Raw genomic sequence first — 57,671 nt, forward strand, 5'->3', positions numbered from 1 at the left:
CGCTGGCCGAAGTGCGCGACATCCTGCTTGGCCACCTGCACGCGCTGCACGACTTCTATGGCGAACCGCAGGGCGTGCGCATCGCGCGCAAGCACCTGGGCTGGTACGCCAAGGACCGGCCGGAGAATGCCGCATTCCGCGCGGTGGTCAACCGCGCCGAAGACCCGGCCAGCCAGATCGCGCTGACCACCGACTATTTCGACCGCCTGATCGCCGGGGAACCGGCGATGTCTTCCGCTGCCTGAGCCCGCCGCCATGACCCCGCCGATTTCTTCCCCGACCTACCTGCACGGGTTCTCCGGCACCGAGCAGCAGCGCCTGATGACCCAGGCGCGCCTGCTGGAATCGAGCATCTTCGGCCAGATCGATTACAGCGGGGCAAAGCGCCTGCTGGAAGTCGGCAGTGGCGTGGGCGCGCAGACCGAGATCCTGCTGCGCCGCTTCCCCGAGCTGCACGTGACCGGCGTGGACCTGAGCGAGGCCCAGCTGGAAACCGCGCGGGAAAACCTGGCGCGCACGCCGTGGTGCAACGATCGCTACACCCTGCAGCAGGCCGATGCCGGCGAACTGCCTTTCGAGGCACGCAGCTTCGATGCGGCGTTCCTGTGCTGGGTGCTGGAACACGTGCCGTCGCCGGCGCGGGTGCTGAGTGAAGTGCGCCGTGTGTTGGCCCCGGGCTCGCCGGTGTACATCACCGAAGTGATGAATGCCTCGTTCCTGCTTGATCCGTATTCGCCGCACATCTGGCGCTACTGGATGGCCTTCAACGATTTCCAGTATGACCACGGCGGTGATCCGTTCGTCGGCGCCAAGCTGGGCAACCTGCTGCTGGCCGGCGGCTTCCGCGACGTGCACACCGAGATCAAGACCATCCATCTGGACAACCGCGAACCGGCACGTCGCAAGACGATGATCGCGTTCTGGGAACAGCTGCTGCTGTCGGCGGCCGACCAGCTGCTGCAGGCCGGCACGGTGGACGAAGAGACGGTGGAGGGCATGCGCCGCGAGTTCCGGCTGGTGCAGAACGATCCGAACGCGGTGTTCTTCTATTCGTTCGTGCAGGGCCGCGCCACGGTGTATTGAGCGGCCGCGGTACACGCCATCCACGCATGGCGTGGATCTACTGGTGCCGATGCATTGCGCCATCCACGCGTGGCGTGGATCTACTGTGCTGATGGGCTGTGGCGTGGATCTACGGGTGCGCGGCGGCGCCGTCCGCCGCCGCCGGTTCGTGCCAGATGCGCTGCCACATCGCCGACAACCGGCGGCCGGCATCGGCACGCGCGGCCGGGCTGCTGTAGTCCACCCGCAACTGCTCGGGCATGATCGCGCGCCACTGGCCATCAACCTGCTCGGCCACCGCGAAATTGAAGGTGTAGTCCGGCTCCAGGCCCATGCGCAGGTCGCTCAGCACCAGCCTGCCCTGCACCACCTGTGCGCGCATGAAGCCACGGTTGAACCACTGCAGGCGCCGTACTGCCGGAATTCCCGCCGCTTCGCGCAAGGCCTGCACGTTGGACGGATGCCCCTCGAAACGCATCGGCCCGTGGTCGGACACCAGCGAGCGGTCACCGACCACGTAGCCACTCGGGGTCATCGCCACGACCCGCCACAACAGGGTATTGAACGGCATCGGCACCGAGAACCGCGGCGCGTCGCCCAGGCCCATCGCGGCCAGGCTCTGCTGCGCGGCGCGGTCGACCTGTGCCTTGGCGATCAGCCCCCAGCCCAGGTACGCGCTGCTGAGCAGCAACGCAACGCCGAGCACCTTGCCCACCCACGGTCGCGCGCGGCCGAACCACGCCAGCACGCAGCCCAGCAGCAGCCACACCGTGTAGCCGGGATCGATGATGAAGACACTCGCGCCCATCGCGGGATGTGGCTGCAACGGCCACCACAGCTGCGTGCCGTAGACAGTGAACGCATCCAGCACCGGATGGGTGACCAGCGCCAGCTGGATCGCCCAGAACCAGCGCAGCGGTGATTGCGCCACCCGGCCGTTGCCGAAACGCTTGAACAGCCACCAGATCAGCGCGGCCACCCACGGCAGCACCAGCAGCGAATGGCTGAAGCTGCGATGGTCGGTCATGTTCGCCACCGGGTCGGCGGCGGCAAAGCCCAGCCAGAGGGCATCCAGGTCCGGCAGGGTACCCAGCGCGGCACCGGCCAGCAGGGCGGCACGGCGGTGTCCAGGCGGGGCGATGGCGGCAGCGACGGCGCCGCCAAGAACGATCTGGGTCAATGAGTCCATCGGCCGATGCTAGCGGCTTGGCGATCTCCGTGCAGCGGCGGTTTCCTGCCCGGCGGCGCGTCAGTCAGCCGCCAGTGGCGCCGCAGCCGCGCGTGCGCCTGTCCCTGCAGCTGCGAATCACGCCGCCTGCGACAACCGTGCTCCCGGCAGCTCTACCAACGTCCGCCCGTTGTGGTCCAGCAGCCGCAAGGCGCCGTCGTGGTCCTCGGCCAATGCCGTCAGGCTCTCCACCCAGTCGCCGTCATTGGCGTAGACCAGACCGTCGCGTTCGATCAGCGCGGCGCGGTGGATGTGCCCACAGATGATGCCGTCGAGGCCTCGCCGGCGGACATCGTCCAGGCCGGCCTGCACGAAGCGCTCGATGTAGCGTTCAGCGGCACCACTCTGCCGTTTCAGGAATTCGGACAGTGACCAGTAGCGCATCCCGAGTCGGCGCCGCACCGCATTCAACAGATGGTTGCCGGTGAGGATGCGGTAGTACAGCCAGTCACCAAACTGCTCCTGCAGGCCACCGAAATGGGTGACACCGTCGTAGTCGTCGCCATGCGCCACCAGCAGCCGGCGGCCATCGGCGGTGGTGTGGATCGCACGGCGGCGCACCTGCATCGCCGGCAGCATCAGGCCGCACACCTGGCGCAGCGAGGCGTCGTGGTTGCCGGGGATGTAGATGATCTCGGTACCGGCGCGTCGCAGCGCGTGCAGGGCCAGGATGACCTCGCTGTGCGACTGCCGCCAGTTGGCGCGTCGGTGTGTCATCCACCACAGGTCGATGATGTCGCCGACCAGATACAGTCGCTCGCAGCGCACGGTGCCGAGGAAACGCGCCAGCTCGGTGGCGTGGCAATGCCGCGACCCGAGATGAACATCGGAGACGAACACGGCGCGACGATGCGGTGCCAGGTTCGCCAGCGTGCTCATGCCGGCATCCCCGCATCGCGCAGATAGCGTTTGCGCTTGTGTGGCCGGATCGCGTGCAGGTCGACTTCGATCAGGCCGTCGATCGAGTCGCTGAAATCCGGATCGACGCCAAACGCCAGGAACCGTGCACCGCCGGGTTCGCACAGGTCTGTGTACTGTCGGTACAAGGTGGGCACACCGGTACCGAGCGCGGCGAGATTGGCTTTCAGCACGTCGAAGGCGGCCGCCGCATCCATCTCACCAAAGCACGGTGGCGCGGCGAAGTACTGGAACGGTCGGTTCGACTGCACCCGGCCATCGGCTGCGCCGTAGTAACGCTGGTAATAGGCCACCAGCTGCTCCCGCGCATCGCGTGGCAGCGCGGCGCTGATCGACACCGCACCGAACAGGTAGCGGATGCCGGGCTGGCATTGCAGGTAAGCGCCGATGCCCTGCCACAGGTAATCCAGGCTGCGGCTGCCCCAGTAATCGGGCACCACGAAGCTGCGTCCCAATTCCAGGCCTTCGGCGATGCGGGGAATGGCGTCGTCGGAATAGCGGAACAGCGAAGCGCTGTAGAGCCCGGCCAGGCCCCGGCGCGCCAGCGCCTGCGCGCCCCGCATGATCCGGTAGGCACCGGCGATGCGCTGCGCGGTGCCGTCCCAGATCACGATGTGCTGGTAGTGCAGGTCGAAGTCATCCAGGTCGCGACTGCGCCCAGTGCCCTCGCCCACCTGGCGGAAAGTCAGTTCGCGCAGCCGCCCCAGCTCGTGCAGCAGCGGCGAATCGGCCGTGCAGCTGGCCAGCAGGATCTGTTTGCCATCGGCGGTCTGCCCCAGCACGGTGGCGGCGGCAATCGCAGCGGCGACCTGTGCAGGCGGCACCGGCGCGGCCAGCGGCTCGGGCCCTGCCGGGCAGCCGTCGGCAATCGCTGTTCTCCGCCCCAGCGCGTACACCGCGCGGCGCACCGCCAGCAGCTGCGCGCCGGGATCACCCTGCCCCAGCTGCATCGGTTCGCCGATGCGCAGCCGCAGCGGCCGGCCGCGGCGGGCGAACATCTCCCGTGCCAGCAGTGCCGTACCAGCCGGCTTGAACAGGGTCGAAGCGCCGTAGAACAGCGCCGAATTGCGCGCTTCCACCCGCACCGGCAGTACCGGTGCGGCGGCGGCGCGGGCAAAGCGGACAAACCCCCGCTGCCAGCGACCATCGCGGATGCCGAGCAGCGACAGCCGCGAGACCTCGCCGGCCGGGAACACGATCACGCACTGCTCGGCCGCCAGCGCCTGCTCCACCGCCTGCAGGCTGCTGCGCTGGACCTTGCCGCCGAGGATGCGTACCGGCAGCAGCAGGTCCTGCAGCGGCCCGATCGCGCCCAGCAGATCGTTGGCCACGATCCGCACGTCACGGCGGATGCGGCCGACCGCATCCAGCAGCGCCAGCGCATCCAGCGCCCCGGACGGGTGGTTGGCCACGATCAGCAGGCGGCCGGTGGCCGGGATCCGCGCCAGCGCGGCGGGGTCCACGTGGTAGCGGCCCTCGATGAACTCCAGCCCGGCGGCGACGAAGTCGAAGCCGCGCACGTTGGCATTGCGGCGCAGGAACGACTCGATCGAGTCCAGCCGTGACCAGCGCCCGACGCTGCGCAGCAGGGGCCGGGCCAGTTGGCCGCGACGGCCACGGAACCAGTCGGGATAGCGTTGCTGCAGACGCTGTTCGAGTTCCTGCATGGCGTGTCCACTCCTGCCCGGCGGCCGGGTTGGCCGAGAGCCTGCGCCCGGCAGGCGGCAGCCAGATGGCGGTTTGGCGGCAGAATGATGACGGCGCCTGGGATGGCCCATCCAGTGCCGGCGGGGGCGGCAATGGTCACGCCAGTGGAACACTGCCTGTGCACGATGCCCCCGCAATGCCCGCCAGGCCTTGCCCTGCCGGGCACAACACCTTAACCACCGGCAACCCATACGGGTTCACAATGCACAGGCGGCGCACCCCGTGTATCATTCGCGCCCATCTTTCCATCCGAATCAAAGGATATTAAGCCTGATGTCCAGCTACCTCTTCACCTCCGAGTCGGTCTCTGAAGGCCATCCGGACAAGGTTGCCGACCAGATCTCCGATGCGGTGCTGGACGCGATCCTGACCCAGGACCAGCGCGCCCGCGTGGCCTGCGAGACCATGGTCAAGACCGGCGTCGCCATCGTTGCCGGCGAAATCACCACCAGCGCCTGGATCGACCTGGAAGCGCTGACCCGCAAGGTCATCGTGGACATCGGCTATGACAGCTCCGACGTCGGCTTCGACGGCGCCACCTGCGGCGTGCTGAACCTGATCGGCAAGCAGTCCCCGCACATCGCCCAGGGCGTTGACCGCAAGAAGCCGGAAGAAATGGGCGCTGGCGACCAGGGCCTGATGTTCGGCTATGCCACCAACGAAACCGACAGCTACATGCCGGCGGCGATCCACCTGTCGCACCGCCTGGTCGAGCAGCAGGCCAAGATCCGCAAGAAGCGCAACTCGCCGCTGTCCTGGCTGCGTCCGGACGCCAAGAGCCAGGTCACCCTGCGCTATGAAAACGGCGTGGTTTCGGCCATCGACGCGGTGGTGCTGTCGACCCAGCACGCCCCGGGCATCAAGCAGAAGGACCTCATCGAGGCCGTCCGCGAAGAGATCATCAAGCCGGTGCTGCCGGCCAAGTGGCTGCACAAGGGCACCAAGTTCCACATCAACCCGACCGGCAAGTTCGAGATCGGCGGCCCGGTGGGCGACTGCGGCCTGACCGGCCGCAAGATCATCGTCGACACCTACGGCGGCTGGGCCCGTCACGGTGGTGGCGCGTTCTCCGGCAAGGACCCGTCCAAGGTCGATCGTTCGGCCGCCTACGCTGCCCGCTACGTCGCCAAGAACGTGGTGGCCGCCGGCCTGGCCGACCGTTGCGAAGTGCAGGTCTCCTACGCCATCGGCGTGGCTGAGCCGACCTCGATCTCGGTCACCACCTTCGGCACCGGCAAGATCAGCGACGACAAGATCGAGAAGCTGATCCGCAAGCACTTCGACCTGCGCCCGTACGGCATCATCAAGATGCTGGACCTGATCCACCCGATGTACCAGCAGACCGCGGCCTATGGCCACTTCGGCCGCAAGCCGAAGGAGTTCAGCTACATCAACGGCGAAGGCGAGACCGTCAACGCCACGGCCTTCTCCTGGGAGAAGACCGATCGCGCCGCCGCCCTGCGCGCCGATGCGAAGCTGAAGTAAGAAACACGAAGGGCCGCGCAAGCGGCCCTTCTGCTTTCGGTAGTGCCAGTCGCTGGCCGGCAACCATGCATCGGTTTGCGCACATCATGAGGGTGCCGGCCGCTGGCCGGCAGATGGTTGCGACGGTGGTTGCCGATACAATCGCCCCATGTCGACCGAACTCAAGTCCCACCAGCTGTCCATGACCGTGCTGATGTCGCCGGAAATGGCCAATTTCTCCGGCAAGGTCCACGGTGGCGCGATCCTGCGCCTGCTCGACCAGGTCGCCTATGCCTGCGCCAGCCGCTATGCCGGCCGCTACGTGGTCACCCTGTCGGTGGACCAGGTGGTGTTCCGCCAGCCGATCGCGGTGGGCGAACTGGTCACCTTCCTGGCCTCGGTGAACTACACCGGCACCTCGTCGATGGAAATCGGCGTCAAGGTGGTGGCCGAGGACATCCTCAAGCGCAGCGTGCGCCACGCCAACAGCTGCTTCTTCACCATGGTGGCGGTGGACGAGGACGGCCGGCCGACGCCGGTTCCATCGCTGCAGCCGGCCAGTTCGGATGAAAAGCGCCGGCAGGCCGCGGCGCTGATCCGCCGCCAACTGCGGCAGGAAATGGAGCAGCGGCATCTGGAACTGCTGGCGTCCAATCCGCCGTCACCGGAAGAGTGAGGGCGTGCGGGGCAAGCCCCGCACCCACCGAGGCAGGTAGCGCCGGGCCATGCCCGGCGGATGCGCATCACCCCGTGTTCTGCACGCCCTGCGAGACACCGTTCACACAGGCCACCAGCGCACGCAGCAGGTCGTCGTCCTCGCGCCCGCTTTCGCGCCAGCGCTGCAGCAGGTCCACCTGCAGCACGCTGATCGGGTCCACATAGGGATTGCGCAGGCGGATCGACAGCGCCAGCCGCGCGTCGTGGTCCAGCAGGGTCTGCTGCTCCATCAGCGCCAGCAGCCAGTGCCGGGTCAGTTCAAGCTCGCGTTCGACCTGCGGGAAGAACGCATCGTGCAGCTCGCCGGACAGGCGCGAAAACTGTTCCGCAATGGTGATATCGCCCTTGGACAGCACCATCGCGATGTCGTCCAGGAACGTGCGGAAGAACGGCCAGTCCCGCGCCATTTCACGCAGCGTGGCTTCATGGCCGGCGTCGGCAGCCGCCTGCAGGCCGCTGCCGACCCCATACCAGCCCGGAATCACCGCGCGTGCCTGGCTCCAGGCGAACACCCACGGAATCGCGCGCAGGTTGGTCAAGGCCGCGTCCTGGCCGAGCCGGCGCGACGGCCGCGATCCCAGCGTCATCCGTTCGATCACATCGATCGGCGTGGCGGTACGGAAGTAGTCCATGAAACGCGGTTGGCCGACAAACGCCCGATAGACCTCGCTGCTGGAACCGGCGACCACGTCCATCACCGGCCGCCAATCATCCTCGCGCGGTTCGGCGGCACGCGGGCGCAGGCTGGCGCGCAGCACCGCACCGGTGGCCTGCTCCAGCGAACGCAATGCCAGCGCGCGGATGCCGTACTTGCGGTGGATCACCTCGCCCTGCTCGGTTACCCGCAGGCGACCATCGATGCTGCCGCGTGGCGAGGCATCGACCGCGTGCGTGGTCTTGCCACCACCGCGGCTGATCGAGCCACCGCGGCCATGGAAGAAGGTCAGGCGCAGGCCCGCTTCGGCGGCCACTTCCAGCAGCTCCACCTGTGCGCGCTGCAGGCCCCAGCGTGATGCGGCAATGCCACCATCCTTGCTGCTGTCCGAATAGCCGAGCATCACCATCTGCACGTCCTCGCGTGCACGCAGGTGCGCGCGGTACACCGGATCGGCCAGCAGATCGCGCAGCGTCGCGGTGCCGCGCTTGAGGTCGTCCACGGTTTCGAACAGCGGCGCGATATCCAGCGGCACGTGGCCGGCGTCATCGACCAGGCCGCCACGACGCGCCAGGGCCAGCACCGCCAGCACATCGCCACGGTCGTGCGCCATCGAGATGATGTAGCTGCCCAGCGCGTCGCCACCATGCCGCGCACGGGCATCGGCCAAGGCCGCGAACACTGCATCCAAGCGCTGGTTGCCCTCATCATCGCCAACAGGCAATGGTGTTTCACCACTGGCATGCGGTGCCAGCAGGCGTGCGCGACCCGCTGTATCCAATGCGTCCCATGCCGCATCGCCCCCCAGCACTGCCGCCAGCGCGCGCGCATGCACGCTCGATTCCTGGCGCACATCCAGCCGCGCCAGATGGAAACCGAAGGTCTTCACCCGCCACAACAGGCGCTGCACCGCGAAGCCGCCGGCATGTTCGCCCCGGTTCGCGCGCAGGCTGTCGAGGATCAGCTGCAGGTCGTCGATCAGCTCGTCCGGGCCGGCATAGGCGCCGTCGGCATCATCCAGCGTGGCCTGCAGGCGTGCGCGCATGCGGTCATTGAGCAACCGATAGGGCATGTCGGCGTGGCGTGGCCGCGACTGCACCTGCGGCAGCAACTGCTGGTAATGCGCTACGCGCGCCTGCAGTGCATCGCTGACCCTCACCCGTTCGGTGGATTGGCTGAGCAGGCTGGCCAGCTGCAGCAGTTCCTTCTGGTAGCGGCCCAGCACGGCAACGCGCTGTGCAGCCAGCGTGTTGCGGATGGTGTGCGCATCCACATTGGGATTGCCGTCCATGTCGCCGCCCACCCACGTGCCGAAACGCAGCAGGCGCGGCAGCGGCAGTTCCGCGCCATAGGTATCGCGCAGCGCCTGCTGCAGCGATTCGTACAGCACCGGGATCACCCGGTACAGCACCTGCACCAGATAGAAGCCGACGTGCTCGCGTTCGTCGTCCACGGTCGGGCGCACCGGCGAGGAATCGGTGGTCTGCCACGAGGCGGTCAACGCCATGCGGAAACGCGCGGCATCTGCGGCTGCTTCACCCGGCGTGCGCTGGCCGTCGAGGTTGTCGACCAGGCTGGCCACCATCAGCTGCTCTTTCTCCAGCAGCGCGCGGCGCACCGCCTCGGTCGGGTGCGCGGTGAACACCGGCTCGATATCGATGCGAGGCAACCACCGCGCCAGTTCATCCAGGCCAACGCCCTGCGCCTTCAGGTGCTGCAGGGCATCCTGCAGGCCATCGGGTTGCGGCGCGGCGGCGACGGCACGCTGGTAGTCGCGGCGGCGGCGGATGCGATGCACGCGCTCGGCGATGTTGACCACCTGGAAGTAGGTGCTGAACGCACGCACCATGGTCTCGGCCTGCTGCGGTTCACGGCCGGCCAGGCCGTCGGCCAGCTCGGAGAGCGGCGCCTGGTTCTCGCGGCGGGCAATGGCACGCGTACGCACGTCCTCGACGTCATCGAGAAAGGCGGCCGACACCTGCTCGACCAGCAGGTCACCGACCAGTGCACCCAGACGGCGCACGTCGTCACGCAGGGGAAGATCGGGGGAAGCGAATTCGATACTGCTGCGGTACTCGTTCATCGGCGACGCACAGGCCTCGGTCAACGGATCCAGACCCCAAGCCTAAACCAGAACGCGTGCCGTGCTGCGATGCAAAAATGGTTTCATCTGCACGCATCCGCCGGGCATGGCCCGGCGCTACCGTGGGAAGCGGCCCTGTTGCGGGGGCCGCCATCGTGCGCGGATCAGCGCTGTTTCTTCGCCTTTCCCTGCTGCACCGGGCCCAGGTTCTGCTCCAGCCAGCGTTCGCTTTCGGCCAGCATCGTCATGATCGATTCGCGTGCGCGGTAGGCATGCGACTCGTTCGGCAGCATCACCAGGCGGGCGGTGCCGCCCAGCCCCTTCACTGCGGCAAACATGCGTTCGCTCTGCATCGGGAAGGTGCCCGAGTTGTTGTCGTCCACGCCGTGGATGAAGAGGATCGGATCCTTGATCCTGTCGGCGTAATTGAACGGCGCCATCTTCTGGTACACGTCCTGCGCCTGCCAGTAGTTGCGCTCTTCGGCCTGGAAACCAAACGGGGTGAGCGTGCGGTTGTAGGCGCCGCTGCGCGCGATGCCGGCCTTGAACAGGCGGGTGTGCGCGAGCAGGTTGGCGGTCATGAACGCACCGTAGGAGTGGCCACCGATGGCGATGTGCTCGCGGTCGGTCACGCCACGCCGCACCACCTCGTCCACTGCGGCCTGCGCATTGGCCACCAGCTGTTCGATGTAGGTGTCGTTGGGTTCCTTGTCGCCTTCGCCGATGATCGGCATCGACGGGCTGGCCAGCACCACATAGCCCTTGGCCAGGAACGCCTGCGGGCCCCAGTAGCTGATGGCGTTGAAGCGATACGGCGAATCGGTCACCTGGCTGGCGGCCGCCGCGCTCTTGAACTCACCCGGGTAGGCCCACATCAGCAGCGGCCGCGGACCATCGCGCTTGGGGTCGTAGCCCGGCGGCAGCAGCAGGGTCGCGGTCAGGTCCACGCCGTCCTTGCGCTTGTAGCGGATCTGCTCCTTCTGCACGCCCTTCAGCTGCGGCAGCGGATGGGCGAAATGGGTCAGCGCACGCGGTGCGGCGTTGGTGTCGGCCAGTGACTGCACGTAGAAGTTGGTCGGCTCGTCCGGGCTCTCGCGGCTGATCAGCAGCGAACTGGCCTGCGCATCCAGCAGCGTTACCGGCGCGGCGTAGGTCGGTGCCTGCGAATGGAACAGGCGGGTTGCCTTGCCGCTGGCCACATCGAAGCGATCCACGAACGGACGGTCGCCTTCCGGCGATGCACCGGCACCGGCCAGGTACAGGCTGCCGCCATCAGCGGTGGTCTGCAGCAGCGAGCGGCCGCGATCATCGCTGGCCATCAGCGGGCGGCCCGGATCGGCGTAGCGGTCCTGCGCGTCGCGATCCCACAGCAGCCTGGCATCGGCGCTGGCGTTGTCCGGTGCGATCAGCCAGGTCTTGCTGCGGCGGGTCTTCCACCACGATTCGTTGAGCAGGGCCAGGTCACCGCGGCCCCAGCTGATGCCGGCATAGCGGCTGCCGAGCTGGGCCAGGGTCACCGGCGGCGTGTCGAACGGTGCGGCCTGCATGAACACCGCATCGCGCACCTTGGCTTCCCGGTTCGGGTCGCCACCATCCTGCGCTTCGGCCCAGACCAGGGTGGCATCGGCATCGCCGCGCCAGCTGATGTCACGCACGCCGGTCACTTCGGCATCATTGCCGGTCGGCAGGCCTTCCACCAGCGGCCGTACGGCCACGGTATGCACCAGCTTGCCGGTGCTGCGGTCGAGCACTTCGATGCGGCGCGGGAAGCTGCTCAGCGGCACCACGTAGGAGTACGGACGCTGCACCGGCTGGCTGAGCACGAAGCGGCCGTCTGGCGACACCGCAAAACCCATGAAGATGCCGGCCGCACCGATGGCACGGCTCTGCCCGTCCAGCCCCACTTCCATCGGTTGGGTGGTGGCGTAGTAATCGAACTGGCGCGCGTCGGCCTCGTTCTTCAGCAGGTCCTGGTAGGTGCGGATGGACACCACGCCACCGCCCTGGCTGGTCTGCTGCACGGCCGGGCCGGTCGGGACGCCATCAGCAGCCGGGGCGGCGCCAAGGTTGCCCGGGCGGGTGAACACCACCAGGCCCCGGCTGTCCGGCAACCACTGGTAGCCACTGCCCAGAACGGTATTCAGGCCGGCGACCAGGCGACGGGCGCTGCCGCCAGCCACGTCCACCAGCCACAGCTCATTGGCACCGGTAGCGGCATCGACCTGGTTGAAGGCCAGCCACTTCTGGTCCGGCGACCAGGTCAGGCTGGCGATCGACAGCGAGGCCGGCAACCCGCTGATCTGCCGCTCCTTGCCGTCGGCCACATTCATCAGCCACAGCTTCTGGCCGAAGCTGAAGCGGCTGTCGGAAAAGGTTTTCGGATTGATGCGCAGGCCCGCGAGTTTCAGCTCCGGCTGTGCCACCACTTGGATCGACGGCAGCGACGGCATCTGCATCAGCGCGGCGACATCGCGGCGTGGCGACAGGAACAGCGACGGCGCCCGCGGCGCGTCGACCACGGCCTGCAGTGCGGCCGAGGGCAGCTCGTAACCGGCCACGCCCTGCGCCTGCGCCGCGGCCGCCTGCGGTGCGGCAGCCCAGGCCTGCGGGACCACCGCCAGCAGGGCCATCGACAGGACCAGGCCAGTCAAGCGCCGGTTGCGGCGTGCGTGCGTGCTCATCATTGTTCCACCTGTTCGCTGCATGAAGCCCTCGACCTTAACAGGCCATGCACCTGCGCCCATCTGCCGATGGTTGGGTCATCGCCGTGTCACAGCGGAGGCGCGATATAATGGGCATCCTCCCCTGCCGAGGGGCGCTGCGACCGGATCCCCTGAGACCGGCCAGGCTCGGCCAGGTGGCTTTGCAACAACGGCGCCCGGCCAGATGCGAGCATCCGCTCGCCCACAACCGGAGCTACTGCATGAATGCTGTTGCCAAGACCTTCTCCACCGAAGGCGACTACAAGATCCGCGACATCACCCTGGCCGACTGGGGCCGCAAGGAACTGGACATCGCCGAGCACGAGATGCCGGGCCTGATGTCCATCCGCCGCAAGTACCAGGCCGAGCTGCCGCTGAAGGGCGTGCGCGTGACCGGCTCGCTGCACATGACCATCCAGACCGCGGTGCTGATCGAGACCCTGAAGGACATCGGCGCTGACGTGCGCTGGGCTTCGTGCAACATCTTCTCGACCCAGGACCACGCCGCTGCGGCGATCGCCGCCACCGGCACCCCCGTGTTCGCTTGGAAGGGCGAGTCGCTGGAAGAGTACTGGGACTGCACCCTGGACGCGCTGACCTTCACCCTGCCCGACGGCACCCTGACCGGCCCGGAGCTGGTGGTCGACGACGGCGGTGATGTGACCCTGCTGATCCACAAGGGCTACGAGCTGGAAAACGGCAGCACCTGGGTCGACGAAAAGGCCGCTTCGCACGAAGAGCAGGTCATCAAGAACCTGCTCAAGCGCGTGGCCAAGGAGCGCCCGGGTTACTGGGGCCGCGTGGTCAAGGACTGGAAGGGCGTTTCGGAAGAAACCACCACCGGCGTGCACCGCCTGTACCAGCTGGCCCAGGCCGGCACCCTGCTGATCCCGGCGATCAACGTCAACGACTCGGTCACCAAGAGCAAGTTCGACAACCTGTACGGCTGCCGCGAGTCGCTGGCCGATGGCCTCAAGCGCGCGATGGACGTGATGCTGGCCGGCAAGGTCGCCGTGGTCTGCGGCTACGGTGACGTCGGCAAGGGCTGCGCCGCGTCGCTGCGTGCCTACGGCGCGCGCGTGGTGGTCACCGAGATCGATCCGATCTGCGCCCTGCAGGCGGCGATGGAAGGCTTCGAGGTCAACACCATCGAATCCACCCTGGGCCGTGCCGACCTGTACGTCACCACCACCGGCAACAAGGACATCATCCGCATCGAGCACCTGAGCGCGATGAAGGACCAGGCCATCGTCTGCAACATCGGCCACTTCGACAACGAGATCCAGGTCGATGCGCTGGTCGCCTTCCCGGGCGTGAAGCACGTCAACATCAAGCCGCAGGTGGACAAGTACATCTTCCCCAACGGCAATGCGATCTTCCTGCTGGCCGAAGGCCGCCTGGTCAATCTGGGCTGCGCCACCGGCCACCCGAGCTTCGTGATGTCCAACTCGTTCGCCAACCAGACCCTGGCGCAGATCGACCTGTGGGCCAACAAGGGCACCTACGAGAACAAGGTGTACCTGCTGCCGAAGAAGCTGGACGAAGAAGTGGCCCGCCTGCACCTGGAAAAGATCGGCGTGAAGCTGACCACCCTGAGCCAGGAACAGGCCGACTACATCGGCGTGCCGGTGGACGGTCCGTTCAAGCCGGATCATTACCGCTACTGATGCCTGCAGGTGTCGGCCAGCGGCCGGCACTACCAGTGCATGCAACACACGGACGGGCGCCTTCGGGCGCCCGTCCTGGTTTGGCGTGCGCTCGTGCACCACGCATCCACGCATGGCGTGGATCTACCGCATGTATCGCCCGATCCAGTAGATCCACGCCGCGCGTGGATGCCGTCCATCGGTCCCATGGTAGATCCACGCCGCGCGTGGAGGCTGTCCATCGGTCCCATGGTAGATCCACGCCGCGCGTGGATGCTTTCCATCGGTACCATGGTAGATCCACGCCGCGCGTGGATGCTTTCCATTGGCCACCCGCAGTAGTCTCGGTCAAGGCAACGCCCGCGCGCGGCGCTACGATACGCCCATGACCCCGGCCATCAACCTGCTCAAGCGCGAGAAGATCGCCCATACCGTGCACAGCTACGTGCACGATGCCCATGCCGAATCCTATGGCGGCGAAGCCGTCGAAAAGCTGGGCCTGGACCCGGCACAGGTATTCAAGACCCTGCTGGCCAGCACCGAAACGCACGAACTGCTCGTTGCCATCGTGCCGGTGGCTGGCCAGCTTGATCTGAAAGCACTGGCCGAGGCGGCCGGCTGCAAGAAGTGCGAGATGGCCGCCGTCGATGCCGCGCAGCGCGCAACCGGCTATCTGGTCGGCGGCATCAGCCCGCTTGGACAGAAGAAGCGCCTGCGCAGTTTTCTCGACGCCAGCGCGCAGGCACTGCCCACCCTGCACGTCAGCGCGGGACGGCGTGGCCTGGAAGTGGAGCTGGCACCGACCGACCTGCTGCGCCTGACCGGCGGCCACTACGCCGCGATCGGCAGGGCCCGGTGATGCGCTGGCCCTGGTCCACATCGCCGCCACCGCGGCTGGACGACCCGCAGGCCGATGTGCTGCTGCAGGACCTGCTGTCGCGCGATGCCAGTCGTATCCATGCCGCCAGCAGCCGCCTGGCACGGCTGTTCAGCGCTACGACGCTGGATGCGCTGGCGTCGCAGACCGAGCGGATCGAGCAGGCCTGCCAGGGCGTGCAGCTTGGCGGTGCGCTGGTCAGCAACGATGTGCACCTGCAGGCCGCACTGCGCCGCCTGCGCTACTGGCATGAGCGCAAAGGCTGCCTGTGCGCGCTGTATCCGGATTACCTGTTCTTTGACCCACGCCGGCTCATCGAGCAGGGGCATGTGCGGCTGCTGGAACAGGGCGTGGCCGAGGATGGCTGGGGCGACCGCCATCGGGTGGCCTGCACCTGCTGCGGCCAGTGCTGGGATGCCACCGACCGCGAGTACCACTACCCGTGGTGGGAGTGGACACCGCTGGCGGGGCGTTCGGCCGGTTAATCGCTCGCAAACGTCGCTGTGGCAGGCACAAGGCTCATGCGCGGGGTGCCGGAGGTCCCTCCCTCCCGCTTCCATCGCCACCCCAGCGCGGCCTTCACCGCTGCTTCGTCGAGCAGCGGATGACCGCTGGAGCCCGCCACGATGACAGCTTCGGCGTGCCCCTGGTCGTTCAACAGCACGCTCATGCTCGCTTTGCCCTGCAGGTTGTCAGCGCGTGCAGCCGCCGGGTAGCTCGGCATGGACGGACGGTCGAGACGCCAGCGAGCGGCATCCTGGACAACCTGCGAGGTGCGTGCCGAGAGCGGGCAGCGCGATGGCATCTGCAGTTCGAAGCCCGGAGTTCCCTGCGTCGGCTGGGCGTGTGCCGGCTTGCCACATGCGATGAGGGAGATCGCCTCCAGCATGCGTTGCTGGCGTTGCAGCGCTGCTGCATCGCGCCCGGTGGCGCGGAACGTGCAGCGCCCTCCGGCGTTGGACGCCTGCAACTGGTCGACACCGGCATCGCGGAGCGCCGCCGGCTCGGAAAAGCTTCCGCAGGAAGCGTCGGCGTCGTATCCCGCCGAGCAACCACCAGCGGCAAGCACCGCCATCAACACAGCGCCCCGTGGATTCATGCGTCCCATCATCACTCTGCACCTCCTGCGTCAATCTGCCGCCATCGTAGCGTGTTGTTTCGTGGCCGTTTCACAACGTCTCATCACGGCCGCCAGTTGGCGTTGTTCTCCCAGAACGCCACCGCGCGCTGATAGGCTTGGCGGTCCAGCGGCACGCCCGAACCCCCTTCCTCCACGCCCAGCGCATTGCGCATCATGGTGATCGGGGCCATCGGTACTTCTTCCGGCTCGGCGGTATAGATGCAGCCGACGATGCCCCAGTCCGCATCGATGGGTGAACCTTCCTTGGCCAGCTGCTCGGCGCTGTACAGGATCACCACCAGGTAATTGGCCCGTGGCGATTCCACCCCCTCGAACCAGCGCACCAGCACCGGCAGTTCCTCGCGGTTGCGCGCCTCGTAGCCACTGCGCAGCTGGTGCCGGTTGGCGTCGGTGATCGGCACGGTCAGGCAGCGCGTGCTGGTCCAGTTTTCATAGACGAACAGCTTGCAGAATGGCGCATAGCCATCGAGCACCTTCAGCGGCGGGTGCGCATTGAGATGCGCCTGGAACTGCTCGGCACTGCAGTCCTGGATGGTGTTGGCGCGCGGTACGCGCGGGAACAGGCGGGGGCGGGCGAAATCGGTGAGGACGATGGACATGGCGAACTACGGACCGGAACAGACTGTCAGGGTAACGGGTGGGACGGCAATGCGTCTGCCTAGCACGCTCTCTGCCCGCATTGGTTCCGCCATATCAGCGCTCAAGAAATTCCAGCGCATGCCGCCATGACTTCGGTGGCTGGAAAATCAGCTGCAAGTCGATGACATCAATTTCAGGACGAAATCCTCATGGCAACCCATAAAGTACATTTCACCCTGCCTTCCCGCGAACTGGGTAAGGCTGATGTGTCATTCGCCGTCCGCAAGGATGACGACAAGTTCGGCGAGCTCAAGGTGTCCAACGGGTCTGCGGTATGGTTTCGCGCCGATGGGAAAAAGGGCTATCGACTCAGCTGGAGCAAGCTCGATGCGCTGTTTGCCGAGCATGGCAACAAGGTCGAAAAGCGCTGAGAGTCAGGCCAGCTGGTAACTTGGGTGGCCCATGGTGTGAAAACCATTGGCCATTCCATAAGGAGCGGATCATGCTTCCTGCGGATTGAGACCAACATTTACACATCCATCTCGATGAAGAGATATACTGCTTCGCACCCGATGCCGCCGCCCGTGCCATGACCGCCATCAGCTTCGAGTTCTATCCGCCCAAGACCGACGAACAGCGCACCCAGCTGGACCGTGCCGCGGCCAGGCTGAAGGCCTATGCCCCCGAGTACGTGTCCTGTACCTTCGGCGCCGGCGGCTCGACCCTCAGCTACACCTCCGAGACCGTGCGCCATCTCAACCAGCACCATGGCTTCGACGCGGCACCGCACCTGTCCTGCGTCGGCGGTACCCGCCAGGAAATCCGCGAACTGCTCAAGCTCTACCGCGCCATCGGCTGCCGGCGCCTGGTCGCACTGCGCGGCGACCTGCCCTCGGGCATGGGCTTTCCTGGCGACATGCGCTACGCCTCCGAACTGATCGCCTTCATCCGCGCCGAACACGGCGATGCCTTCCGCATCGAAGTGGGCGCGTATCCGGAAACGCACCCACAGGCGCAGGACGCCCTGCTCGACCTGAAGCACTTCAAGGCCAAGATCGACGCTGGTGCCGATGCCGCCATCACCCAGTACTTCTTCAATCCCGACGCCTACTTCCACTTCGTCGACGAAGTGCAGCGGCTCGGCGTGCAGGTGCCGATCACCCCGGGCATCATGCCGATCTCCAACTTCAGCCAGCTGCGCCGTTTCTCCGAACAGTGCGGTGCGGAAATCCCGCGCTGGATCAGCCGCAAGATGCAGGCCTACGGTGACGACGCCGAATCGGTGCGCGCCTTCGGCGCCGAAGTGGTGGCCAAGCTGTGCCAGCGCCTGGTCGAAGGCGGCGCACCGGGCCTGCACTTCTACACCTTGAACCTGGCCAAGCCAACGGTCTCGGTACTGAAGCTGCTGCAAGGCTGAAAAGTACGCTGCTTTATCGCAATCGGCGCTACGCTGCATCGATGAAGCTCGTCCTGTCCCTGTTGCTGGTCCTGCTGCTGCCCGGTGTCTGCGCCGGTGTGCAGGCGCAGTCCACGCGCTTGAACCGCTGCACCGATCCGCAGGGGCAAAGTGTCTATACCGACCGCCCCTGCGACAGCCTGGGCGCGCAGTCCCGGCGGCCACCGCCGGCGCCTTCCGGCAATACCCTGCAACGCGACAGCCTCGGCAGCAGCTGTCCGCGCCGCTTGAGTGAACTGGTGCAGGCCCTGCATACGGCGGTCAGCATCGGTGATGTGAACCGGCTTTCTTCGCTGTACCTGTGGGGCGCGGTGTCCGATGCCGGCGCACAGCGGATTCTTGGCCAGCTGGAATCGGTGGTGCGGCGGCCGCTGGTGGACGTGGTGCCGGTGTATCCGCGCCAGGATCTGGATGAGGGCCAGGACATCGCCTCACAGGATTCGGAAACGGTGCCGGTACCGGCTGCACGGCGCCATCCGATCGGGTTGCGGTTGGAGCAGACCCTGCCGGGCAGCGCCACGCGTGCGGCGACGGTGCTTGGGCTGCGGCGGCAATATGGGTGTTTCTGGATTACGTTGTGAGCGGGGTCTGCCGAACCGCCATCCACGCATGGCGTGGATCTACTGCTTGCGGTGAGGGGTCGGATCCCCCTCCAGCGGAAAGGGCTCCGACCCCGGATTCAAGCGAGGAGGTCAGAGCCCCGCGTCGCGGGGATCCGATCCTGCGTATCGCGCTACACCGGCCATAGTCCGCGGATGGCGGCGATACCCTGCCCGCCATGCCGGCGTGCCTCGGCCACATGCTGCGGTGTCATGCCGCCGAGCGCATAGATCGGCAGCGAGACCTGCGCGCGCAGCGCGGCGAAGGCCTCCCACCCCAACGGCACTGCATCGGGATGGCTCGCGGTGGCCTGCACTGGCCCCAGCACGGCGAAATCGCAGCCCAGCCGCTGTGCGGCCAGCAGCTGCTCAAGCCCGTGGCAGGAGGCGGCCACCAGCTGCCCCGGCGGCAGCGGCCGTTCCTGCAGCGACTGCAGCTGCTCGCTGCCCAGGTGCACGCCAACGCCGAGGGTGCGCGCCAGTTCGATATCGCGGTTGAGCAGCCACTGCACACCGCGCCGATGCGCGCGCACGGCCTGCTCGATCACGCGCTGACGCTGCGGATGCTCGGCGGGCAGGCGCAGCTGGATGCGTTGTTGCCCGGAAGCCACGGCCTGCTGCAGCTGGCCGTGCCAACGCTGCAGGCCGACCTCATCGATGTCCGGCGCAGGGGTGATCAGGTAGCAGTCCGGCTGGCGCAGTGCGGCCACCACCGGCAGGTCGGCCGGCGGCATTGAATAACGGGCCAGCTTGTCCGGCGTCACCCAGGTGATGGCCTGGCCCTCGCGTCCGCGCGGGGCGCCCTTCCAGCTGCGCACGTGGCGCACTTCCAGGGTCAGGTCCTTGTCCGGGTAGCGCTGCGGCACGTCCATGATCCACTCGCCCACCTCGGCCTCGATGCCCAGCTCCTCGTGCAGCTCGCGCACCAGCGCCTGTTCGGAGGTTTCACCGGGCTCGCGCTTGCCGCCCGGGAATTCCCAGAGGCCGGCCATGTCGCGGCTTTCGGTACGGCGGTTGAGCAGGATGCGGCCGCGGGCGTCGGTGATGACGGCGGCAACGACGTGGATCGATCGTTTCGGGGAAGGCATGGCCGAAGCATGCCGAAAAGCGGGGCACCGGCGCAATCGCCGAACGCCTCAGGGCCCCAACAGGAAAGCCCCGCTTTCGCGGGGCTCTCCGGGGGTCAGCTCAGCTGGCCGTGGCAGTGCTTGTACTTCTTGCCGCTGCCGCACGGGCACGGATCGTTGCGACCAATCTTGGGCTCGTCACGCTGCAGCTGCGCCACGCCCTGCTGGGCGGCCTCCACCTGCGCCGCCTCTTCGTCGGCACCGTAGCCGCCAGCATCCTGGTGCTGGAACTGCGACTGGCTCAGGCGGGCTTCGACCTGCTGGCGCTCGGCCGCTTCCAGTGCCTGCACTTCCTCGTCGCTGCGGATGCGCACGCGGGCCAGCAGGGTCACCACTTCGCGCTTGACGTTCTCCAGCATGTCCGAGAACAGCTCGAAGGCTTCCTTCTTGTATTCCTGCTTCGGCTGCTTCTGCGCATAACCGCGCAGGTAGATGCCCTGGCGCAGGTAATCCATGCGCGCCAGGTGCTCCTTCCAGCTCTGATCGAGCACGGTCAGCATCACGTGCTTCTCCAGCGCGCGCATGGTCTCTTCGCCCACGCCCGCTTCCTTCTCGGCGAAGTGCTGGTTGATGCGCTCCTGCACCTTGGCGGTGATGCCTTCGGCGTCCAGTTCCTCGTGCGACTTGACCAGATCGGTCAGCGACATGTCCACGCCGAAGTCCGACTGCAGCGTGGCTTCCAGGCCACGCAGGTCCCACTGCTCGTCCACCGAGTTCGGCGGCACGAAGCGGGCGACCACGTCGAAGATCACGTCGTCGCGGATGCCATCGACGTTGTCCTTCACCGACTCGGCGTCCAGCAGTTCATCGCGCTGGGCGTAGATCACCTTGCGCTGGTCGTTGTTGACGTCGTCGAAGTCCAGCAGGTTCTTGCGGATGTCGAAGTTGTGGGCCTCGACCTTGCGCTGCGCCTTTTCAATCTGGCGGCTGACCAGGCGGTCTTCGATGACGTCGTCTTCCTTCATGCCCATCATGCGCATGGCCTTCTGCACCCAATCGGAGGCGAAGATGCGCATCAGGTTGTCTTCCAGCGACAGGTAGAAACGGGACGAGCCCGGGTCACCCTGGCGGCCCGAACGGCCACGCAGCTGGTTGTCGATACGACGCGATTCGTGGCGTTCGGTGCCGACGATGTGCAGGCCGCCGGCCGCCTTGACCGCGTCATGGCGCTTCTGCCACTCGGCCTTGATCGCGGCCTTCTGCTCGTCGGTCGCGCCTTCGCCCAGCTCGTGGATTTCCGCTTCCAGCGAACCGCCCAGCACGATGTCGGTACCACGACCGGCCATGTTGGTGGCGATGGTCACGGCGGCCGGACGACCGGCGTTGGCAACGATGGTCGCTTCGCGGTCGTGCTGCTTGGCGTTGAGCACTTCGTGCTTCACACCCGCCTTGCGCAGGTGCTCGGACAGCATTTCCGAAGTTTCGATCGAGGTGGTGCCCACCAGCACCGGCTGGCCACGCTTGGCGCACTCTTCGATGTCGGCCAGCACCGCGTTGAACTTGCCCTTGCGGTTGAGGAACACCTGGTCCGGGCTGTCCTTGCGGATGGTCGGGCGGTTGGTCGGGATCACCACCACTTCCAGGCCGTAGATGCTCTGGAATTCGAACGCTTCGGTGTCGGCCGTACCGGTCATGCCGGACAGCTTCTTGTACATGCGGAACAGGTTCTGGAAGGTGATGCTGGCCAGCGTCTGGTTTTCGCGCTGGACCGGCACGCCTTCCTTCGCTTCCACTGCCTGGTGCAGGCCATCGGACCAGCGGCGGCCGGCCAGGGTACGGCCGGTGAATTCGTCGACGATGACCACTTCGCCATCGCGCACGATGTAGTCCACATCGCGCTGGTAGATGGCGTGCGCGCGCAGGGCGGCGTTGAGGTGGTGGACCACGGTCAGGTTCTGCGCCGCGTACAGGCCTTCGGTCTCGGCATCGAGGATGCCCGCTTCCACCAGCAGCTGTTCGGCGTGCTCCATGCCCGCTTCGGACAGGTGCACCTGCTTGCCCTTCTCATCGACCCAGAAGTCGCCTTCGCCGTCTTCCGCTTCCTGCTTGACCAGGTTCGGCACGATGCGGTTGACGCGGATGTACAGCTCCGGGGAATCGTCGGCCGGGCCGGAGATGATCAGCGGGGTACGCGCTTCGTCGATCAGGATGGAGTCGACTTCGTCGACGATGGCGTAGTGCAGGCCGCGCTGGTAGCGGTCAGCCTTGGACAGCGCCATGTTGTCGCGCAGGTAGTCGAAACCGAATTCGTTGTTGGTGCCGTAGGTGATGTCCGAACCATAGGCTTCGCGCTTGTCGCTGTGCGGCATGCCCGGGTAGACCACGCCCACGCTCAGGCCCAGCCAGTTGTACAGCTTGCCCATCTGCGCGGCATCGCGGCGGGCCAGGTAGTCGTTCACGGTGACCACGTGCACGCCCTTGCCTTCCAGCGCGTTGAGGTACACCGGCAGGGTCGCCACCAGGGTCTTGCCTTCACCGGTGCGCATTTCTGCGATCTTGCCCAGGTGAAGCACCATGCCGCCGATCAGCTGCACGTCGTAGTGGCGCATGCCCAGCACGCGGCGACCGGCCTCGCGGCAGACCGCGAACGCTTCGGGCAACACCTTGTCCAGGGCTTCACCAGCGGCGATGCGCTGCTTGAATTCCGGCGTCTTGGCCTGCAGCTGCTCGTCGGAAAGCTTCTCGATCTCCGGCTCCAGCGCATTGATCTTGGCGACGATGCGGTTGAGCTGGCGCAGCTGTCGTTCATTACGACTGCCAAATACGCGGGTAAGCAGGCTGTTGATCATTGAGGGAACCGGGTTGGATGGAAATGCCGCACGGCTCCGGGAAGGATCCGTCCGCCGCAAACGAATCAGGGCGCCTGGCGCCCTGTCGATGGCAACACCCATTGTAGCTTGGGATGGGCCGCTGGGGTTTCAACCCTGTGCGGTCTTCTGGGCGGCCGGGACCGGGGTCGTGGTGGCCGCGCTTCGCGCTCGCGGGGCATGGCCCCGCGCTACCGCCGGGATCCGACGGCTTCCCGTTAGCGCCGGGCCACGCCCGGCGTTGCAATCAACCGCGGGTGATGCGCCCGACCGGGGTATTGCCGCCATCGCCGAGGAACTTGCGCGGGTTGACCACGTTGCCGTTCTCCCACACCTCGAAGTGCACGTGGGCGCCGGTCGAACGACCGGTGGAACCGGCCTTGGCCACTTCCTGGCCGGCACGGACGAGGTCGCCAACCTTCACCACCAGGCGCGAATTGTGCGCGTAGCGGGTGACGTAGCCATTGCCGTGGTCCACATCGACCACGTTGCCGTAGCCGCCCTTGACGCCGGAGAAGCTGACCACGCCGTCGGCTACCGACATCACCGGGTCACCGACGCGGGCGTGGAAGTCCATGCCCTTGTGGGTGGCGGCACCGCGACCGAACGGGTCGGCACGGGTACCAAAGCCGGAGGTGACGTAGCTGTTGCGGATCGGCATGCGCGAGGGCACGGCGTTCTGCTGCAGCTGGTGGTCGAACATCAGCGATTCCATCACCGACAACTGGCGGCCTGAAGCAGCGAAGCGCTGCTCCAGCACCTGTAAGTCGGCGTTGACGTCCTTGACCGGGATGTCGGCGGTCGGGCCGCCGGCATCACCGTCACCGAGGCCGGGGGTCTCGTTGAAGTCGAATTCGCCGTCTTCCAGCTTGCCCATCTGGGTCAGTCGCTCGCCCAGGGCGTTCAGGCGGGTGGCCTGCGCCTGCAGCTCGCCGAGGCGGGCAGCCAGCGCGTTGACCTGGGTCTGCGCATCGCGCTGGACCTTGGCCAGCTCGGCCTCCTGGCGGTCGACCTTGGCCTGCAGGCGCGAGTCATTGAGCGCGCTGACGCCAATTCCACCGGCAAGGCCGATAATGCAACCTGCGCCGAGCACGCTGCCCAGCAGGGCTCGGGGGCGGTCCTCGAAGTAGAACCGCAAACGCGTGAGCGCCGATTTGGCCTGTCCTTCACGCGTTTTGATTACGATCTTTTTGAATGCCATCAGTGAGTTTTCATGTCTGAGCCGAAATCCAGCGTTCGTCCCGCATCCCGACCGAAACCGGCCCTGGATGCAGTGATGGCGGACAAAAGCGGGAACCCGCTGCGGCGTGCCCTATGGCTCGACGCGCTGGACCGTCAGTTGCGCCCCCAGTTGCCGCCACCTCTGCGCAGCCGTTGCCGGCTGGCCAATGTGGACGGGGAACACCTCGTTTTTCTCGTCGAGTCCCCGGTCTGGCATGCCAAGTTGCGGCTTGCCGAAGCCCAGTTGCTCGACGCGGCCCGGTCCATCGGGCTGAAGGCCACCAAGGTGACCGTCAAGACTGCGTCTCCCACTCCCACGCGCTCCCCAGCGCTCGACAACCGGAATGGACCCCACGCAGTTTCAGCCGCCACGCACAAAGGGCTACGCGACGCCTTGGCAGCTCTGCAGGACCTTCCTTCGAAACCGAAGCGGGAAACCTGAAAGCAGCGGAGCGTCCTGCTCCACTCCCCGTCGCGCGTGTCACCGCTGCGTGAAACATTTCGGGGGCCGGGTCGCATCCTAGCTGGCCCCGGTGGGGCAGTCGTTAGATTGTTGTTAAAACAACGTTAAATTCAGGCTTCGGATCCAACAGGTTCACAAAACCGTGACCTCGGCCCTACCGTCGCGTCACCGACTGCGCCAGTGCGCCAGGCAACACCGGAAATACAGACGCCGCCTTGGGAGGCGGCGTCTTTTCATTAAAATTCAACAACTTGTGAAATCAGGCATAGGCCGGTGTGGCGTACACCACCGGGTCCGGCACGGCCGGCGAGTCGTAAGTGACCCATTCCCAGGCGGTGGCATCGGCCATCAGCGCCCGCACCAGCTTGTTGTTGAGCGCGTGGCCGGACTTGAAGCCCTCGTAGGCACCCAGCACCTGGCCGCCGGCCAGATAGAGGTCGCCGATCGCGTCAAGAATCTTGTGCCGCACGAATTCGTCGGCGTAGCGCAGTCCGTCTTCGTTGAGCACGCGGAACTCGTCGAGCACGATGGCGTTGTCCATCGAACCGCCCAGGCCGAGATTGCGCTCGCGCATGTATTCCAGATCGCGCATGAAGCCGAAGGTGCGCGCGCGGGAGATTTCCTTGGTGTAGGCCATCGTCGAGAACTCGATTTCCTGGCGCGACTGCTTGGCCGGGATCATCGGGTGGTCGAACTGGATGGTGAAGCCCAGCTTGTACCCCTCGTACGGGGTAAAGCGGGCCATCTTGTCGCCCTCGGTCACTTCCACGGTCTTCAGCACGCGGATGAAGCGCTTCGGCGCATCCTGTTCGACGATGCCTGCCGACTGCAGCAGGAACACGAAGGGGCCGGACGAACCGTCCATGATCGGCAGCTCGGCCGAGGACAGTTCGACGATGATGTTGTCCACACCCAGGCCGGCCAGGGCCGACATCAGGTGCTCGACGGTCTGGATCTTGGCGTCGTTGCAGGTCAGGCCGGTGCACAGGGTCACTTCGGTGACCAGTTCGGCCTTCGCAGGCACTTCCACGACCGGGTCCAGGTCCACGCGCCGGAACACGATGCCATGGTTGACCGGCGCCGGACGCAGGGTCATGTAGACCTTGTCGCCGCTGTGCAGGCCTACACCGGTGGCGCGGATCGTGTTCTTGAGGGTGCGTTGCTGGATCATGGGGGACGACCGGAAGTGACACAGTAGATTAACACGCAGGGTCCCCTACCCCGGCTGAAACGCCGGTGGGACGCGCGTGAAGCAGGGCGGCCGGGCCCATCCTGGCCCGGCGCCCGCGTTTTCAGGACATGGTGGCGCAACCCGGGGGGGACAAGCCCCGGGCAGCGTCGATCAGTCCGCCTGGCGGCGCAGGAACGCCGGGATGTCCAGGTAATCGTTCGGCAGTTCCGCCGCGGCCGGTGCCGAGGAGGCCGGAGCCGACGGGGTGGAAGCTGCCACGCTGTCGCTGCTGGCGCGACGCAGGCCCAGGCCCATGCCGCCGACGGCCTTGGACACGGCATCGCCGCCGTTGTCGAACTCGCCGAACTCCGGCTGGCCGGTGGTGGCGTTGCGGACCAGCTTGATCGGTGCACGCTCGCCCGGACGCTGGGTCTTGCTGGCCGAGACGCGGTTCAGGCCCGTGGCGACCACGGTCACGCGCACTTCGTCCTGCATGTCCGGATCGAGCACGGTACCCACCACCACGGTCGCGTCTTCCGAAGCGAAGCCGTCGATGGTGCGGCCGATCTCGTCGAACTCGGCCATGGTGAAGTCGGCACCGGCGGTGATGTTGACCAGGATGCCGTTGGCGCCGGCCAGGTTCACATCGTCCAGCAGCGGGTTCTGGATGGCCGACTCGGCCGCGGCCTGCGCGCGGTCATCGCCGCGGGCGGTACCGGTACCCATCATCGCCAGGCCCATTTCGGACATGACGGTGCGCACGTCGGCGAAGTCGACGTTGATCAGGCCCGGACGCACGATCAGGTCGGCGATGCCCTGCACGGCGCCCTGCAGCACGTCATTGGCGGCACGGAAGGCCTGGATCATGGTCGCATTGCGACCCAGCACGGTGATCAGCTTCTCGTTGGGGATGGTGATCAGCGAGTCGCAGTGCTGGCTCAGTTCTTCGATGCCCTTCAGCGCGACCTGCATGCGGCGGCGGCCTTCGAACGGGAACGGCTTGGTCACCACGGCCACGGTCAGGATGCCCATTTCCTTGGCCAGCTGTGCCACCACCGGCGCAGCGCCGGTACCGGTGCCACCGCCCATGCCAGCGGTGATGAACACCATGTCCGCACCCTGCAGCGCGTCCATGATGCGCTCACGGTCTTCCAGCGCAGCCTGGCGGCCGACTTCCGGATTCGCGCCTGCGCCCAGGCCCTTGGTGACATTGGTACCCAGCTGCAGCTGCAGCTTGGCACCACAATTCTTGATGGCCTGCGAGTCGGTGTTGGCGGTGATGAATTCCACGCCATCCACTGCCGAGTTGACCATGTGCGCCACGGCATTGCCGCCGCCGCCGCCCACGCCAACCACCTTGATCACCGCATTGGGTGCCATCTTTTCGATCAGTTCAAAATGCGCCATGTCCGTGTCCTCGTTGTATCCGCTTGTCGGTGGCATGGACGGTCGGGCCTCCTGCCTTCGCGTGTCATGTTGCCGTTGCGGCTGTGTGGGTTGTGTGTTGCGTTGTTGCGTCGTGATGCGGGTACTGCGGGTGTTGCAGCCGGGCTGCGCCCGGGTGTTACAGGTGCCGCGTCAGAATTCGCCGCGGAACCAGGTCTTGAGTTTCTTGAACATGCTTCCGGCGCGGCCGGTCGGCAGCGACGGCCGGCGCGGATGCTCGATCTGGCTGCCCATCAGCAGCAGGCCCACACCGGTGGCATGCACCGGGTTGCCCACCACTTCGCCCAGCCCGGTAACGTGCTGCGGGATGCCCACGCGTACCGGCATCTGCAGCATTTCCTCGGCCAGTTCGACCACGCCTTCCATCTTCGAGGCACCACCGGTCAGCACCATGCCGGCGCGCACCAGTTCCTCGAAGCCGGAGCGGCGCAGTTCGGCCTGCACCATTTCGAAGATCTCTTCGTAGCGGCCCTGCACGGCCTGCGCCAGCGCGTGGCGCGGCATGCGGCGCGGCGGACGATCACCGACCGACGGCACCTGGATGCTTTCCTCGGCGGTGGCCAGCTGGGCCAGGGCGCATGCATAGCGCACCTTGATCTGCTCGGCTTCCGGGGTCGGCGTGCGCAGCATGTGCGCGATGTCGTTGGTCACGTGGTCGCCGGCGATCGGCAGCGAGGCGGTGTGGCAGATCGCGCCCTGCACGAACACTGCGATGTCGGTGGTGCCGGCGCCCATGTCGACCAGCACCACGCCCAGCTCGCGCTCGTCGGCGGTCAGCACCGCCACGCTGGACGCCAGCGAGGACAGCACCAGGTCGTCCACCTGCAGGCCGCAGCGCTGCACGCACTTGCTGATGTTGGCCGCGGCCGACTGCGCGCACACCACCAGGTGCGCATGCACCTCCAGGCGCACGCCGGTCATGCCAACGGGGTTGCGGATGCCTTCCTGCGAATCATCCAGCACGTACTCGCGCGGGATCGCATGCAGGATCTTCTGGTCGGCCGGGATCGCCACTGCCTTGGCCGCATCGAGCACGCGGTCGAGGTCGCCCCAGGTCACTTCACCGTCGCGGATCGGCACGATGCCGGGCGAGTTCTTGCACTGCACGTGGTTGCCGGAAATGGAGGCATACACCGAGCGGATCTCGCAGCCGGCCATCAGCTCGGCTTCTTCGACCGCGCGCTGGATCGACTGCACGGTCGATTCGATGTCCACCACCACGCCGCGCTTGAGGCCGCGCGATTCGTGGGAGCCGATGCCGATCACTTCGATCGGGTTGCCCGGCGAATACTCGCCCACCAGCGCCACCACCTTGGAGGTGCCGATATCCAAGCCGACGATCAGCGATTTGTCACCCTTGCGATTCATGTTCTTTCCTGCGTCCTTCTTGCCGGGGTGCCCGGTGCATTGGCCGGGGCGGCCGGAGTGCCCCAGCTCAGCGTGAAACCATTGGTATATCGGAGATCGGCGCGCTCGATCGGCGCGGCCTGGTTGGCCAGCTGCGGCAGAACGCGCACGAAGCGCTGCAGGCGCGAGCGGGCATCGTCGCGGCCGACCACCACTTCAGTGCCGTTGCTCAGCAGCAGCGACCAGCTGCCGCGCGCGTCCATGGTCAGCCGGCGCACGTCGACGCCTGCCGGCGCGAACAGCGCGCGCGAATCGTTGTACAGCTTGACCACTTCCTCGGTCTGGCTGTCCGGGCCATCCAGCTCGGGCAGCTGCAGGTCGGCCAGCTTCTTCGGCGTGGGGAACAGCTTGCCCTGCTCGGACAGCAGGCGATCTTCGCCCCAGCGCGCGAACGGCTTGTGCTCGACCAAGGTCACTTCCAGCACGTCCGGCCACTGCTTGCGCACCTGCGCGCTTTCTACCCACGGCAGTTTTTCCAGTGCGTCCTGCGCGTCCTGCAGCTTGACCGCGAAGAAGCCGGCATGCGCATACGGCAGCAGCACCTGCTGCAGCTGTTCCGGCGGCACCCGCTTGAACTCACCGTGCACGCGCAGCTTCGCCAGCGGCCAGCGCTCGGCGCCGACCCAGCCATTGACCACGGCCACCACCGGCAGTGCAACCACCGACAGTGCCAACAGCCAGACGAAAATGCGCAGCACCGCGTTCATGCGTGCGATGCCTCCAGGGTCTGTTCCAGCACGCGCCACACCAGCTCCTCGAAGCTGATGCCGGCCTGCCCGGCCGCCTTGGGCACCAGCGAGTGGCTGGTCATGCCCGGCGCGGTGTTCACTTCCAGCAGGAAGAAGCGGCCGCTGCTGCGGTCACGCATCACGTCCACGCGACCCCAGCCACGGCAGCCGGCCGCGCGGAAGGCAGCCAGGGCGATGCGGCGGATCTCGTCTTCGTCATCACCATCCAGGCCCGGGCACAGGTACTGGGTGTCTTCGGCGATGTACTTGGCGTTGTAGTCGTACCACTGGCCCTTGGGCACGATGCGGATCGACGGCAGCGCGATATCACCCAGGATGGCCACGGTCAGTTCGTCGCCCACCACCATCTGTTCCATCAGCAGCTGGCCGTCGTAGCGCGCGGCCAGGGCCACGGCTTCGTCCAGGCCGGCGTCGTCGGTGACCCGGCTGATGCCCACGCTGGAACCTTCGTTGGCCGGCTTGACCACCACCGGCAGGCCGAGCTCGGCCGCCAGCGCGTGGACATTCTTTTCGGCCGCTCCCGGCATCTTGCCTCCCGCGGCACTCGTACCTCCGTGTACTTCGCGGTACTGCGGGGTCGGCAGGCCCAGTGACAGCCACACCTGCTTGGTGCGGATCTTGTCCATGCTCAACGCCGAGCCCAGCACGTTGGAGCCGGTGTACGGCACGCCGAAGGCCTCCATCAGGCCCTGCACGATGCCGTCCTCACCACCACCATTGTGGCCGTGCAGGATGTTGAACACGCGATCGATGCCGCCGGCCGCCAGCGCCTTGGCCAGCGCCGGAATGCCGTCGATGGCGACGGCGTCGACGCCGCGCGACTGTAGGGCTTCGAGCACATTGCGGCCCGAATCCAGCGACACGTCGCGTTCGCTGGAGCTGCCACCGAGCAGCACGGCGACGCGGCCGAACACGGCCGGGTCAGTGCCGCGCAGCGGCGGGAAGGTCAGCGTGCTCACGCCTCGCCCTCCGCCTTGAAGCCTTCCACGGCAATGTGGCTGGCGACGGCGCCGATGTCGCCGGCCCCCATCATCAGCAGCAGATCGCCGTCCTGCAGCACGTCCGGCAGCACGGTGGCCAGCTCGGATGCCTTGCCGACCACCACCGGCTCGCTGCGGCCGCGCGCGCGGATGGCGCGGGCCAGTGCATGCGAATCGGCGCCGGCGATCGGCTCTTCACCGGCCGGGTAGACCTCGCTCAGCACCAGGGCATCGACGCTGGACAGCACGGCGGCGAACTTGTCGAACTGATCGCGGGTACGGCTGTAACGGTGCGGCTGGAAGGCCACCACCAGGCGCTTGTCGGCCCAGCCACCACGCGCGGCGGCGAACACCGCTTCCAGCTCGCTCGGATGGTGGCCGTAGTCGTCGATGATGCGGACCTTGGCACCGCTGGCGGTGGTCACTTCGCCCAGGTCGTTGAAGCGGCGGCCGACACCGGCGAAGCTGGCCAGCGCACGCGCGATCGCATCCGGGGCCACGCCCAGCTGCCAGCCCACCGCCGCAGCGGCCAGTGCATTGAGTACGTTGTGCTTGCCCGGCAGCGCCAGCACCACTTCCTGGCTGGTGCCCTGCGGCAGGCGCAGGGTGAAGCGCATGCGCGAACCTTCCTGCACCACGTTCTCGGCGCGCACATCGGCCTGCGGGCTCATGCCGTAGCTCATCACGTGGCGCGGAGTCCTGGCGGCCAGTGCGGCCACTTCCGGATCGTCGATGCACAGCACTGCCAGGCCGTAGAACGGCAGGCGCTGCAGGAACTCGGCGAACGCCGCCTGCACGCGGGCGAAGTCGTTGCCGTAGTTCTCCAGATGATCGGCATCGATGTTGGTGATGATCGACATCAACGGATTCAGGCGCAGGAAGCTGCCGTCGCTCTCGTCGGCCTCGGCCACCAGCCACTGGCCACCACCAAGCTTGGCGTTGGCACCGGCCGCCAGCAGCTGGCCACCGATCACGAAGGTCGGGTCCAGCCCACCCTCGCTCAGCACCGCAGCGGTCAGGCTGGTGGTGGTGGTCTTGCCGTGGGTACCGGCCACGGCGATGCCGCGGCGGAAGCGCATCAGTTCAGCCAGCATCGCCGCGCGCGGCATGATCGGAATGCGCTGGCTGCGCGCTTCCATCAGCTCCGGGTTGTCTTCGCGGATCGCGCTGGAGACCACCACGCAGTCGGTGCCCAGCACGTTGGCGGCGGAATGGCCGCGCATGATGCGCGCGCCCAGGCCGGCCAGCCGGCGGGTCGCAGCATTGTCGGCATTGTCCGAACCGGATACTTCATAGCCCAGCGTCAGCATCACTTCGGCGATGCCGCTCATGCCGGTGCCGCCGATGCCGACGAAATGCACGCGCGGGAACGCGCGCACCAGATCGTTGGTGTCATGCAGGCGGCGGATCATGCGCGGCCTCGCGCAGGGCAGGCGCTGGAGCGTGCCTTCTTCATACAGCTTCCTCGAGAATGATATCGGCGATGCGCTCGGCGGCATCGACCTTGGCCAGGGCACGCGCGGCTTGCGCCATCTGCATGCGGCGGGCGGGATTTTCGGACAGATCACGCAGCAGCGCGGCAATGCCGTCTGCCAGCGTTTCGTCCTGCTTCAGCAATACGGCTGCATCGCGCTCGACCAGGTACTGCGCATTGCGGGTCTGGTGATCATCGACAGCAGCGGGGAATGGCACCAGCACGCTGCCGACGCCGACCGCGCAGAGTTCGGCCAGCGTGGACGCGCCGGAACGGCACACCACCAGGTCGGCCCAGGCGAAGGCTTCGGCCATGTCGGCGATGAACGGTGTCACCTCGCCCTGCACGCCGGCCTTGGCATAGGCCTCGACCGCTTCGGCATGCAGCTTCTCGCCGCTCTGGTGGCGCACCACCACCGGCACCTGCGCACCCAGGCTGGCCAGTGCCTGCGGCACGCCACTGTTGAGCGCGCGGGCACCCTGGCTGCCGCCCAGTACCAGCAGGCGCAGCGGACCGCTGCGGTCGGCCAGCCGCTGCTGCGGCGGCGCGACTGCGGCGATTTCGGCGCGCACCGGATTGCCTACGAACTCCTCGCGTGCAGCGAAGGTGCCCGGGAAACCGGTCAGCAGGCGGCGCGCGTAGCGCGACAGGATGCGGTTGGTCAGGCCCGGCGCGCGGTTCTGTTCGTGCACGATCAGCGGCAGGCCGTGCAGGCGCGCGGCCATGCCACCGGGGCCGGAAGCGAAGCCACCGAAGGCGACCACCGCACGCGGCTGGCGATCACGGATGATCAGGCCGGCGGCACGCAGCGCACGCATCAGGCGCCACGGCGCGGCCAGCAGGGCCAGCTTGCCCTTGCCGCGCAGGCCGGTGATGGCCAGCGTATCGATGGCGATGCCGTGCTGCGGCACCAGGCGGGTTTCCATGGCGCCATCGGCACCCATCCAGGTGACCGGCACGCCACGCGCGCGCAGTACGCGGGCCACGGCCAGGCCCGGGAAGATGTGCCCGCCGGTACCACCGGCCAGGATCATCACCGGCCGGCTGTTGTTCTGGGCCGCGCTCATCCGAGCCTCCCGAAGGTCGGTTCGACGCGCGACTGCAGGCGGCTGGTGCCGCGCACGGCGGCCGGCTCGGCCGCGGCCGGTCCGGCGGCCATCGGCACGTTCTTCGCCACAGGTGCAGCGGAAGGCTCGGCCGCGGCAGAGCCGGCAACATCGTCGGCAGCGCCCATGCGCACGGCCTGGCGGCGCTCGGCGCGCTTCAGTTCATAGGACACGCGCAGCAGCAGGCCCATCGCCACGCAGGTCATCAGCACCGACGAACCACCCGACGAAATCAGCGGCAGGGTCAAGCCCTTGGTCGGCAGGATGCCCAGGTTCACGCCGATCGAAACGAAGGTCTGCATGCTGATCCACAGGCCGATGCCGAAGGCGATGTAGCCGGAGAAGTGGCGCTTCATTTCCACGCAGCGCATGCCCAGCCAGAAGGTGCGGCCGACCAGCAGTGCGTACAGGGCCACGATCACGCAGGTGCCCAGGAAACCGAATTCCTCTGCGGTGACCGAGAAGATGAAGTCGGTGTGCGCCTCGGGCAGGTAGTACAGCTTCTGCACCGAATTACCCAGGCCCACGCCGGTCCACTCGCCGCGGCCCACCGCCATCAGCGCGTTGGACAGCTGGTAGCCGTCGCCCTGCTGGTCGGCCCACGGGTCGAGGAAGGAGGTGATGCGGCGCATGCGGTACGGCTCGATGATCGCCAGCGCGCTCATGCCCACCAGGCCGATCACCACCGGCATCGACATGCGCGGCATGTTCACCCCGCCCAGCACCAGCATGCCGGCGGTGATCGCCAGCAGCAGGGTGGACGAGCCGAAGTCGGGCTGCAGCAGCAGCAGCACCACCAGCGCACCGGCCACGCCCAGCGGCTTGAGCATCGCCGGCCAGGTCGCGTTGACCTCGTCGCGGAAGCGCACCAGGTAGCTGGACAGCCAGACGATGTAGAGCACCTTCACCGCTTCGACCGTCTGGAACTTGGAGATGCCCAGGTTGATCCAGCGGCGGGCGCCGTTGACGCTGCTGCCCAGGCCCGGCACGAACACCACCACCAGCAGCGCGAAGCAACCCAGCAGCAGCATCTGGTTGTACTGCTCGATGGTCTTCAGTTCGGTACGCGCGGCGATGATGGCCAGCACGATGCCGACCGCCAGGAAGATCAAGTGGCGGTTGAGGTAGTAGAACGGGCTGCTCATCAACGCGATCGAGCTGGACGCCACCATCACCACGCCCAGCCCGGTGAGCGCGATCATCGCGCCGAGCAGCCACTTGTCGTAGCTGCCACCGATGGCCTCAAGGCGTGTTGCCTGGTGCGACAGGTCGTTCATCAGCGTACCTTCAACGTGGCCAGGCCGATCAGCACCAGCACGACGGAGATGATCCAGAAGCGCACGATCACGCGCGGCTCCGGCCACCCCTTCAGTTCGAAGTGGTGGTGGATCGGCGCCATGCGGAACACGCGCTTGCCGGTCAGCTTGAACGAGGCGACCTGGATCATCACCGACAGCGTTTCGATGACGAACACGCCGCCCATGATCACCAGCACCAGTTCCTGGCGGGTGATCACCGCGATGGTGCCCAGCACCGCGCCCAGCGACAGCGCGCCGATATCGCCCATGAACACCATGGCCGGATAGGTGTTGAACCACAGGAAGCCCAGCCCCGCGCCGGCGATCGCCGCACAGATGATGACCAGCTCACCGGCACCCGGAATCTGCGGGATCTGCAGGTAGTTGGCGAACACTGCGTTGCCCGAGGCGTAGGCGAACACGCCCAGCGCGCAGGCCACCAGCACCGTCGGCATGATCGCCAGCCCGTCCAGGCCGTCGGTCAGGTTGACCGCGTTGGAGAAGCCGACGATCCAGAAATAGGCGATGGCCACGAAGCCGATACCGGCCAGCGGCAGCGCCACCGACTTGAACATCGGGATGTAGAAGGTCAGCGCCGCCGGTACGTCGGCGGTCTGGAACAGGAAGATGCCTGCAGCCAGGCCGAAGATCGACTGCAGCAGGTACTTCCAGCGCGACTTCAGGCCGTTCGGGTCGCGACGGACGATCTTGATCCAGTCGTCGTACCAGCCGATGGCGCCGAAGCACAGCATCACCGCCAGCACCAGCCACACATAGCGGTTGCGCAGGTCGGCCCACATCAGCACCGACAGGGTGACGGTGAGCAGGATCAGCGAACCACCCATGGTCGGCGTGCCGGCCTTGGAGAAATGGGTCTGCGGACCATCGGTCCGGATCGGCTGGCCGCCCTTGAACTGGGCAAGCTTGCGGATCATCGCCGGGCCGAGCCACAGCGACAGGAACAGCGCCGTCAACGCGGCAAGGATGGCGCGGAACGTCTGGTAGTTGAACAGCCCGAACAGGCTCTCCAACTGCTGCAACCATCGAGCCAGTTCATACAACATGCGGGGATTCCTCTCCTTGCGCCAGCAGCGCTTTGACAATCGTGTCCATGGCGCTGCCACGGGAACCCTTGACCAGGCAGCGCACGCCGGCATGCAGCGCTTCCTTCAGCGCCTGCGACAGCGCGTCATGGGTGGTGAAATGATGTCCGCCCTCGCCAAACGCAGCGGCAGCAGCAGCGCTGAGCGGGCCCAGCGCATACAGGCGCTTGAGGCCGGCGGCACGCGCACGGATACCCGCCTGTGCATGCAGCGCCTCAGCGTCCGGTCCGAGTTCGCGCATGTCACCCAGCACCAGCCAGCCCTCTTCCGGGGCGGCGGCCAGTGCGTCGATGGCGGCAGCCAGCGAACCAGGGTTGGCGTTGTAGCTGTCGTCCACCAGCACTGCGCCATTGCGCAGCTGATGGGCGATCTGGCGGCCCGGCACCGGCTGCGCTTCCGCCAGGCCGATGGCCACCAGTGACAGCTCGATGCCGGCGGCCAGCGCCAGGCTGGCGGCGGCCAGCGCATTGCTGATGTTGTGGCGGCCCGGCAGGCCCAGCACCACGCCCGCCTCGCCCATCGGCGTGACCAGGGTGAAGCGGCTGCCCTGGGCACCGGCGCGGATGTCGCGCGCGGTGACGTCGGCGCTGTGTTCCAGGCCATAGCGCAGCACCCGGCAACGTGCCGGGGTACCGATGAAATGCTGTTCGAACCAGCGCCCGTAGGCATCGTCGGCGTTGATCACGGCCACGCCATCGGCAGGCAGTGCGGCGTAGATCGCACCCTTGGTCACCGCCACGCCGAGCAGGCTGCCCATCCGCTCCAGATGGGCCGGGGCGATGTTGTTGACCAGGGCATAGCGCGGGCGCGCGATGTCGGTCAGGTAGGCGATGTCGCCCGGCTTGCCGGCGCCCATCTCGTAGACGGCGTAGTCGGCATCTTCCGGTGCGTCGATCACCGCCAGCGGCAGGCCGATCTCGTTGTTGCGGTTGCCCGGGTTGGCGTAGACCACCTTGTGCGCGTGCTGGGCCACCTGCTGCAGGATCGCCAGCAGCAGGCTCTTGACGCTGGTCTTGCCGTTGCTGCCGGTGATGGCGAACAGTTCGGTCGCGCGGTCGCGCTGCATGCCGGCGGCGATCTTCGCCAGCGCGCGCTCGCTGTCGGCCACCAGCACCTGCGGCAGGTCCAGCGGCAGCAGGCGCTCGACCAGCAACGCGCTGGCGCCACGTGCCTGTGCGTCGGCAGCAAAATCGTGGCCGTCGAAGCGTTCGCCACGCAGCGCCACGTACAGGCTGCCCGGGCCAAGGCTGCGGGTATCGTTGCTGACCGCGTCGATGGCCACGTCGTCGCCGTGGATCTCGCCACCGGCCCAGTGTGCGATCAGCGAAAGCAGGGTGCGCTTCATGCGTCACCCTCCCCGGCCTGCGGGCCCTCTTCCGCGTCCTGCGGCCGGGCCACTAGCGCGTCCATGCGCGTCGCCAACACACCGGCCTTCGCGGCCAGCGCGGCGGCCGACACTTCGGTGTCGTCGAAGTCATGGCGCACGCCATTCACTTCCTGGTAGGGCTCGTGGCCCTTGCCGGCGATCAGGATGATGTCGCCGGCACCAGCGCGCTTCACCGCCAGGCCGATCGCACGCGCGCGGTTGCGCTGCACGGTCACGGCCGAGGCATCGGTGAAACCGGCCAGGATGTCGGCCACGATCACGTCGCCGTCTTCGCCACGCGGGTTGTCGTCGGTGACGATGACCTGGTTGGCCAGGCGCTCGGCAATGGCGGCCATCTGCGGGCGCTTGCCGGTATCGCGTTCGCCACCGCAGCCGAACACGCAGAACAGCGTGCCCTGCAGGTGGCCGTGCAGGCTGTCCAGCGCCTGTTCCAGCGCGTCGGGCGTATGTGCGTAATCCACCACCACGGTCGGCAGGCCGTCTTCACCGCCCAGGCGGTTCATACGGCCACGGATCGGCTGCAGTGCCGACAGCACCTCGGCGATACGCGGCAGCGGATGCCCCAGCGCATGCAGGCTGCCAGCCACCGCCAACAGGTTGTCCACGTTGAAGCGGCCCAGCAGCGGTGACTGCACCGCAGCACGCTGGCCGTCGATGACCAGTTCGAAACCGATGCCGCGGCCATCCAGCTGCAGCGCTTCGGCGCGCACGCTGGCACCGTCGGCACCACGCGAGCTCAGGCCGATGGCCTGCACGCCTGCCGGCAGGCCGGCGAACAGCTGGCGACCGAACGCATCGTCAAGATTGATCACCGCCGCCTTCAGGCCCGGGCGATGGAACAGCCGCGCCTTGGCCGCGCCGTAGCTGGCCATGTCACCGTGGTAATCAAGGTGATCGCGGGTGAGATTGGTGAACACCGCCACGTCGTAGTGCACCGCATCCACGCGGCCCTGGTCCAGCGCATGCGAGCTGACTTCCATCGCCACCGCGCGCGCGCCATCGTCGCGCAGCTGCGCCAGCAGCGCATGCATCTGCAGCACCAGCGGGGTGGTGAAACCGGTCGGCTCGACCGCACCATAAAGTCCGGCGCCCAACGTGCCGATACTGCCACTGGGCGTACCGAGCAGGTGCCAGGCCTGGGCCAGCAGCTGCACGGTGGAGGTCTTGCCGTTGGTGCCGGTCACGCCAACCATGGTCATCGCCCGCGAAGGCGCGCCATGGAACTGGTCGGCCATTGCCCCCAGACGCGCGCGCAGGTCCGGCACGGCGATGGCATCGGCCGGTGCAGGCAGCTCGGCAGGCGCCGGCGCTTCGAACAGGATGGCGCCGGCACCGGCAGCACGCGCCTGCTCGACAAAACCCAGGCCATGCGCGCCGAAGCCGGCGATGGCAACGAAGGCATTGCCGGGGCGCACGGCACGGCTGTCCAGCACCAGGCCGGTCAGAACGGGATCATGGCCCGCCAGGGCCACGTCCGGAAGCAACTGCGAAAGCAACATCGAAGGGCTCATTGCGTGCCTCCCGTCGCGGGCGGCACATGGGGGTGCGCGCTGGGCAGCGCGGCATCGAATTCAGCGGCGGCATCCACCGGCAGTGCGGCTTCGGCCGGCGGCACCGGCAGCACCGAGGCCGAATGCCCGATCTTTCCGGACTGCTGGGCAGCCAGCCACGACTGCAGGTCATCCAGTGGCACGTCCATCAGGCGCAGGGTGCCTTCCATCACGTTGTGATAGACCGGCGCCGACACCAGGCCACCGTAGAACTTGCCGCCCTGCGGATCGTTGATGACGATGACGGTGGCAAAGCGCGGATTGGTGGCCGGCACCACGCCGGCGAACAGCGCGTTGTAGTGGCCGCGCTCGTAGCCACCGGGGCCGGTCTTGCGCGCGGTACCGGTCTTGCCGGCCACGCGGTAGCCCAGCACCGCCGCCTGCTTGGCGCCGCCCTGGGTGACCACCGTTTCCATCATCGCCACCACCTGCTTGGCGACGTTCTCGTCGATGATCTGATGGCCTTCGTTGCGCTGGCCCTTGACGAAGGTCGGCGCGATCAGCTTGCCGCCGTTGGCCAGCGCCGAGTACGCGGTGGCGATCTGCAGCGGCGTGACGTTCAGGCCATAGCCGTAGGACATGGTCGTCTTGGTGGTGCCCGACCAGCGGGCCGGGCGCAGCACCACGCCACCGGACTCGCCGGGGAAGCCACTGTGCGGCACCGAGCCGTAGCCGAAACGGCGCACACCATCGTAGAACACCTGGTCGGGCATCTTCGCGGCGACCTTGGCCGCACCCACGTTCGAGCTGCGGGTGATCACGCCGGTGACGTTCAGCACGCCGTTGTTGCGCGGCACATCGCGGATGGTGAAGCGCCCCAGGGTCATGTAACCCGGGTTGGTGTCGATGACGGTGTCCTTGGTCACCGCACCGGCCTGCAGCGCGGTGGCGATGGTCAGCGGCTTCATCGTCGAACCCGGCTCGACCAGATCGGTCACCGCGCGGTTGCGGCGCGTGTCCGGCTGCGCGCTGGTCAGCGAATTGGGGTTGTAGGTCGGCAGGTTGACCATGGCCAGGATCTCGCCGGTGGTCACGTCCATGATCACCATCGAGCCGCCGGCCGCCTTGTTGGCCACCAGCGCGTTGCGCAGTTCCTTGAAGGCCAGGTACTGGATGCGGCGGTCGATGCTGAGGGTCAGGTCCTTGCCCGGCTCGGCCGCACGCAGCAGATCGCTTTCGACCGTCTCGCCCTTGCGGTTGCGGATCACCCGCTTGCCGCCGGGCTTGCCACGCAGCCATTCGTCGAAGGCCAGCTCCAGGCCTTCCTGGCCGCGGTCGTCGATGTTGGTGAAGCCCAGCACGTGCGCCATCGCTTCACCTTGCGGGTAGAAGCGACGGAACTCACGCTGTGCCGCCACGCCCGGAATCTTCAGCGCGACCACGCGCTCTGCCTCGTCCGGATTGATACGGCGACGCAGGTACATGAATTCCTTGTCCGACTTCTGCGACAGGCGGCTGCTCAGCTCGTCCACCGACAGGCCCACCGCCTGTGCCAGCTCGGGGATGCGCTCGGGCGAACGCAGCAGGTCCTGCGGGTTCACCCAGATCGAGGCGACCGGGGTGGACACCGCCAACGGCTCGCCGTTGCGGTCGGTGATCATGCCGCGCGAGGTCTTGATCGGAAGCTCGCGCAGGTAACGCGCTTCGCCCTGGCGCTGGTAGAAGTCGCTGTTGATGATCTGCACGTAGGCGGCACGACCCACCAGCGATACCGAGCACAGGCCGAGCGCCAGGGCCACCCAGCGCAGGCGCTGGCGCAGGTTGAAGGCGTTGCGGGGACGGTTGCGGCCGGTCTTGCTCATGGGCGCACCACCACCACGTCGGCGGCTTCGGGGAACTTCATGCCGAGCTTTTCGCGGGCGATGCTGTCCACGCGGTTGGCTTCGGCCAGGGTCGCCTGCTCCAGCTGCAGGCGGCCGAATTCAATGTTCAGGTCATCGCGCGCACGCTCGGCGCGCGACAGCTCGATGAACGTCTGCCGGTGACGGTGACGCACGAACACGACGCCGATCGCCGAGGCCACGGTGCAGGCCAACAGGATGATCAGCAGCAGCCGGCTCATGCATCGGCCTCCCGCTTCTGGGCCACACGCAGCACGGCGCTGCGGGCGCGCGGGTTCATCGCCAGCTCTTCGTCGGTGGCCTTGATGGCACCCCCGATCAGGTCCAGGGTCGGCACGAAGGCCTGCGCCTCGGGCAGCCGGCGGTTGGCTGGCGGTGCCTTGGCCAGGCGGTTCATGTACTGCTTGACGATGCGGTCTTCCAGCGAATGGAAGCTGATCACCGCCAGCCGGCCACCGGGCTTGAGGCGTTCCACCGCCGCGTCCAGGCCGGCTTCGAGGTCGGCCAGTTCGCGGTTGATGTGGATGCGGATGGCCTGGAAGCTGCGCGTGGCCGGATGGATCTTGTCCTTGCCGCGCGGCATCACCGAGGCGATCAGTTCGGCCAGCTCGGCGGTACGGGTGAACGGCTGCTTTTCGCGGCGGGCCACGATGGCGCGGGCGATGCGCCGGCTCTGCCGCTCTTCGCCGTAGGTCCACAGCACGTCGGCGATCTCGCGATCTTCCACGCGGTTGATCCACTGCGCGGCGCTTTCGCCACTGTCCGGGTCCATGCGCATGTCCAGCGGGCCGTCCTTGCCGAAGCTGAAACCACGCTCGGCCACATCCAGCTGCGGCGAGGACACGCCAAGGTCGAACAGCACGCCATCCAGGCCTTCGGCGGTCTCGTTCCACTGCAGCAGCTGGGCGAAGCTGCCACGGAAGATCGACACGCGCGGGTCCGGCGCGAAATCGCGCTCGGCAACGGCAATGGCTTCCGGATCCTTGTCCATGACCAGCAGGCGTCCCTCGGGACCGAGCTGGGTGAGCACGCCACGTGCATGACCGCCACGACCGAACGTGCCATCCAGATAACGTCCGTTTTCGATCACCCTCAGGCCTTCCAGGACCTGGGTGTACAGGACCGGCAGATGCACCGCCGGCGACTGCGACACCGGAAGGTGACCGGTCTGCGCTTCTGGGCGCATCCGGGCACCCCGGCTCACAACTTCAGGTCGAGCAACCCATCACCCAGATCCTCGTCAGACAACGTCTGCTGGATCAGGGCCCGATGCGCCTGCTCGCTCCACAATTCGAATTTGTCGCCCATACCGAGCAATACCGCCTTCTTCTCAATGCCCACCGCACCGCGGTGGCTGGCGGGAATGCTGATGCGACCGTTGCCGTCCAGCTCCAGGTGGGCGGCTGAACCGACCAGCTTCTGCTGCAGCAGACGTACGACGCGCTGTGTGTTGGGTTTGGACATGACGTCGTCGCGTACCCGCTCCCATTCCGACTCGGCGTACAGCCACAGGCAGCCGGATTCGAAGGGGTTGTAGGTCAACACGAGACGGTTGTTGCTGACGCGCGCAACCAGGTCGCGGTGAGCGGTGGGAACCGCCATGCGCCCTTTGTCGTCAACTGTGATGGCCGTCTCGCCCTGGAACACGACGCCTGCACCTTATCCTTCGCCCGGTGAAACATTGAACCACGAAAATCCACAAAACACCCGGATTTCCCTCTGATGCCCACCTTAGCAGCGACCCAAGGGTTGTCAACAACTTTTCAGCAGGGAAATCGCCAGCCGCATCAATGGTTTGCGCCGATGTTTAGAGAGTTGTTCAAGGTTTATCCACAAGTTGCTGATCCGTCTCAATTTTTGAGATTGAACGGAAGTTCAGGGGTGTGGAGGGCGCGTGAAACATGGGCTGCGCATTCATCCGGAACGGGCCGAAAGCGACGTCGGACTGCGCAAACCGGGCACAATGGCGCCATGTGCCTGCTTGCTATTGGCTGGTTGCACCACCCGCGCTGGCGGCTGGTGATGGCCGGCAACCGTGATGAGTTCCACGCCCGCCCGACCGCGGCCCTGGCCCCCTGGCAGGATGAGACGTCGGTCATCGGCGGGCGCGACCTGCGCTCCGGCGGCGGCTGGGCAGGGGTGGGTGCCGGTGGCCGGATGGCGGTGGTGACCAACGTCCGCGATCCGCAGGCCTCCCAGACCGGGCCATCGCGTGGCGCCCTGGTGGCCGACTACCTGCGTGGCCGCGATCCGGCGGGTATGCATATAGAACGTCTGGCCGGGATCTGCGCTGCCTATGCCCCGTTCAACCTGCTGCTGGCCGATGGGCACAGCCTGGAGTATCTGGGCAACCATCCGGCCGAGCGGCAGACGCTTGGCCCGGGCGTGCATGGCATGTCCAACGGCGCGCTTGATGCGCCCTGGCCAAAGACCCGGCGGCTGATGGATGCGCTGTCGTCGTGGCTGGCGGCCGATGCCGACTCGCTTGACCCGCTGTGGCAGGCTCTGGCCGACGAACATCGCCCGGTCGACAGCGACCTGCCCGATACCGGCATCGGCCTGGAGCGCGAACGCTGGCTCAGCCCCGCTTTCATCCGTGGTGACGATTACGGCACCCGCGCCAGTACCGTGCTGCTGATCGATGGCAACGGCCAGGGCGAAATCCATGAGCGCCGCTTTGGTCCGCAGGGTGTACCCAGCGGACAGGGTCACGTCATTTTCTGACTGGAACGGTAGTGCCGGCCGCTGGCCGGCAACTTCTGGATCCTCGGATGCACCTTGCGGTTGCCGGCCAGCGGCCGGCACTACCAGGTCCATACACCCTGCGTGGAGGGCGATAGGTAGATCCACGCCATGCGTGGATGGATGTGGATGGAATGAAGGGGCGGAGCCGGCCGATAAGCCGGGTTCTGTCGTGGACAGTCATTCCTCTAGGCGTTACGTCGCCGCAACGCTCAAGCAACCTACCCGGATCCAACGCGGGCCGCGCCAATGGATCCCTATTTGGTCTTGCTCCAGGTGGGGTTTGCCGTACCGGTCTGTTGCCAGACTCGCGGTGCGCTCTTACCGCACCATTTCACCCTTACCGGCCTTCCGAAGAAGACGTAGGCGGTATCTTTCTGTTGCACTTTCCGTCGGCTTGCGCCGCCCAGGCGTTACCTGGCACCTTGCCCTATGGAGCCCGGACTTTCCTCGGCACCCCCGAAGGGATGACGCGACTGTCTGGCCGACTCCGCCGCGCGCATTCTAACGTACATGGGGGGTTCCTGCCCGCCGCGTTCTGGTAGCGCCGGGCCATGCCCGGCGGCCGTTGGATGCCGCGCTACGCGCTCGCCGGGCATGGCCCGGCGCTACCGGCCGTACAACGCCTTGCGCGGTGCGCCGGTCAACTCGGCCGCCAGCTTGGCCGCGGTCGACGGTGGCAGGTGCTCGCTCAGCTTGGCGTAGACGTGCCGGCCATGTGCCAGCTGCGCCTCGGCATCGTCGCCAGCGCCCTGCACCATCACCACGAACTCGCCTTTGCGCTGGTTGTCGTCGGCTTCCACCTGCGCCAGCAACCCGGCCAGGTCGCCATCGAGCACGGTCTCGAACAGCTTGGTCAGCTCGCGCGCGAGCACGGCCGGGCGCTCGCCGCCAAAGATCGCCGCCATGTCGGCCAACGACTCGGTGATGCGGTGCGAGGATTCGTAGAACACCATCGTGCGCACTTCGCCGGCCAGCCCCTGCAGGCGATCGCGGCGGCCGCTGGCCTTGGCCGGCAGGAATCCCTCGAAACTGAAGCGGTCGCTGGGCAGGCCGGCCACGCTCAGCGCAGCGATGGCCGCGCAGGCACCGGGAACCGGGCTGACCTTGATGCCGGCAGCACGCGCGGCACGCACCAGCCGGAAGCCCGGATCGCTGACCAGCGGGGTGCCGGCATCGCTGACCAGCGCCAGCGACTCGCCCGCCTGCAGCCGCGCCACCAGGCGCTGGGCCAGGGCCTCTTCGTTGTGTTCGTGCAGGGCCACCAGCGGCTGCTGGATGCCGAAATGGGACAGCAACTGGCCACTGCGGCGGGTGTCCTCGGCGCAGATGGCCGCCACCGAACGCAATACCTCCTGCGCGCGCGGGCTCAGATCGGCCAGGTTGCCGATCGGCGTGGCGACGACATACAGGGTTGGGACACTCATTTCAGCGGTACTCACGGGGCAAGGGTAGAATCCTAGCGTGTACCTGGCCAAGGCCGCTGCCCTCATCGCATGGACCCGATCATGAACAAGCCCGCCGCACGCATCTCTGCCCTGTCGCTGTCGTTGATGCTGCTGGCCGGTTGTGCCACCACCAGCCTCGTCAGCACGCCCGAATCGCCGGCCCAGAGCCAGGCGCTGGCGCTGATTGAACAAGGCAAGCCGCGCGACGCCGCCCTGCAACTGGAAGCGCTGGCCGCAACCCTGCGTGGCGGTGCCCGCAGCAACGCACTGGCCGATGCGGCCTGGGCCTGGCACCTGGCCGGCGACAGCGCACGCGCGCGCAGCCTGCTGGGCCAGGTGACCGCCCGCCAGCTGACCGGCGCCAGCCTGCAGCGTTACCAGCTGGCCAGCGCCGAGCTGGCACTGGCCGACAAGCAGCCGGCGCAGGCACTGGCCCTGCTGAAGGATCATGCCGACAACGTGCACCCGAGCCTGCGCACGCGCTGGTCGCTGGCCCGCGCCAATGCCCTGCAGGCCACCGGCGATGCCTTTGGCGCCGCCACCGAACGCGCCCGTGCGCATGCCGGCCTGGCCGGCACCGCGCGCAGCGAAAACCAGGCCGCCATCTCCGGCCTGCTCGGCACCCTCGACGATGCCACCCTGCGCAGCCGCGCCGCCGCCTTGCCGGCCAATGACCCGCTGTACAACTTTGCAGGCCGTGCGCTGATCGCCCGTGGCCTGCCGCTGCCGCGCCCGTTCGATCGCGATGGCGCCGCCCAGTTCGACACCAGCAAGCGCCCGCCGGCGATGAGCGATGGCTACCGCCCGCCGGCCAAGCTGGCCGTGCTGCTGCCGCTCAGCGGCCGCCTGGCCACCGCCGCACAGCCGGTGCGCGATGGCCTGCTCAGCGCCTACTACGGTGAAACCCGCCGTCGTCCGGAGGTCAACTTCTTCGACACCGCCGGTACCCCGGCCGGTGCGCTGGCCGCGTATGACAAGGCCGTGGCGTCCGGCGCCGACTTCGTGGTCGGTCCGCTCGGCCGCGACGAGGTGGATGCCGTGTACGGCCGCCAGCAGCTGCCGGTGCCGGTGCTCGGCCTGAACCGCGGCAAGGATGCACCGCCCGCCGGCAGCGCCGGTTTCTCGCTGGCACCGGAGGACGACGGCATCGTGGCCGCCGAATACATGCGTGGTCGCGAGCGCAGCAAGGCGCTGGTGATCAACAGCAGCGACGACACCGGCCGCCGCGCCGCTGCCGCCTTCGCCCAGCGCTTCGCCCAGCGCGGCGGCAGCGTCGCCGCCACCATCGCGGTCAGCGAAACGGTGGGGGATGTCAGCGCGCAGGTGCGCAATGCCGGCGCGGTCGACGCCGTGTTCCTGGCCGTACGTGCACCGCAGGCCCGCCTGCTGGCCCCGCAGCTGGCGCTGGCCGGTGCCGGTGGCGCCACCCGCGTGGGTACCTCGCAGCTGACCACCGGCAGCGGCAAGGTTGAAGAAGACGTGGCGCTGGACGGCATCATCTACCCGAACGAAGCCTGGAACGTGCGCAGCGTGTCCGGCGTGCCGTCCGCTGCCCAGGTCGCGCAGACCCTGCCCAGCGCGCGCGGCGCCGCCAGCCGCCTGTTCGCCTTCGGCGCCGATGCGTGGAAGATCAGCGCCTACCTGGACAAGCTGGCCACTGAAGGCGGCCTGGACGGTGCCACCGGCACGCTGTACCTGGACAGCAACGGCAACATCCTGCGCCAGCCGGCATGGTCGACCTTCAGCGGTGGCCGGCCGATGCCGATCGCCGGTGGTCGCTGAGCACCTGCAACGTGGCTCGGCGGTGGAAGCCGCCGCCGAGCAGCATCTGCAGCAGGCCGGGTTGCGGCCGCGCGCACGCAACGTGCGTTATCGCGGCGGTGAACTGGACCTGGTGATGGATGACGCTGGCACCGTGGTGTTCGTGGAAGTGCGCTACCGCGCGCGACAGGACTTCGGTGGCGGCGCGGCCTCGGTCGATCCGCGCAAATGCCGGCGCCTGATCCACGCGGCGCAGCTGTACCTGCAGGAACATCCCGCCATTGCCAATGCGCCGTGCCGCTTCGACGTGGTTGAAGCCACGGGCGAACCACCGCAGCTGCACTGGCTGCGCGATGCGTTCCGGTTGGATGATTGCTGATGGGTACCGTCCGCTCTGGTAGAGGCCGACCTTGGTCGGCGCTTCTGTGCCAATCAAGGTTGGCACCTACCAGAGCGCAGCCTGGCCGGCACTACCACGGTGCGTGACTGATGCCTTCGATCATCACCCACGCGGCGGTGCCACTGGCGTTGTGGTGCGCTGCTGATCGCGGCCGCATTCCGCCGCGACTGCTGGCGGCCGGTGTGGTCGCGGCGATGCTGCCCGACGCCGATGTACTCGCTTTTGCCCTGCACATTCCCTACGCCGATGCGTTCGGCCATCGCGGGGCCAGCCATTCGTTGCTGTTCGCCTGCGTGCTGGCGGCGTTGGCGGCGGTGTGGGCGTTCTTTGGTAGCCGCCAACCTTGGTCGGCGCCGCTCAGCTCCGGTAGTCGCCAACCTTGGTTGGCGGTGCTGTGCCAACCAAGGTTGGCACCTACCACGGCAAAGCCAACCTTGGCATCTACCGTACAAGCTGCAGCGTTCGTGTTCGTCTGCGCCGCCAGCCATCCATTGCTGGATGCGTTGACCTCCGGCGGCCTTGGCGTTGCGCTGGCCTGGCCCTGGAGCGACCACCGCTTCTTCGCGCCCTGGCGGCCGATCCGCGTGTCGCCGTTTGCGCCGCAGTTCTTCAGCGCGCGCGGCCTGGCCACCCTGCTGTCGGAACTGCGCTGGGTGTGGCTGCCGCTGGCCGGCGCTGTCATCGCCTGGAAACTGATTCACTCCGCCCCCGCTGCCCCACGAGATCTGTCATGAGTACTGCCCTGCCCTCCGCATTGGTTGCCGAACTGTCCGCCCTGCTGGGCAGCGACGGCTGGCGCATGGATGACGGCGCACTGGAGGCGAACGCGCAGGACAACTCGTGGCGCCACCAGCGCCCGGCTGCGGTGGCACTGCCGGCCGACATCGAACAGGTGCAGGCGCTGGTGCGTGCCTGCCGCGCGCATGGCGTGGCCTTGGTCGCGCGCGGTGCGGGCACCGGCACCACCGGCGCTGCGGTGCCGTTGCCCGGCAGCATCGTGCTGTCGTTCACCCGCATGGACCGCATCCTCGAGATCCGCGCCGGTGACCGCTGCGCCGTGGTACAGCCGGGCGTGCTCAACGGAACGCTGCAGCAGGCGCTGGCACCGCACGGCCTGTTCTGGGCACCGGACCCGTCCAGCGCCGAGATCTGCAGCATCGGCGGCAACCTCGCCTGCAATGCCGGCGGTCCGCGCGCGGTGAAGTACGGCACCAGCCGCGACAACGTGCTGGGCCTGGTGGCGGTGACCGGTACCGGCGAGGTGATCCGCTGCGGCGGTGCCTACACCAAGGACGCCACCGGCTACGACCTCACCCATCTGCTGGTGGGCAGCGAAGGCACGCTGGCGCTGATCGTGGAAGCCACGTTGAAGCTGACCCCGCTGCCGGTCAGCCAGGCTGGCCTGCGCGTGCTGTACCGCGATGCCGATGCCGCCGCCGCTGCCGTCTCGAGGCTGATGTCGCAGCCAGTCGTTCCCACGCGCTTGGAATTCATGGACGCACGCAGCCTGGAGCTGCTGCGCCTCAACGGTGCCGACGTACCCGACGCTGGCGCGATGCTGCTGGTCGAGGCCGATGGCGACCACGACACCCTGCCCTACCTGCTGCAGGCATTGGCGACCGCCGCCGAAGGTGGCGGCATGATCGCACTGGACGTGGCGATGGAAGGCCGCGCGCGCGACCAGCTGTGGGCCGCACGCAAGGCGCTGTCGCCCGCGCTGCGCAGCGTCGCCCCGGGCAAGATCAACGAAGACGTGGTGGTACCGGTATCGCGCATTCCCGATCTGGTGACTGGCGTGCAGGCATTGGCGCGCGAGTACGCACTGACCATCGTCACCTTCGGCCATGCCGGCAACGGCAATCTGCACGTCAACATCCTGTACCACCCGGACGATGCCGACGAGAACGCACGCGCGCATGCCGCGCTGCCGAAGATCTTCGAGCTGACGCTGGCGCTCGGTGGCACGCTGTCGGGTGAACACGGCATCGGCCTGGCCAAGCGTGATTTCATGGCGAAGGCGTTCACCGCAGAAACGCTGGCGGCGATGCGCGCGATCAAGGCCGCGCTGGATCCGGATGGCATCCTCAACCCGGGCAAGGTGCTGCCGCCGGCGTGAACGCCGCCGGGCATGGCCAGGCGCTACCGGGACGAGCTGCTCGCGATATCGATCAAGGTCTGCCGGAAGCTGGGCAGCAGAACCCGGTTGCCATGCCCGCTCAGGTGATCGTTGTCGAAGAACAGCGGTTCACCGTCCTGCACCGCCGAGCAGGTATCCGGCCCGCACAACAGCGGCAGCGGATCCCACACGGCCAATGACGGATAGCGCGCGGCCAGCTCGGCCAGCAATGCCATCTGCGGCGCACGCAACCGCTGCAGATCCGCGCGCGACATGCTCAGGCCCCCGGCGCACGCCGGATTGCTACGGTTGAACCAGTCCGAGCAGCGATAGGCCCCTGCCTTGAACAGCGGCAGCGGTGCATCGATGACCACGTGCACGCCCAGCCGCTGCAGGCGGCCCAGCACACGCTCGGCTTCATCTTGTGCCGCCTGCGCATGCGCGGGCGTGCGTTCGGCCAGCAACTGCCGATAAATCTGCTGTGCGTCCTGTTGCTGCCAATCGAACCCTCGCAGCTCCGGCATGCGCAGCGCCGCCAGCAACACGATGTCACCCGGGCGCGCGTCGCGTTCGATGGCCGACAGGCTGTCCTCGATGAAGTCCTGGCAGTCGGCCGGGCTGGCCCGCAGCAGATTGACGAAGCTGCAGCCGCCGCGATCCTCCTGGCGGATCTCCATCCCGGTCTGTCGCGCGACCATGCTGGTCATCGTGCGGTAGGCCGCCGCATGCGAATCGCCGACAACAAACAGGCGTCGACCTTCAAGCGCGGGTGCGCTCACCGGTTCCAGCGGTCGCCACGCCGGGTAGCGACGCGCCTGCCATGCGTAGCCATCACGGGTGACGCTGAGCGAAATCTGCTCGTGGTACTCCACCGTCGCCCAGGCACCGGCGCCGCACAGCGCCACCACCGGCAGCGCCATCGCCAGCACCTTCGCCGGCGCCAGCCGCAACAGCGGCAGCGCGCTGCGCAGCGGACGTTCAACGTAATGGTAGGACGCAGCCGACACGGCCAGCAGCAGCACCGGATACAGCCACAGCGCAGCGCCCTGCAGCCCGTAGGTCCAGCGCAGCAGCACCAGCAGTGGCCAATGCCACAGGTACAGCGAATACGACAGGCGCCCCAGGTACGACAGCGGTGCCCAGCCCAGGGCGCGGCCGACCCACGATTGGCCATGCCCGGCTACCGCCGCCAACAGCAGCAGGGTGCCGACCACCGTGGCCAGCACACCCGGCACCGGCATGGCCAGTTGCGGCGCGACAAGCACGCCCGCCAGCAGCAGGGCCAGGCCGGGCAGTACGAGCGCATCCCCGCGCTTGCCGGGACCGCGCGCGCTCATCCACTGGTACAACAGCGCACCGGCCGCCAGTTCCCAGAACCGCGACGGCAGCAGGTAGAACGCCGCCGCCGGGGCGGCCTGCGCCTGCCAGGCCGCCCACGCCAGCGACAGCACCGTGAGCGCCGGCAACAGCACGCGCGACCACGGCCAGCGGCCGCGGCCGCGCAACCAGACGAAGAACAGCAGCGGGAACACCAGGTAGAACTGCTCCTCCACGCCCAGCGTCCAGGTGTGCAGGAACGGATTGAGTTCGGCGCCGGGCGAGAAGTAGTCATCCTGCTGGCCGGCCAGCACCACGTTGCTGAAACCCACCAGCGCCGCCCAGCCGGTCTGGTCGAACTGCTCGTTGCGCCAGGCGCGGGGAATGAACAGCGCCGACAGCACGAAGGTGGCCATCAGCATCACCAGCAGCGCCGGCAACAGGCGCAGCACGCGGCGCCGGTAGAAATCGAGCAGCAGCGCGCCCAGTGGCATGCCCGCACGCACAGCCAGCGATTGGCTGATCACGAAGCCGGAGACCACGAAGAACAGGTCCACGCCGGTGAAACCACCGGGCAGCCATGCCGCGTTCGCATGGAAGACGATGACGGCCAGCACGGCCAGGGCGCGCAGGCCATCGATGGCAGCGTTGTGGGAGCGTTCGGGGTGAAGCATGCGGGCGACCGTCAGCGAGCGATCGGGCAGCATGGCCAGCGCTTGCGCAGTCATTCAATGGACAATCGCGACAGACGTGGACATCGTTCATGTCCCGTCCCTGCTCGCCGCAGTTGTAGAGCCGAGCCATGCTCGGCTGCTCTTCGTTCAGATCGCGATGAGCCGAGCGTAGGCTCGGCTCTACAGCAGCAGCCAGGGGTCAGAGCCCATTGCCATGCAATGGGCTCCGACCCCGGCGTCGGCCTTGGCGTCGTTGCTTACCAGGCCATGCGCAGACCCACCTGGCCGCCCACGTTGCGGTAAGCATGGTCACCGCGCTGCACGCTCACGCCGCCCCATGCACCCCAGCGCTGGCCTAGCTTCAGCTCGGCACCTGCCTGTACTTCGTAGCGGTTGCGCGGAACATCCGCACCCAGCGTGTCACCGTTGAACTGCAACGTGCTGGTACCGCTGCCACGCAGCCAGTTCACGCCCAGGTAGGGCTGCACCACACTGCCAGCCGCAGTGCCGCCACCGAACACGCGCACGCCCACGCGTCCGTTCAGGCCACCGGCCTCGGCACGATCGATCACCGTGCCGTTGTGCTCCACATGACGATCGGCGCGGTAGTCTGCATACGTCAGCTGCATCTGCGGCTGCACATACAGCGCACTGGCGGCCCCCTGCCAAACATTGAAGGTGTAGCCGGTCTCCAGCGACGCACTGGTCGTGCGCGAATCGTACTGCTCCGGCTCCAGGCCCACGCCGCGTATGCGGTTGTCGAACCGGCCGTACTGCACGTTCGCATCCACATAGGCGCCGTGAGTGCCCTCGGCATCCTGCAACCAAGTGCCATAAACCCCCAGCGCAGTGCCACGCACGCGGCCGGTAGCGGTGTAGCCGGTCAGATCCGAAACGACGCGGTTGTCGGCACGGCCACTGCCCAGCATCACCCCGAAGGCGGCGTTGCCCCGACGCAGCAGATCACTGCCGATCTGCAGTACCGACGTATTGCCGTCCACCGACAGCTGGCCACCGACAGCGCTGAAATCTGCATGGCTGCGGCCTACGCGCGCCCACGCAGTGCGCTCGCTGCCGAGGGCGCCGGTGCGATCATGCATTCGGTGGGCGAACATGCTGATGGTGGCCGACTGGTTGGCCAGGTAGGCGCCGGCCTCAGGGCGCAGCACCGGCGGCGGCCGGATCGGGTCCACCGGCCCCACGCCCTCGCCACCGTCCCCGCCCTCACCCGGGTCGGGGCCCGGGCCTGGATCAACCGCACAGCCCGGCGCCGCCGGATCGTCCTGGCACACATCGAACCACTGCGAACGCAGGTACCAGTTGCCATCCGACGGATCGGCCAGGCCGCCCTGGAACAGGAAGTACTCGTACGAGCCGCCCACCGCACGGCCCGCCAGCGCATAACGCGCCAGCGATGCACCGTCCACTTCGATCAACTGGATGCCATCCACCGTAGGTGCACCCACACCACCGATGTTCCTGACCACGATGCTTGCATCACCCGAGGTATCCCCTCGCACATGCAGGCGATCCATCGCGCTGTCATCACCGGCCAGCGCGCCCTGGAACAGGAACGTGGCACCTTCGCTGTGCAGGTCACCACCCACGGTAAGCGTGTTGAAGCGACCGCTGCCATCGGACAATGCCAGCCCGCTGTCGAGCACGCGCAGTTCGCCCACGGTGGCATCAGCGCCCAGCGTCCATTGGCTGGCGCGTTCGATCGTCATGGTCTGCACCAGATCCGACGCTCCCTGCCACAGCGAACCGCCAGCCAAGCGCACGTGCACATCGGACTGCGGCACCAGCCCGGCGTCCTCATCCTCGGGCGTGATGACGATGTCGCCCACCAACTGCGAATGCTCCTCCAGCACGACGTCGAAGCGTCCTGCCACCGCCGCATCCAGTGCCAGGCCGATGCCGTTGCCAGCGGATACCAGCGCGCCGTTGGACAGGGTCAGGCCCGGGTCACGGCTGCTGCGCACCCACACCCCACCGTGCTGCGCGCTGACCAGCGAGCCACCATCGATGCGCATGCGGCCGTTGTCATTGATCACCGCAGCCCACGCGCCTTCGCCTTCGGTACGAACGTGGGTGTTGGTCAGCGTCATCTCGCCGCCCCCACCGGACAACACGCCGTGCGAGTTGACGCCGGTGGTGCGCACCACGCTGTCGGCCAGGTGCACGGTACCGCCCAGGCGTGCGATGGCGCCGATGGCACCGGCGCCTTCGGTCAGGATGTCGGTTGCGCTGGCAGACGCCACCGGGCGAGCGCTGGCGCCCCCCTCGGCATACAGGCCATGGCCGTTCTGGCCGAGGGTGCGCAATCGGCTGCGGGCGATCCGTGCGGTGCCACCCAGTACCGAAATCGCCTGCCAGTAAGTACCGTCGGCGGTGATCTCCGAGCCCTCCACGTCCAGCTCCCCGTCGCTCATCAGCCGAATGCCCACGCCATTGCGCGTGGTAATGGACGAACCCGCCACCTTGGCCACGCCGTCACGCTGGTTGATGTCGATGCCCGTGCTCTCACTGAGCAACTGGCTGTTGCGCATCGTCAGTTCAGACCCCTCGGTCATGTTGATACCGAAATGCCCGGACAGATCGACACCGTCCAGCAGCAGCTGGCCGCCGCCGCTGGTTGCGAAACTGACTGCACTGGCATCGCTGCCACGTGCATGGACACTGCCCCCACGCATTTCAACCGTGCCGCCGATGGACAACCCTTCCCCCGAGCGCTCGTGAGTGAGATCGATGTCCACATCCTCCAGTACGACGTTTCCCACGCCCGCCAGCACCCCGCTGGCCCCGGCGCCAACGCCGTTGATCTGCACCGATTGCAGGTGAACGTCGCCGCCATCCTGCACCCAGAGCCCATGGGCGCCGCCGCCCACCTCGATCCGGGTCCGCTCTGCGCTGAGGCTGCCGCCGCGCACTTCCAGACCGTTGGACTGGCCGGCATTGACCTCGATCACACTGTCGACCACGCGCGCGCTTCCATCCTGCACGAACACACCATGCGACAGGCCACCGGTCGTGGTGATATGAGCGCGATCCAGAACCACGTGGCCGTCGAGTGCTTCAGCACCGTTGGCCGCCGTGCCCTGGGTCTGGATACGGGTTCCGATGGCATGCACCTGTCCGCCGCTGGCAGCAGACAGACCTGCTGCACCGTAGCCGGTGGTGGTCACGCTGCCCTGCTGAAGCTCGATGCGACTGGCGATGCCTTCGGCGCGTGCGGCGGCGGCACGCTGCCCCTCGGTAGTCAGGTTGACCGGACCGGTTGGAATGACGCTTCCGCCGTTGATGGCGAGAAACACGTAACCTGCGGGATCACCCGGCACCACCGGTTCTGTCGTGGCGTAGTCACCTGCCGCTGGCGTCTTTTCATCTCCATCGGCAATGACCTGCTGCGCAAGTGCCGGCGCGGCGGACGCAAACGCCAGACCGAGCGCCGATGCCAAGGCATGGCGACGGGGAAGCAGAACGAACATGGCATATCTCCTGGAAAACAGGCGGCCATGCTCGGTGCACGCTGCACGCGACACCATCGAATGCGTTGCAACATCTCCCCCAGGACACCACCGCGGCCGTGCGGCCCACTGAACCGTTGCCCTCCCCCAGAAGGAAGGTCAATGCCGCTTTGCAACTAATTGCATGGGAACACCCCCACCCCGTGCCGGACACTGGAGGCCATTTCGGACATAGCCTTTCGCAACTCACCCACGGATTCACGCAATCATCACGGCGTGGTGGTCATATCCGCCTGCCTGAACAGGGTGTTGTCGACCGTTGACGTGTCCCCCAGCCGTTTTCCAGCCCCAGGACCCACCAATGACCCCCTCTCTTTGCCGAACCCTACCCGCACGACGCCCACTGGCGCAGTCGCTTCTGTTGGCGCTGGCGACAGCGGCGTTGCCCATGCAGTCCGCCCTCGCTGGCGATCTGGACAACCAGAACGCAGAGGTCACCGTTGGCGATCGCGCCGAGGCGTGGACGCTGAAGAACGGCTCGCGATTGACCGTCACGGGCGGGCAGGTGGAATCAATCACCGCCACCAATTCAACGGTCATCCTGGACCATGGCACCGTAGCTTCTTTCGCGCCGAACGCCGTAGTGCGTGTCACTCTTGATGGAACAGCGTTGCTGGACATGAAGAGCAGCTACATTATTGATGGCTCCGTGAGCATCCGTGAAGACGCCGTGGCACGCATCGTTGGCAGTGCGATCATGGGGCAGGGCTGGGGCGTTTCGATACATGCGGGACCGTTTGACACCGTGTATGGCGGATCCGTGCTGATCGATTCCAGCACGATCCGGGCCGACGACCATTCCGGTGCGCCAGAGATCAACAGCGGTCACGGTGTACGCCTCATGCAGGGAGCGATGACCATCCAGAATGGCTCGAACGTGGAGGGCTTCCGTACGGCGGCTCTGCTTTCAGGGCGAGGGGATATTCCGGGCATGCCGGACACCATCCGGCTGCACGTGGACAGATCCAGGATGCAATCTGACACTGGTGCCGCCATCCGCGTTGCACCGTCGGGTACAGCCGCTGCCACTCGCATCACCTATGACATCGAGGTGCGCAACGGTGCTCAGCTCGTTACTGGCGACGGCAATCTTCTGCTTGCGCAGAGCGTTGGATCCCTTGTGGGACAGGCCGATATCGACTTTACGGTGGACAACGCCCAACTCGCCGGCAATGTCACTTACGATCCTGCCTCGTTTACCGACAGCTCGCTCGATGTGGTGCTTCGCAACAAGGCACAGATCGACGGCCGTTTCATCAACGTCACCAGCGCCAGCATCGACAGCGACAGCACCTGGCTGATGACCGGCGACAGCAATGTCGGCCACCTCGCGCTGGGCAGCACCGGCACCGTGGCACTGGGTAATGCCAGCACCTTCAATACCCTTACCGTCGACAGCTTCGATGGCACGGGCGGCACCCTGCTGTTCAACACCCACTTGGGCGATGACAGCTCAGCGACCGACAAGCTGGTCATCAACGGCGACGCCAATGGCCAGGCCAACGTGCGCGTGCTCAATGCCGGCGGTGCCGGTGCGAAGACTGATCGCGGCATCGAGCTGATCGACATCGGCGGTGCGTCCAATGCGCAGTTCGATCTGGTCGGCCGCGCCGTGGGCGGGCAGTACGAGTATTTCCTGGTGAAGGACGCCAACGGCAACTGGTACCTGCGCTCGCAGACCGGTGCCGGCCCGGACCCGTGCGTAGTCGATCCCACCCTGCCCGAGTGCACGCCGATCGATCCGGTGGACCCGGTGGATCCGCCGCCGCCGGTACTGCGCCCGGAAGCAGGCGCGTACCTGGCCAACCAGTTCGCGCTGGACCAGCTGCTACGCCACGGCTGGCGCGACCGCCAAGGTGGCGCCGCTGCGACGGATGGCATTCGCGGCTGGGCCCGGGTGGACGCTACGCAGAGCAAGCTCGGTGCGGTGGACGACCAGCTCGACCTGCGCGTGGATCGCTCGCGCCTGCAGCTGGGTGCGGACGTGGGCGTGTTCGATGACGGTCGTGGTCGCGTGGGTGTGATGGGCACCGTTGCGCAGTCCAGCGCCACCTCGCGCTCGGACCTGACCGGCTACAGCGCACGCGGCAAGGTGGAAGGCGGCGCACTGGGCGTGTACGGCAACTGGGCCAACGACGCCATGTACGTAGATGCCAGCGTGCAGCGCGGCCAGTTCCGCAACCGCGTGCAGGGTGATGGCCTGGCCGAGGAGCGTTACAACTCGGACATCTGGCAAAGCTCGCTGGAAGCGGGTTATCGCTTCAACATCGGCCAGATCGGCAGCACCGCGCTGAGCCTGCAGCCGGAACTGCAGCTGGTGTACACCGATGCAAAGACCGACGTGCACACCGAAACCAACGGCACCGTGGTGCGTGCAGCGGGCAACAGCGGCCTGTCCGGTCGTGCTGGCCTGCGCCTGCAGGGTGAAGGCCACTCGGCGGCGGGGGCCTCGGTCAGCCCGTATCTGGCGGCCAACTGGTACCGCGATGGTGCCGGTAATGGCATCGCCTTCGACGACGAAGTGCTGAAGGCCGGCATCCCGCGCAACCGCTATGAACTGAGCGCGGGTGCACGCGTGGAATTCCGTTCCGGCTTCAGTGCGTGGGGCGGGTTTGGCGTGATGCGCGGTGACAGTGGCTACCGCGAAGCGACGGCGAACCTGAGCGTCGCCTACACGTGGTGATGTAATCACGAACGGCGCCGGAGAGATCCGGCGCCGTTCTGCTTTCTGTAGCGCCGAGCGGATCTGTTGCACCGCAGCTTCTCGGGCCCGCGTCGCCTGCGATGAACAGTGCCCAACCCGATCAGCAGCCTGATCCGGCCTTTACAACAAATTGCATGGGCTGAAGCCAGCGTCCCGCCCAGAATTCGTGCCGATCAAGACATGAACCGGCGAATTCAGCTCATCACAACCACTTCACATGAACGGCCCCAAAAAAACCGCTTACGTGAACGAATGGATGGGCAAATTCGGCGCAGGCGCACTTGCGCACGATGCGGAACTCAATCGCCGCCTCGGCCGATGCCCGCGTCAATCGGGCCCTGCAATCCACTTCTGCCATGAGGACCTACCCATGCGTCACCGCTACAGCATTTCCCAACCCAAGCTGCTGCCACTGGTCCATGGCCTGTTGGCCGCACTGGCTCTGGCCCCTTCAACGGCGGCGTTTGCAGGTGACCTGGACGGAACTTTCGCCTCCGTGCACCCGGGCGATGCCGTCGAGGAGTGGACGTTGAAGAACGACGCATTTCTGATCGTGCAGGACGCTGAGACGCAGACCATCAGCGCCGACACCTCCCGAATCGACGCCTTCCGCGCCACGATCAGCCGCAGCGGCATACATCAGCACGCCGTGGCACTTTACGGCACGGCCTTGTTTCAGTCCGAGGGAAGCACGCTCCGCGGCGGTGGCGTCCTCGTCAGCGGAGCCTCAATGGCGCACATGATCGGAAATCGTGTGCTGGTGACCGCTGAAGATGGTCTGTCACCCACTGAAGCACTCAGCATCGGCCTCTCGATGGGTGGCACGCCGGCCGGCGCGCCGCTGCCCGGTGCATCTGCCATCATCGACTCTACCTATATGCGCGTGGAAGACACCGCCGCCGGCAGCGACATTGCCAGTGGGCTGGGCGTGCGCATGCAGAATGGCAAGGTAAGCATCGTCAACGGATCGCGCATCGACGCGGACAACGTGGGCGTACTAATGATGGGCACGTTCCGC

At 67.0% G+C, this 57,671-nt stretch carries 45 protein-coding genes, 1 other RNA gene, 1 pseudogene and 1 riboswitch (2 of these 48 running past the window's edge); of the genes and pseudogenes, 18 read left to right on the top strand and 29 right to left on the bottom strand.

Annotated features, from left to right (window positions below):
* On the top strand, positions 1-245 hold the end of the coding sequence (dusB, locus tag K5K93_RS09320) for a tRNA dihydrouridine synthase DusB (RefSeq protein ID WP_093818933.1). 751 nt of this gene lie to the left of the window's left edge; the window shows 245 of its 996 coding nt (coding positions 752-996); its start codon lies beyond the left edge, outside the window; the stop codon is at positions 243-245.
* Positions 246-255: 10 nt separating this feature from the next.
* Complete coding sequence (locus K5K93_RS09325; protein WP_033830378.1) at positions 256-1,083, top strand: class I SAM-dependent methyltransferase; 828 nt, start codon at positions 256-258, stop codon at positions 1,081-1,083.
* Positions 1,084-1,192: 109 nt separating this feature from the next.
* On the opposite strand, the gene K5K93_RS09330 is transcribed toward K5K93_RS09325, so the two are convergent.
* The 3 genes from K5K93_RS09330 to K5K93_RS09340 form a co-directional block, all read right to left on the bottom strand.
* Positions 1,193-2,251, bottom strand: a complete 1,059-nt coding sequence (locus K5K93_RS09330) for a metal-dependent hydrolase (protein ID WP_222390687.1) — start codon at positions 2,249-2,251, stop codon at positions 1,193-1,195.
* Positions 2,252-2,368: 117 nt separating this feature from the next.
* Positions 2,369-3,169, bottom strand: a complete 801-nt coding sequence (locus tag K5K93_RS09335; RefSeq protein ID WP_222390688.1) for a UDP-2,3-diacylglucosamine diphosphatase — start codon at positions 3,167-3,169, stop codon at positions 2,369-2,371.
* A complete protein-coding gene (locus tag K5K93_RS09340; protein WP_222390690.1) occupies positions 3,166-4,875 on the bottom strand; it encodes a GNAT family N-acyltransferase in 1,710 nt (569 codons plus the stop codon). Before K5K93_RS09340 ends, K5K93_RS09335 begins: the two co-directional genes overlap by 4 nt.
* Before the next feature lie 313 nt (positions 4,876-5,188).
* Between K5K93_RS09340 and metK the strand changes: the two genes are divergently transcribed.
* Together metK and K5K93_RS09350 are read left to right on the top strand one after the other, a co-directional pair.
* On the top strand, positions 5,189-6,400 hold the full coding sequence (gene metK / locus K5K93_RS09345; RefSeq protein ID WP_025876533.1) for a methionine adenosyltransferase: 1,212 nt from the start codon (positions 5,189-5,191) through the stop codon (positions 6,398-6,400).
* A gap of 148 nt (positions 6,401-6,548) precedes the next feature.
* The gene (locus K5K93_RS09350) at positions 6,549-7,055 is read left to right on the top strand and encodes an acyl-CoA thioesterase (RefSeq protein ID WP_025876535.1); all 507 of its coding nucleotides are present in this window, start codon (positions 6,549-6,551) and stop codon (positions 7,053-7,055) included.
* 67 nt (positions 7,056-7,122) lie between these two features.
* Here the strand turns inward: K5K93_RS09350 and ppc are convergent, their stop codons facing one another.
* Positions 7,123-9,834, bottom strand: a complete 2,712-nt coding sequence (gene ppc / locus K5K93_RS09355) for a phosphoenolpyruvate carboxylase (RefSeq protein ID WP_222391037.1) — start codon at positions 9,832-9,834, stop codon at positions 7,123-7,125.
* A gap of 164 nt (positions 9,835-9,998) precedes the next feature.
* Complete coding sequence (locus tag K5K93_RS09360) at positions 9,999-12,515, bottom strand: prolyl oligopeptidase family serine peptidase (protein ID WP_093818929.1); 2,517 nt, start codon at positions 12,513-12,515, stop codon at positions 9,999-10,001.
* 123 nt (positions 12,516-12,638) lie between these two features.
* Positions 12,639-12,721: riboswitch (S-adenosyl-L-homocysteine riboswitch) on the top strand.
* A 36-nt stretch (positions 12,722-12,757) separates the two neighbouring features.
* Here K5K93_RS09360 and ahcY point away from each other — a divergent pair.
* The 3 genes from ahcY (at position 12,758) to K5K93_RS09375 (ending at position 15,544) form a co-directional block, all read left to right on the top strand.
* Positions 12,758-14,203, top strand: coding sequence for an adenosylhomocysteinase (ahcY, locus tag K5K93_RS09365; RefSeq protein ID WP_093818928.1), 1,446 nt, complete (start codon positions 12,758-12,760; stop codon positions 14,201-14,203).
* Between the two features lie 364 nt (positions 14,204-14,567).
* A complete protein-coding gene (gene ybaK / locus K5K93_RS09370) occupies positions 14,568-15,041 on the top strand; it encodes a Cys-tRNA(Pro) deacylase (protein WP_093818927.1) in 474 nt (157 codons plus the stop codon).
* Entirely contained in the window at positions 15,041-15,544 is a 504-nt protein-coding gene (locus K5K93_RS09375) for a hypothetical protein (RefSeq protein ID WP_222390692.1), read from the top strand. Before ybaK ends, K5K93_RS09375 begins: the two co-directional genes overlap by 1 nt.
* On the opposite strand, the gene K5K93_RS09380 is transcribed toward K5K93_RS09375, so the two are convergent.
* Together K5K93_RS09380 and K5K93_RS09385 are read right to left on the bottom strand one after the other, a co-directional pair.
* Positions 15,541-16,134, bottom strand: a complete 594-nt coding sequence (locus K5K93_RS09380) for an energy transducer TonB (protein WP_222390694.1) — start codon at positions 16,132-16,134, stop codon at positions 15,541-15,543. The two genes, K5K93_RS09375 and K5K93_RS09380, sit on opposite strands and share 4 nt — an antisense overlap.
* Positions 16,135-16,241: 107 nt before the next feature.
* Entirely contained in the window at positions 16,242-16,799 is a 558-nt protein-coding gene (locus tag K5K93_RS09385) for a DUF3228 family protein (protein ID WP_222390696.1), read from the bottom strand.
* Positions 16,800-16,988: 189 nt separating this feature from the next.
* On the opposite strand from K5K93_RS09385, the gene K5K93_RS09390 reads away from it, so the two are divergent.
* The 3 genes from K5K93_RS09390 to K5K93_RS09400 all read left to right on the top strand — a co-directional run bounded on the left by K5K93_RS09390 (position 16,989) and on the right by K5K93_RS09400 (position 18,816).
* Positions 16,989-17,210, top strand: coding sequence for a hypothetical protein (locus K5K93_RS09390; RefSeq protein ID WP_105163456.1), 222 nt, complete (start codon positions 16,989-16,991; stop codon positions 17,208-17,210).
* 158 nt (positions 17,211-17,368) lie between these two features.
* The gene (metF, locus tag K5K93_RS09395) at positions 17,369-18,196 is read left to right on the top strand and encodes a methylenetetrahydrofolate reductase [NAD(P)H] (RefSeq protein WP_093818918.1); all 828 of its coding nucleotides are present in this window, start codon (positions 17,369-17,371) and stop codon (positions 18,194-18,196) included.
* 41 nt (positions 18,197-18,237) lie between these two features.
* A complete protein-coding gene (locus K5K93_RS09400; RefSeq protein WP_222390698.1) occupies positions 18,238-18,816 on the top strand; it encodes a DUF4124 domain-containing protein in 579 nt (192 codons plus the stop codon).
* Between the two features lie 152 nt (positions 18,817-18,968).
* On the opposite strand, the gene K5K93_RS09405 is transcribed toward K5K93_RS09400, so the two are convergent.
* From K5K93_RS09405 to K5K93_RS09415, 3 genes are all read right to left on the bottom strand, one after another.
* Positions 18,969-19,922 (bottom strand): Nudix family hydrolase, encoded by a 954-nt coding sequence (locus tag K5K93_RS09405; protein WP_222390700.1) that lies wholly within the window; start codon positions 19,920-19,922, stop codon positions 18,969-18,971.
* A gap of 95 nt (positions 19,923-20,017) precedes the next feature.
* Positions 20,018-22,750 carry a preprotein translocase subunit SecA gene (gene secA, locus K5K93_RS09410; protein WP_222390701.1) on the bottom strand — a complete coding sequence of 911 codons (2,733 nt, stop codon included), beginning with the start codon at positions 22,748-22,750 and terminating at the stop codon, positions 20,018-20,020.
* A 265-nt stretch (positions 22,751-23,015) separates the two neighbouring features.
* Entirely contained in the window at positions 23,016-23,969 is a 954-nt protein-coding gene (locus K5K93_RS09415) for a M23 family metallopeptidase (protein WP_025876571.1), read from the bottom strand.
* A 12-nt stretch (positions 23,970-23,981) separates the two neighbouring features.
* Here K5K93_RS09415 and K5K93_RS09420 point away from each other — a divergent pair, with 12 nt between their 5' ends.
* Positions 23,982-24,431 carry a DUF721 domain-containing protein gene (locus K5K93_RS09420; RefSeq protein WP_025876573.1) on the top strand — a complete coding sequence of 150 codons (450 nt, stop codon included), beginning with the start codon at positions 23,982-23,984 and terminating at the stop codon, positions 24,429-24,431.
* 280 nt (positions 24,432-24,711) lie between these two features.
* Here K5K93_RS09420 and lpxC read toward each other — a convergent pair whose 3' ends face one another.
* The 15 genes and pseudogenes from lpxC to K5K93_RS09495 form a co-directional block, all read right to left on the bottom strand.
* A complete protein-coding gene (gene lpxC, locus K5K93_RS09425; protein WP_025876575.1) occupies positions 24,712-25,623 on the bottom strand; it encodes a UDP-3-O-acyl-N-acetylglucosamine deacetylase in 912 nt (303 codons plus the stop codon).
* Positions 25,624-25,794: 171 nt separating this feature from the next.
* Positions 25,795-27,030 (bottom strand): cell division protein FtsZ, encoded by a 1,236-nt coding sequence (ftsZ, locus tag K5K93_RS09430; RefSeq protein ID WP_025876577.1) that lies wholly within the window; start codon positions 27,028-27,030, stop codon positions 25,795-25,797.
* Between the two features lie 171 nt (positions 27,031-27,201).
* The gene (gene ftsA / locus K5K93_RS09435) at positions 27,202-28,437 is read right to left on the bottom strand and encodes a cell division protein FtsA (protein ID WP_025876580.1); all 1,236 of its coding nucleotides are present in this window, start codon (positions 28,435-28,437) and stop codon (positions 27,202-27,204) included.
* A gap of 68 nt (positions 28,438-28,505) precedes the next feature.
* Positions 28,506-29,183, bottom strand: a pseudogene (locus K5K93_RS09440) (cell division protein FtsQ/DivIB); the annotation flags it as partial.
* A complete protein-coding gene (locus tag K5K93_RS09445; protein WP_222390706.1) occupies positions 29,180-30,184 on the bottom strand; it encodes a D-alanine--D-alanine ligase in 1,005 nt (334 codons plus the stop codon). The gene K5K93_RS09445 and the pseudogene K5K93_RS09440, both read right to left, overlap by 4 nt.
* A complete protein-coding gene (murC, locus tag K5K93_RS09450) occupies positions 30,181-31,617 on the bottom strand; it encodes a UDP-N-acetylmuramate--L-alanine ligase (protein ID WP_093818913.1) in 1,437 nt (478 codons plus the stop codon). The genes K5K93_RS09445 and murC overlap by 4 nt, the downstream gene beginning before the upstream one ends.
* 40 nt (positions 31,618-31,657) lie before the next feature.
* Positions 31,658-32,746, bottom strand: coding sequence for an undecaprenyldiphospho-muramoylpentapeptide beta-N-acetylglucosaminyltransferase (murG, locus tag K5K93_RS09455; protein WP_093818912.1), 1,089 nt, complete (start codon positions 32,744-32,746; stop codon positions 31,658-31,660).
* Positions 32,743-34,062: a putative lipid II flippase FtsW gene (gene ftsW, locus K5K93_RS09460; RefSeq protein WP_222390708.1), complete on the bottom strand. Its 1,320-nt coding sequence runs from the start codon at positions 34,060-34,062 to the stop codon at positions 32,743-32,745. The genes murG and ftsW overlap by 4 nt, the downstream gene beginning before the upstream one ends.
* Entirely contained in the window at positions 34,062-35,147 is a 1,086-nt protein-coding gene (gene mraY, locus K5K93_RS09465; RefSeq protein ID WP_025876592.1) for a phospho-N-acetylmuramoyl-pentapeptide-transferase, read from the bottom strand. The genes ftsW and mraY overlap by 1 nt, the downstream gene beginning before the upstream one ends.
* On the bottom strand, positions 35,137-36,531 hold the full coding sequence (gene murF / locus K5K93_RS09470) for a UDP-N-acetylmuramoyl-tripeptide--D-alanyl-D-alanine ligase (protein WP_222390711.1): 1,395 nt from the start codon (positions 36,529-36,531) through the stop codon (positions 35,137-35,139). Before murF ends, mraY begins: the two co-directional genes overlap by 11 nt.
* Positions 36,528-38,084, bottom strand: coding sequence for a UDP-N-acetylmuramoyl-L-alanyl-D-glutamate--2,6-diaminopimelate ligase (locus K5K93_RS09475; RefSeq protein WP_243746993.1), 1,557 nt, complete (start codon positions 38,082-38,084; stop codon positions 36,528-36,530). Before K5K93_RS09475 ends, murF begins: the two co-directional genes overlap by 4 nt.
* The gene (locus K5K93_RS09480; RefSeq protein WP_222390714.1) at positions 38,081-39,925 is read right to left on the bottom strand and encodes a penicillin-binding protein 2; all 1,845 of its coding nucleotides are present in this window, start codon (positions 39,923-39,925) and stop codon (positions 38,081-38,083) included. Before K5K93_RS09480 ends, K5K93_RS09475 begins: the two co-directional genes overlap by 4 nt.
* Positions 39,922-40,185: a cell division protein FtsL gene (gene ftsL, locus K5K93_RS09485; protein ID WP_025876599.1), complete on the bottom strand. Its 264-nt coding sequence runs from the start codon at positions 40,183-40,185 to the stop codon at positions 39,922-39,924. Before ftsL ends, K5K93_RS09480 begins: the two co-directional genes overlap by 4 nt.
* A complete protein-coding gene (gene rsmH / locus K5K93_RS09490) occupies positions 40,182-41,150 on the bottom strand; it encodes a 16S rRNA (cytosine(1402)-N(4))-methyltransferase RsmH (RefSeq protein ID WP_025876600.1) in 969 nt (322 codons plus the stop codon). Before rsmH ends, ftsL begins: the two co-directional genes overlap by 4 nt.
* Positions 41,151-41,164: 14 nt before the next feature.
* Complete coding sequence (locus tag K5K93_RS09495) at positions 41,165-41,566, bottom strand: division/cell wall cluster transcriptional repressor MraZ (RefSeq protein ID WP_189914854.1); 402 nt, start codon at positions 41,564-41,566, stop codon at positions 41,165-41,167.
* Positions 41,567-41,935: 369 nt separating this feature from the next.
* Here K5K93_RS09495 and K5K93_RS09500 point away from each other — a divergent pair, with 369 nt between their 5' ends.
* Complete coding sequence (locus K5K93_RS09500) at positions 41,936-42,688, top strand: NRDE family protein (RefSeq protein ID WP_222390717.1); 753 nt, start codon at positions 41,936-41,938, stop codon at positions 42,686-42,688.
* Between the two features lie 158 nt (positions 42,689-42,846).
* Here the strand turns inward: K5K93_RS09500 and rnpB are convergent.
* Both rnpB and rsmI read right to left on the bottom strand, forming a co-directional pair.
* Positions 42,847-43,198, bottom strand: an RNA gene (gene rnpB, locus K5K93_RS09505) — RNase P RNA component class A.
* 116 nt (positions 43,199-43,314) lie between these two features.
* Entirely contained in the window at positions 43,315-44,133 is an 819-nt protein-coding gene (rsmI, locus tag K5K93_RS09510) for a 16S rRNA (cytidine(1402)-2'-O)-methyltransferase (protein WP_093818905.1), read from the bottom strand.
* 81 nt (positions 44,134-44,214) lie between these two features.
* Here rsmI and K5K93_RS09515 point away from each other — a divergent pair, with 81 nt between their 5' ends.
* The 4 genes from K5K93_RS09515 to K5K93_RS09530 all read left to right on the top strand — a co-directional run bounded on the left by K5K93_RS09515 (position 44,215) and on the right by K5K93_RS09530 (position 48,431).
* Positions 44,215-45,936 carry a penicillin-binding protein activator gene (locus K5K93_RS09515; RefSeq protein WP_093818904.1) on the top strand — a complete coding sequence of 574 codons (1,722 nt, stop codon included), beginning with the start codon at positions 44,215-44,217 and terminating at the stop codon, positions 45,934-45,936.
* Entirely contained in the window at positions 45,926-46,294 is a 369-nt protein-coding gene (locus tag K5K93_RS09520) for a YraN family protein (RefSeq protein ID WP_177177024.1), read from the top strand. The genes K5K93_RS09515 and K5K93_RS09520 overlap by 11 nt, the downstream gene beginning before the upstream one ends.
* A gap of 110 nt (positions 46,295-46,404) precedes the next feature.
* Positions 46,405-47,049, top strand: coding sequence for a metal-dependent hydrolase (locus K5K93_RS09525; RefSeq protein ID WP_222390720.1), 645 nt, complete (start codon positions 46,405-46,407; stop codon positions 47,047-47,049).
* Complete coding sequence (locus tag K5K93_RS09530; protein ID WP_222390723.1) at positions 47,046-48,431, top strand: FAD-linked oxidase C-terminal domain-containing protein; 1,386 nt, start codon at positions 47,046-47,048, stop codon at positions 48,429-48,431. The genes K5K93_RS09525 and K5K93_RS09530 overlap by 4 nt, the downstream gene beginning before the upstream one ends.
* Positions 48,432-48,454: 23 nt before the next feature.
* Here K5K93_RS09530 and K5K93_RS09535 read toward each other — a convergent pair whose 3' ends face one another.
* Both K5K93_RS09535 and K5K93_RS09540 read right to left on the bottom strand, forming a co-directional pair.
* A complete protein-coding gene (locus tag K5K93_RS09535; RefSeq protein ID WP_222390726.1) occupies positions 48,455-50,476 on the bottom strand; it encodes an acyltransferase family protein in 2,022 nt (673 codons plus the stop codon).
* A gap of 203 nt (positions 50,477-50,679) precedes the next feature.
* Positions 50,680-53,910, bottom strand: a complete 3,231-nt coding sequence (locus K5K93_RS09540; protein WP_222390729.1) for an autotransporter outer membrane beta-barrel domain-containing protein — start codon at positions 53,908-53,910, stop codon at positions 50,680-50,682.
* A 427-nt stretch (positions 53,911-54,337) separates the two neighbouring features.
* Between K5K93_RS09540 and K5K93_RS09545 the strand changes: the two genes are divergently transcribed.
* Positions 54,338-56,632 (top strand): autotransporter outer membrane beta-barrel domain-containing protein, encoded by a 2,295-nt coding sequence (locus tag K5K93_RS09545; protein WP_261311956.1) that lies wholly within the window; start codon positions 54,338-54,340, stop codon positions 56,630-56,632.
* 391 nt (positions 56,633-57,023) lie between these two features.
* Positions 57,024-57,671, top strand: partial view of an autotransporter outer membrane beta-barrel domain-containing protein gene (locus tag K5K93_RS09550; protein WP_222390734.1) — the start only. Its footprint extends 1,743 nt past the window's final position; 648 of the gene's 2,391 nt are visible here — the first part of the coding sequence; it begins with the start codon at positions 57,024-57,026; the stop codon falls past the right edge of the window.

Source organism: Stenotrophomonas sp. DR822, from assembly GCF_019793815.1.
GTDB classification, from domain to species: domain Bacteria; phylum Pseudomonadota; class Gammaproteobacteria; order Xanthomonadales; family Xanthomonadaceae; genus Stenotrophomonas; species Stenotrophomonas indicatrix.

Bases quoted from the DNA above. Each gene is read 5' to 3' on its own strand.
- K5K93_RS09480 (WP_222390714.1), bottom strand. From the start codon at position 39,925: ATGAGCAAGACCGGCCGCAACCGTCCCCGCAACGCCTTCAACCTGCGC.
- K5K93_RS09525 (WP_222390720.1), top strand. From the start codon at position 46,405: ATGCCTTCGATCATCACCCACGCGGCGGTGCCACTGGCGTTGTGGTGC.
- ahcY (WP_093818928.1), top strand. From the start codon at position 12,758: ATGAATGCTGTTGCCAAGACCTTCTCCACCGAAGGCGACTACAAGATC.
- K5K93_RS09400 (WP_222390698.1), top strand. From the start codon at position 18,238: ATGAAGCTCGTCCTGTCCCTGTTGCTGGTCCTGCTGCTGCCCGGTGTC.
- K5K93_RS09415 (WP_025876571.1), bottom strand. From the start codon at position 23,969: ATGGCATTCAAAAAGATCGTAATCAAAACGCGTGAAGGACAGGCCAAA.
- rsmI (WP_093818905.1), bottom strand. From the start codon at position 44,133: ATGAGTGTCCCAACCCTGTATGTCGTCGCCACGCCGATCGGCAACCTG.
- K5K93_RS09340 (WP_222390690.1), bottom strand. From the start codon at position 4,875: ATGCAGGAACTCGAACAGCGTCTGCAGCAACGCTATCCCGACTGGTTC.
- lpxC (WP_025876575.1), bottom strand. From the start codon at position 25,623: ATGATCCAGCAACGCACCCTCAAGAACACGATCCGCGCCACCGGTGTA.
- K5K93_RS09535 (WP_222390726.1), bottom strand. From the start codon at position 50,476: ATGACTGCGCAAGCGCTGGCCATGCTGCCCGATCGCTCGCTGACGGTC.
- metK (WP_025876533.1), top strand. From the start codon at position 5,189: ATGTCCAGCTACCTCTTCACCTCCGAGTCGGTCTCTGAAGGCCATCCG.
- K5K93_RS09545 (WP_261311956.1), top strand. From the start codon at position 54,338: ATGCAGTCCGCCCTCGCTGGCGATCTGGACAACCAGAACGCAGAGGTC.
- murG (WP_093818912.1), bottom strand. From the start codon at position 32,746: ATGAGCGCGGCCCAGAACAACAGCCGGCCGGTGATGATCCTGGCCGGT.
- K5K93_RS09380 (WP_222390694.1), bottom strand. From the start codon at position 16,134: ATGGCGGTGCTTGCCGCTGGTGGTTGCTCGGCGGGATACGACGCCGAC.
- secA (WP_222390701.1), bottom strand. From the start codon at position 22,750: ATGATCAACAGCCTGCTTACCCGCGTATTTGGCAGTCGTAATGAACGA.
- K5K93_RS09330 (WP_222390687.1), bottom strand. From the start codon at position 2,251: ATGGACTCATTGACCCAGATCGTTCTTGGCGGCGCCGTCGCTGCCGCC.
- K5K93_RS09335 (WP_222390688.1), bottom strand. From the start codon at position 3,169: ATGAGCACGCTGGCGAACCTGGCACCGCATCGTCGCGCCGTGTTCGTC.
- ftsW (WP_222390708.1), bottom strand. From the start codon at position 34,062: ATGAACGACCTGTCGCACCAGGCAACACGCCTTGAGGCCATCGGTGGC.
- K5K93_RS09495 (WP_189914854.1), bottom strand. From the start codon at position 41,566: ATGGCGGTTCCCACCGCTCACCGCGACCTGGTTGCGCGCGTCAGCAAC.
- K5K93_RS09475 (WP_243746993.1), bottom strand. From the start codon at position 38,084: ATGAGCCCTTCGATGTTGCTTTCGCAGTTGCTTCCGGACGTGGCCCTG.
- mraY (WP_025876592.1), bottom strand. From the start codon at position 35,147: ATGTTGTATGAACTGGCTCGATGGTTGCAGCAGTTGGAGAGCCTGTTC.
- rsmH (WP_025876600.1), bottom strand. From the start codon at position 41,150: ATGCGCCCAGAAGCGCAGACCGGTCACCTTCCGGTGTCGCAGTCGCCG.
- ftsA (WP_025876580.1), bottom strand. From the start codon at position 28,437: ATGAATCGCAAGGGTGACAAATCGCTGATCGTCGGCTTGGATATCGGC.
- K5K93_RS09350 (WP_025876535.1), top strand. From the start codon at position 6,549: ATGTCGACCGAACTCAAGTCCCACCAGCTGTCCATGACCGTGCTGATG.
- K5K93_RS09515 (WP_093818904.1), top strand. From the start codon at position 44,215: ATGAACAAGCCCGCCGCACGCATCTCTGCCCTGTCGCTGTCGTTGATG.
- K5K93_RS09530 (WP_222390723.1), top strand. From the start codon at position 47,046: ATGAGTACTGCCCTGCCCTCCGCATTGGTTGCCGAACTGTCCGCCCTG.
- K5K93_RS09360 (WP_093818929.1), bottom strand. From the start codon at position 12,515: ATGAGCACGCACGCACGCCGCAACCGGCGCTTGACTGGCCTGGTCCTG.
- murC (WP_093818913.1), bottom strand. From the start codon at position 31,617: ATGATCCGCCGCCTGCATGACACCAACGATCTGGTGCGCGCGTTCCCG.
- metF (WP_093818918.1), top strand. From the start codon at position 17,369: ATGACCGCCATCAGCTTCGAGTTCTATCCGCCCAAGACCGACGAACAG.
- K5K93_RS09390 (WP_105163456.1), top strand. From the start codon at position 16,989: ATGGCAACCCATAAAGTACATTTCACCCTGCCTTCCCGCGAACTGGGT.
- K5K93_RS09500 (WP_222390717.1), top strand. From the start codon at position 41,936: ATGTGCCTGCTTGCTATTGGCTGGTTGCACCACCCGCGCTGGCGGCTG.
- K5K93_RS09385 (WP_222390696.1), bottom strand. From the start codon at position 16,799: ATGTCCATCGTCCTCACCGATTTCGCCCGCCCCCGCCTGTTCCCGCGC.
- K5K93_RS09375 (WP_222390692.1), top strand. From the start codon at position 15,041: ATGCGCTGGCCCTGGTCCACATCGCCGCCACCGCGGCTGGACGACCCG.
- ftsZ (WP_025876577.1), bottom strand. From the start codon at position 27,030: ATGGCGCATTTTGAACTGATCGAAAAGATGGCACCCAATGCGGTGATC.
- K5K93_RS09540 (WP_222390729.1), bottom strand. From the start codon at position 53,910: ATGTTCGTTCTGCTTCCCCGTCGCCATGCCTTGGCATCGGCGCTCGGT.
- K5K93_RS09325 (WP_033830378.1), top strand. From the start codon at position 256: ATGACCCCGCCGATTTCTTCCCCGACCTACCTGCACGGGTTCTCCGGC.
- ppc (WP_222391037.1), bottom strand. From the start codon at position 9,834: ATGAACGAGTACCGCAGCAGTATCGAATTCGCTTCCCCCGATCTTCCC.
- murF (WP_222390711.1), bottom strand. From the start codon at position 36,531: ATGAAGCGCACCCTGCTTTCGCTGATCGCACACTGGGCCGGTGGCGAG.
- K5K93_RS09405 (WP_222390700.1), bottom strand. From the start codon at position 19,922: ATGCCTTCCCCGAAACGATCGATCCACGTCGTTGCCGCCGTCATCACC.
- ybaK (WP_093818927.1), top strand. From the start codon at position 14,568: ATGACCCCGGCCATCAACCTGCTCAAGCGCGAGAAGATCGCCCATACC.
- ftsL (WP_025876599.1), bottom strand. From the start codon at position 40,185: ATGAGCCGGCTGCTGCTGATCATCCTGTTGGCCTGCACCGTGGCCTCG.
- K5K93_RS09420 (WP_025876573.1), top strand. From the start codon at position 23,982: ATGTCTGAGCCGAAATCCAGCGTTCGTCCCGCATCCCGACCGAAACCG.